Origin of the sequence: Acidovorax sp. T1 (assembly GCF_002176815.1) — a bacterium.
Lineage (GTDB): Bacteria > Pseudomonadota > Gammaproteobacteria > Burkholderiales > Burkholderiaceae_C > Acidovorax.
Genome location: NZ_CP021649.1, coordinates 115,344 through 173,014, shown reverse-complemented (window position 1 = coordinate 173,014; position 57,671 = coordinate 115,344). Strand labels below are relative to the sequence as shown.

Sequence of the window (57,671 nt, the reverse complement as noted above, 5' to 3'; positions counted from 1 at the left end):
CAACCGCGATGCCTGGGAGATCAACATCGAGGGGGTGAAGAACCCGCGCAAACTCACGCTGGGCGACCTCAAGCGCATAGGCATCGAGACCACGGCGATGGTGTTGCAATGCTCTGGCAACGGACGCGGCTACTTCCCCAACAAGCCCAGTGGAACGCCTTGGCAAGTGGGCGCAGCAGGCTGTGTGGTGTGGAGCGGTGTGCCGGTGCGCTGGGTGGTGGATGCCCTGGGCGGCGTGGAGGCCGGCATGGCCTACCTCACCGGCACAGGCGGCGAAAAACTCCCCGATGGACTGGACCCCAAGAGCGTGATCGTGGAACGCTCGGTGCCTGCTGCCGCACTCGCCGATGCCCTGCTGGCCTGGGAAATGAACGGTGTGCCGATTTCGCTGGCCCACGGCGGCCCACTGCGCTTGATCGTGCCGGGTTACACGGGCGTGAACAACATCAAGTACGTCAAACGCCTGGCCTTCACCGCTCAGGAGACCGACGCACGCATCATGTCGCACGGCTACCGCATTTCACCGCCCGGCGCGAAGGGCGACCCGTCGCAGCCATCGGTGCAGGAAATGACGGTGAAGTCGTGGATCAACGGTCCCGGCACGGACGGCGCCCCGCTTAAAGCGGGTGACACACAGATCCATGGCGTGGCGTTTGGCGGCATGAACGCGGTGGCCAAGGTCGAGGTTTCTCTGGACGGCGGAAAAACCTGGCAGCTCGCGCGCATGGTGGGGCCCGACCTCGGCCGCTTTGCGTGGCGGCAGTTTGTTTTTGCGGCGCGCCTGCCGGCGGGCCAGTTCACCCTGGCGAGCCGAGCCACCGACACCGCAGGCAACGTGCAGCCCGAACAACGCATGGAAAACGCGGGCGGCTACAACAACACCAGCTGGGCCGACCACGCCGTGAAAGTGAGCGTGGCATGAAGCGCACAATCCAAAAACACGCGTTGGTCGCTGCCCTGTGGTCGTTGGCATTCACAGTGCTGCCCGTGCACGCCGCCGACGATGCCGCGCAACTTCAACAAGGCAAGGTGTTGTTCGGCCAAGGCGCGGTGCCTGCCTGCGCCCTGTGCCATGCGCTCAAGGACGCGGGAGCCGAAGGCGCCGTGGGCCCCAGCCTGGACGAGCTCAAGCCCGATGCCAAGCGCGTGGCCACCGCGCTGCGCAACGGCATTGGGCAGATGCCGTCCTACAACGGCAAACTCAGTGATGCGCAAATTGCCGCCCTGGCGGCCTACGTGGCCAAGGCTTCGGGTGGATCAAAGTGATGGCTGGTTGGCCACAGCGCTGTTGCGCCAACTGACAAAAAGGACGGGATCACCTGCAAACAGCGATCCCGACTGAGTGGCTGACCCAGGGCGGGTCAGCCACTCACCATCACTTGCCTGGTTTGATGTCGGGGACCACCATCCAGCCAGCCCCCATCATCACAACCGCCGGGAACTTCTCGCCGGCCTAAGTCTTGCCCAGCATGGCCTTGTGCTCGCGGTAAGCCATCAACGCTGGCGACACGCCCAGGTGATTGATCGCACCATGCTTGATGCTGCTGCAGTCTTGCTCGTCGAGCTTGCAGATCTCTGCACGCTGTTGTCAACTCTCTAGCAATGTCAACTGCGCGCCTGAAACCTGTCTCTGCGCATTACCACGATGCATGAATAGGAGTGATCGCAATCCGGCACGCCAAGGGCATTCACGTTGAAAACTCGAACGGCAGCAACCGCTGCTTATGGAGAGTTCTCCATAAGCAGCGTTATGCACAGCACGCAGTTATGCACAGTTAGTCCGGCAGCGCGGCGTCGCTGCCCTCGCAAGAGGGCTGCGGTCGCGTCTTTGAACTGCACGTAATCACAAGGTCTTGAGGAACTTCAACAGATCGTCGTCTGCCCGGAACCGCTGTGGGACCACATTGGGATCCTGAAGCCTGGCCAGTGCCTTTTCCTTCATGGCGAGATCGGCCTCTACATACTGGTGTGTCGTCGCCGGACTCTCGTGTCCAAGCCACAGTGCGATCACGGTGACGTCCACGCCCGACTGCAGAAGGTGCATGGCCGTCGAATGCCTCAGGCAGTGCGGAGAGATCGTTCTCCCGTCCAGGCTCGGCGTCGTGAGCGCCGCGGTCTTGACGGCCAATGCCAGGCGCTGCGTCACGTTGGACCGCGTCATCGCCTGTCCGCCACGGTTTGGCAGCAGCGCCGACGTGGAAGTCAGGTCCGGGTTGAACTTCAGCCAGGCGCGGATCACCTTGACCGTCGATCGCCAGAGCGGCACCGACCGCTGCTTGCGTCCCTTGCCATGCAGATGCACACAGGCGGCGGGTGCCAGCACGACGTCGCCCACTTTTACGCCGATTGCCTCCGACACGCGGGCACCGGTGTTGTACAGCAGGGCCAGCAGCAGCTTGTCTCGCTGGCCCACCCAATCCGCTCCTGGCGCGCCGATCACGGCCAGCATCTCCTCGCGTGTCAGGAACTCGAACATCGGCCGCTCGAAGCGCTTCATCGGCACGCCGAGCGCATGCTCGACGACGTGAAGTGCCGTCACGTCTCGCCGGGCCGCGAACTTCAGGAACGAGCGCAGCGCGGCCAGTCGCGCATTGCGGCTGCGAACGGTGTTGTGCCGATCGCGTTCGAGATGATCGGGGTCTCCTCGTTTTCAGTGCAATAAGTGACGGTACGCAAAGCTAGCACTGGCGCGGGGGTGGTCTGGGTAGACCGTTGATTTCATTGACTTTCCTGTTCGCTTTGTAAACGGGTATGGTGGCCTCCCACTTTTGAGGTTCACGATGCAGGGTTGGCACACAACGTTTTTGGGGATGCGTGGGCTCCCCCGCGATATCAGCGACTTCGAGATGAAGGCATTTTTCACCTTCGATGGTGCCGAGCGCGACGCAATCAATGCACGCCGAGGTGATTCCCACAAGCTTGGTCTGGCGCTCCATATTGGTTTCCTGCGCATGAGTGGGCGTTTGCTCGGTGCCTTTCGGGTAATTCCAGTAGCCTTGTGGCGCCACCTTGGCAACGAGCTTGGCATTGCAGCACCAGAAGTCGCCTCGCTGAGAGCCATGTATGAACGCGGGCGCACGCTATTCGATCACCAACAAGTAGCCTGCACGGTCCTTGGATTCCAGTGGATGAGCGAGCACCAGCGCCGCTCACTGGTACGTGAACTGCGCGACGAAGTGGCGCGCTGCGCCGACCGCGATCAGCTACTCGTGCGGGCGCGTCAATGGCTGTACAAGAACAAGCTGGTGATCGTGCACGAGCGGGCAATTCGGACACTGATTGCGGCGGCACTTGCCCAGCTTGAAGTTGAAACAGGCACCGCCATCGCCGCCAGCGTTGATCCAGCAACACTTGATCGCTGGCGAGCCTCAGTTTCAGAGCTGCGCCCAGATGGACAAACCCAGCAGAGTTGGCTATGGGCTGCACCGGCGAAACACTCAACCCGCCAAATCAGCGAGGTACTGGAGCGCATCGACCTGCTTTACACGCTGGACGTTCATAAGCACCTGGCAGACATCCCCGATCTCATCTTGCGCCGCTACGCGCGCCGACTTGTCTCCAGGCCGCCCTCAGCCGGAGCCAAGATCAAAGAGCCAGCGCGCACCGTGGAGGTCGCATGCTTTCTTCGGTATTGCCTGTTCACCACCACAGACCAGTTGATCCTTATGGTGCAGCGCCGGATCGCCGATCTGTGGCGTCAGGCTGCCGCCGATGTCCCCGCTACCGTCAATTGGGCCGCAATGTACAAAACGCTGCTCGGCGAACTTGTTGCCTTGAGCGCGCAAGGTGCGGTGCCAGATGCTGAGTTGCGTGCCCGTCTTGAAGCCTTGATCACCGAAACCCAGAAACGCAAACCACCGAGCAGGGCCTCCCTGGTCCGCGAGGGATTGATTGATGGAATTCGCCCCGTGCGGTCGTTGCTCGTCGCCATTGCAAAGCTGCCCTGGCAGGCCACCGGCGAGCATCCTGCCATCGAGTACCTTGCCAAGCTGCAAGCTTTATATCTCAAAGGATCCAGAAAGCTGCCAGTTGAAGTGGTGGCACCAAGTCTGGGAATGATCTGGCAGGTTTCGATCTCCAGCCCAGACCGGGAACGGGCGTTTCAGGCGTTGGAGGTGGCCACCCTGTTTGCCCTGCGCCGCGCGGTGCGCAATGGCTCGGTCTGGATTGAGCACAGCCTGAGCTTTCGGGGTCGTGCGCGCTTGTTCTTCACGGACGAGCGTTGGCAGGCAGAGTCCAAGAAACACTATGCGGGGTAGTCTCGGTTTCCGTGCAATTTCGGAATCCATCTCCAAATAAGCCTCTGGCGACAACAACTTAGCTGCGATTTATAGTGTTCCCCGGAGCGAAGGAGAACGCTGATGTCGAGCTACCGATACAGATTCGTAGGCTACGAAAAGCTGCCGTCTGGCATGAATGCGGATGACGTGCAGCTGCACTGCCGTCTACCGGACGAGTTGATCAGGGAGATCAGGAACAGTGGCTACGCGAAGCGCTACCACCTGGGACTGGCCGTGCAGCTGTCGTTCCTCGCGCTGACTGGCAGGAATGCCGATGCCGCGCTCAAGATGCCGAGTGCGATGTTGACAATGCTGTGCGAGCAACTGGGCATCCACTCGACCGCGATTGCCTCCCTCAAGTCGCTGTACTCGAATGCCGACCGGACCATCAGCAACCATAGGGCTTGGGTTCGAGAACAACTCCTCTTCTCTACCTACGACTCCAACGCCGAGGCACGCTTACAGGCAGCCTTGTCCCAGCAGGCGATCGACGCCTCCTCCGTCGATGACCTCCTCGCCTGCGCGCAGGAATGGCTCTTCGACAACAGGATCGTCCTGCCAGGCCAGCGTGTGGTGCTCGACCTGGCCCGATCTGCGTTTCAGGTTGTCGAGAACCTGGCCCTGGCAACAATTCGAGCAGCGGTCACTCCAGTACGACTTCGCGCGGTGCTCAAGGTCATGCACGAAGAGAGTCCGACTCCTGGCATCTCGTTGCTGGAGTGGTTGAAGCAATCGGCCGGCAAACATGGGGTGAAGGGCCTCAAAGGGGTGAACTCACGCATTGATGCTCTCAAAACACTGGGCGTGCACCTGTGGGACCTGCAAGGGCTCTCGATTGGGCGCATCCATGCGTTCGCCCAGGCCGTGGTCAATCGGCCGCCCTCCGAAACCGCCCGCCGCATCGAGGGTACCCGCTCGATCGAGATCGTGTGCTTTCTCAAACACCTGCTCGGCGAGCTTAGTGACGAGGCGATTTTTCGGAACAACCGGCACACCAACGACATCGTCCGCTCAGGCACCAAACGCGTCCAGGCCAAACAGGCACAGCGCGCAATCGAGTACCGCCATTCCATTGAATCGATGCGGGACATTGCTGCGGACAGCGCGCGCGATGCCCATGAACGGCTGGCAGCCATCACGGCGCTGGCCGATGACATGCTGGGCCGTCCGCCCGTCAGCCATGCTGAGGTTGTCAGGGAAACCTTGACCGAGCAGAGCGCACGCGTTCGCACGGTCCTTGATGGCATGAACTGCCTGGACCTGCGGGGAGATCCCGAGCACGCCGACGGTAAGCTGGTTTCGGCATTGCAGGCACTTCGCGCTGCAGGCGCCAAGGAACTGCCGGTTGACTTCGACATTTCGTTGGTCGAACCAAAATGGCGCCCACTGCTTCAGGTGCCGGATCGAAAGGCCGCCCTCAGAGCCTTCGAAGGTTGCGCTTTGATGCGCATCAGCAAAGGTCTGCGGGGCGGAAGTCTGTATGTGAACCACAGCGCAACCTATCAGAGCAAGGCGAGCTTGCTTATCCCCCAGGACGAGTGGGAACGCGACAAGATCGCTCTCTGCGAAGCCTACGGTCTGGAATTGGATCCGCGCAAAGCGCTTGACCTCCAGTACGAGCTACTGCGTGCCGGCCTTGCCGATGTGGAGATCGGGCTTGAAGAAGGCCTGCTTGAGATCGATGAACACGGGTGCGTGCGTATACCGGCGATACGCGCAGCTGAGGAGGACCCGGAGCTTCGACACACGAACCAACGCCTGAGCGACTTGATTGGCGCAACCCAGCTACCGGACGTCATTTTGGAGATCGACAGTCGGACCCAAATCAGCACCATGCTGCTGGGCCGCCAGCCGGAAGACGCCGATGAACTCATTGCGCTGTATGCAGGATTGCTCGCGCACGGCACAGAGATCGACGCCAAGGCGGCAGCAGCCATGATTCCCGGCGTGCCCGTCAGTCGCGTGTCGGCCGCCATGCGTATGCTGGAGGCGCCTGGCCGGCTGCGCTCAGCCAACGACAGCGTGGTGTCATTCCAGCAGCGGTTTCCGATCGTCAAGCTGTGGAGCGATGGGAAGAAGGCCTCCTCGGACATGATGGCGCTCGACGCAACTCGCCACCTGTCCATTGCCCGCACCGATCCCCGTCGCAAGACTGCGGCGGCGGGCATCTACACCCATATCCTGGGTAGCTACCCGGTCATCTTTGACCAACCCATCGTGTTGTTGACGCGCCAGGACGCGCCCGCAGTGCATGGGATCGAAGCCTACAACTCGACCAGCGAAGACCGCATCAAGGTCGACCTTTTGGCGGTGGACACCCACGGCTACACCTACTCCGGCATGAGCGTGGCCAAGCTGCTGAAGTTCGACTTGTGTCCCCAATTGGCGGGGCTGCCCGACCGCAAGATATGGACGCCCCGCTCGATCAAGGTGTCGGAGGCACTTGAGAGAGTCGCCATACCGGCCATCACCGAAAAAGCCATGCGGGAAGGCTGGGATCAGACCATGCGCCTCATTGCCTCAATCAAGTCTGGTCGCGTAAGCGTCGCTTGGGCGTTGACCCGCCACGGGAGCGCAGCTGCTGGGGACGACGTCCGCCGCTGCCTGGACCAGTACGGCCGCCTACTGCGATCGGTGTTCCTGTGCGACTTTTTCACCAACGACGTCTTCCGGCGGGAAATCCACACTTTGCTCAACCGCGGTGAGTCGGTGCACCTCCTTCAGCGGGCCATCTACTACGGCCGAATCACCGCCGAAAGAGGCCGCCGCCGCGATGAACTCAAGTCGATTTCGGGATCACATGCGCTCTTGACGAACGTCGTGATCGGCTGGAACACGATGAAACTGCAGGAAACCGTGGATCGTCTGAAGTCCAGCGGGCAGCGCATTGACGACAGCATCTTGCGCCGAATCGGCCCCGTCCACTTCGGGCACATCAACTTTCGGGGCACCATGAGCTTCAGCGTGGCCCGGTATGCAAGCGTGCTTTTGAAGGGGGAAATGGCCTCGAAACGCGCCCCCGCAAAACGCGCCGAGAAGTAACCCTATTTCGTGCTTTTGCATTTCCGTCTGCAAAATCGGAAAGATGCACTATATAAATCAACAACTTAACTTACCCCTGCATTTCGCCCTTTCATTCACTTCGTGCAAAAAAGGAAATACCAGATAAATTTAGTAGGCTATTGGGTGCTCAGCGGAGTTGGCGCTCAGTGCACAGATTATTCCGTTGGCCCCTCGAGAGTTGCCCCGGCATCCGCCAGTTGAGGGTGATGTCACTTTCGGTGCAGATTACCCGATTAGGATACTAGGGTTAACCCTGGATTGGTGTTTTCTGATGTCAGGTGGTCTGCCCTCCTGGGAGTCTTTTCAAAGTGTGGTTTAGAGACGAGCTGTCAGTTGTGAACCGGTGGCTTGCGTGAGTCCCGTTCGCCCATCGGCCAAAAACAACGACTTGCAGAACGACCGATATAGCCACGATCGATCATCCACCGCCACCTATCGGCGATGAGGTACATCGTTGGCCCAAAGCCAGGTATGGCACCCGGCCTCCCGCTCGTACACCCTCTGAATGCGTGCGTCGAGAAGCGGCCACTCAACAGACCGTGCGTCCAACGACGCGAGCTGCCTGTACTTCTATGCAACAGACATCAAGAAGTTCATGAACTTGTAGAGATCATTACATTATTGCAGCACTCGTGAAGGCGCACTAAGCTGCCGCCATGTCTCTCACCTCTGACTCTTGGCTGGCCTTTGTCGTCAGCCTCCCATCTGCCGCCGCCACGGCGCGCATGCGGATTTGGCGTGCCGTAAAGGCACTAGGCTGCGCTGCCTTGCGCGACGGCACCTACCTGCTGCCAGCACAGGCGGAACATGCTGCGCAGTTGCAAACGCTGGCCGATGAGGCCCAGCAGGAAGGCGGGCAAGCCTGGCTACTGCGCGTGCATGCCCAAGACATGGCCGAGCAAGCCACCTACCAAGCGCTGTTTGATCGAACGGCCGACTACGCTCCCTGGCTGGACGAGTTGGCGCAAGCGCGCCAGCTTATTCCCGCGCTGCCTGCCGCCGAGCTTCAGCGTCTGCAGCGTCGGCGCGCGCGCACCTACGAAGCCATCCGCAAGATCGACTTTTTTCCCGGTGAGGCTTCCATCTGTGCCGAGGCCCAATGGCGGGACTTCACCAATGCCGTCGAAGCGAGGCAGTCACCCGGTGAACCCCAGGCCGCTGCCGGCCGTATCGCCCGGCGTAATCGGATGCAGTACCAGGGACGACTCTGGGCGACTCGTCGCCATCTCTGGGTAGATCGCGTGGCGAGCGCCTGGCTCATCCAACGCTTTATTGACCACGCTGCGCGCTTTTTGTGGCTGGACTCCGCCGCCGACTGCCCCTCCGATGCGCTGGGTTTCGATTTCGACGGAGCTATGTTTTCGCACGTTGGCGACCGAGTGACGTTTGAGGTACTGCTGGCGAGCTTTGGCCTGGATGGTGACCGTGGTCTTTTGCGTCTGGGATCCATGGTGCATGCATTGGACGTGGGTGGCACGACCACGCCCGAGGCCAGCGGCTTCGAGGCCGTACTGACCGGTGCGCGCAAGCGCTGGCCGGACGACGACGCACTGTTGACCGATGTGGGTGGGGTACTGGACTCGCTCCATGCCCATTTCTCTACCAACCGCAAGCCGTAGCACCTCTCAAATTAAGGAATAAGCATGAACGATCTCAACGTAACGGCTGCGCCCGATGCCAGCGCGGAAACCGCCCCTGGCTACACACTGTGGCAACTGGTGCGCTACATGCTGCGCTTGGGCACGCTCGGCTTTGGCGGCCCGGTGGCGCTGGTCGGCTACATGTACCGAGATCTGGTGGAGCAACACGGCTGGATTTCGGATGCCGACTACAAGGAAGGGATGGCCCTGGCTCAACTCATGCCGGGCCCACTGGCAGCCCAGTTGGCCATTTACCTCGGGTACGTCCACTTCCGCTTGTGGGGCGCAACGCTGGTTGGCCTGGCGTTTGTGCTTCCATCTTTTTTGATGGTGGTTGCCCTGGGGTTTGCCTACAAAGCCTACGGCGGCATCTCGTGGATGCAGGCGGTCTTCTACGGCGTGGGCGCCTCCGTCATCGGCATCATTGCCTTGAGCGCCTACAAGCTCACGACAAAGAGCGTTGGCAAGGACAAACTGCTGTGGGCCATCTACCTGGTCAGCGCTGGTGTGACCATCATCACGCAGTCCGAGGTGATCTGGGTTTTCCTGGGCGCGGGTCTGTTGGTATGGGCCGTGCGTGGTCCCTTGAAGCGCACCGGCGGCCAGCTTCACAGCTTGGCATGGGTGGCCCCTATCGCCGGGGCACTCAGCTTGGAGAACCTCGATTGGCACAAGCTGGGGCAGATTGCCGCGTACTTCACCTATGCGGGCGCCTTCGTCTTCGGCAGCGGCCTGGCCATCGTGCCGTTCCTTTACGGCGGCGTGGTCAAGGAGTACGCATGGCTGACGGACCGCCAGTTCGTGGACGCGGTGGCCGTGGCCATGATCACCCCGGGACCAGTTGTCATCACCACCGGGTTTATCGGGTTCCTGACCAGTGGATTTTGGGGCGCGGTTGTTGCTGCGGCTGCGACCTTTCTGCCCTGCTACCTGCTCACCGTGATCCCAGCACCGTACTTCAAGAAGCACGGGAAACACCCCGGCGTGGTCGCGTTCGTGGATGGCGTGACTGCGGCTGCTGTGGGCGCTATCGCTGGAGCCGTGGTGGTGCTGGGGCAGCGCTCCATCGTTGACCTGCCCACTGCCGCGTTGTTCCTTGCTACCGCCGCTGTGCTGTGGCGATTCAAGAAGCTGCCCGAGCCTGTCGTGGTTTTGGCCGCCGCATTGATTGGCTTTGTCGCTCACCCGTTTATTGCAACCGCCTGATCCCAAGCATCTGTAGGAGACCCTCATGAACTATCAAATCTGCCCCCTGACTATGAACCCGGATCAGCTCTCTGGCTTGTCAAACCGACTGATCACCAGCCACCACGAAAACAACTACTCGGGTGCGGTCAAGCGCCTGAACGCCATACGGAGCGAACTCGCAGCGCTGGACTGGAGTGCCGCAGTCACCTTCACCATCAACGGTCTCAAGCGCGAGGAGTTGATCGCCGCCAACTCGGCCGTCTTGCACGAGCTGTATTTCGACAACCTGGGCGGCGACGGCGTGCTTTCATCCTGCGGTTTGTCCGTCGCGCTCACACGAGATTTTGGCTCCGTCGATGCCTGGCGCAGCCAGTTCATGGGGCTGGCCAACGCCATGGGCGGCGGATCGGGATGGGCGCTGCTGTCCTGGTCTTCCCGCGAAAGCCGCCTCATCAACCATTGGGCTGCCGACCACACGCATCTTCTGGCGGGCGCCACGCCCGTGCTGGCGCTGGACATGTACGAGCATGCGTACCACCTGGACTTTGGAGCCAAGGCGGGCGCCTATGTGGATGCCTTCATGGCCAACATCCAGTGGGACAAGGTCTACAAGCGCTACGGGGCGGCCGTCGAGGCGGATGCGTTGGCATTTGGCATCGACACAGGCGCAGCGCTGGCCGGTGCGGCAGGTGCGCTTGACGTGCGACGTGAGGAGGACTATCTGGAGAGCCCGCAGGTCATTGCAGGAGCATCATGGCGCGACCCGTCGCGCGTGTTGGAATGGAGCCAGGAGTTGGACCCAACGAAGCCGGTGCTGCTTTATTGCTTGCGCGGCAAGGACATTGGCCGCTCTACGGTCCTGGCACTGCGGGCACGCGGCATGGATGCGCACTACCTCGTGGGTGGCATCGAGGCCTGGCAAGCCGCTGGCCTGCCTCTGGAAACGCAAGGAGGTGCCGCATGAAATGGGTCACCCGCGAGCGGCCCAAGATCGACCGCATTGCCTGCCCCTGGCTGATTGCTCGGTTCATCGACAAAGAGCCGGAATTCCTCTATGTGCCTTCGGCCTCGGTGCTTCAGGTGGCCCAGGACACGGGAGCAATCCCCTACGACGTGCCCGGCGTCGAATTGACTCACGACGGTGAGCTGTGCAGCTTCGATGCCTTCCTCAAGAAGTACGAACTCACCGATCCCGCCTTGCTGCAACTGGCTGTGATTGTGCGGGGTGCGGACACTTCCAGACTGGACCTGGCGCCGCAGTCTGCGGGCCTCTATGCGCTGTCTCTCGGCCTGTCCAAGACCTTCAGCGACGACCACAAGATGCTCGGGCATGGCATGGTGATGTACGACGCACTGTATGCGTGGTGTAGGTCCTGCCAGGCCGAAACCCACAATTGGCCCCCGAGTGTGGCGGCATGACGGCGGGTGCTGGGCGGTCGCTTTACCGCTTCACCAGTGCGTTGTGCGCGCATTTACTGTGCATGACGCTTGCTCCGTTGGCCTGCGCGGCGCCCCCGGAAACCAAACTGACCACCGCTCAGATCCACGCCACGCTGGGCGGGCACCAGGTCTCCGACGGGCGCCATTGGGGTCATGACTACTTTTTGGATGGGCGCCTGGAGCGTTTGGAGAACGGCCGCATACGCAGCGGACGCTGGAGCGCGCAGAACAACCAACTGTGCCTGCTGCTGCCCGAGGTCAGCAAGGTCTCGCCTGTCTGCTTTGACGTGGTCCGCGTGGGGGTGGAACTGCAGTACCGCGATGCGGGCAGTGTGGTGTACGCAGGCACGGTCAGGAAGAGCCCGGCTCGCTGAAGCTCCTCGTCAGTCTCTAAGGCTTTTGCACCGCCTTGGCCCCACGCTGGACCTTCGGCACTATTGGAGGTTGGTCACACTTCCACGCGTTGAAGTAAACCTCGTCGCCCACCGCTACGCCAGTGCCCGTGTCGATTCTGGCGAAGTGCCCGCGCGCTCGGGTCACTTGTTGTTGGATGAAGGCGAAGCGGTCATTTGGACTAATTTCCATGCCTTCGCAGCGAGAGCCATTCTCCTTCAAGTATTCGTCCGCAGAAACCAGTTTGGTGACCTTACCGACTCTCCAGCCTTCCGACATGGCGTATCGGTTTTCGTAGACCGGAGTGCTACAGCCTGAAATCATCAGTAAGGCAAGCGAAGCAGCAAGCCAAGGTGTCGTTTTATTCATCTTTCAAATTTCCCTAATGCATTTTGAAGACGCGATGGGTTTAATGCCTGTGCTGATGGTGAACATCTGGCGCATGAGGATGAGAATGGGTGACCGGTTCGTGGAAGTGCATGTGGCTGTGGCTTCCCGTAGGCATCACGTCATGGGAGTGCGAATGGTGTCCATCGTCATGACGGTGGGCATGCTCATGCGCCATCGATTCATGTACATGTTCATGCCCGTGGCTCTCGGCCAAATGCAGCAGTACACCTGCAAGCATCAGAAAACCACCGACCAGCATCAACCACCCGGCAGACCGTTCGCCAAAGCCGAACGCCACAGCTGCACCAATGAACGGAGCAAAGGCGAACACGGAGCCTGTCCGTGCCGCGCCAAAAGCCCGCTGCGCTAGAAGGTAGAAGCGAAGACTTAGGCCATACCCCGTGGCCCCCACGGCAAAGAGCCCTAGAGCTGCCGTCACGGAGGGCACAGGCTCCCCCGATACCACTGCAAGACACGCTGTTGCAGCAGACCCCAGCGACGCCTTGGCCATCACCACCTGGCTTGGATCACGTTCAGCTAAGCCTCGGGACAGGGTGTTGTCCACGCCCCAGGCCACGGTTGCGAGCAGCACGGCTAGCAGACCGAGCAACTGTGCACCACCTTGCAGTCCCTGATCCATGACCAATGCCATGCCTCCTGCCAGCAAAAGTAGCATGGCCGCCCACACTCGGCGGTCCATGGTTTCACCGTATAGCCACCAAGCAAGCGTTGCAGTGAACAGAGCCTCCAGAGTGAGCATGAGCGACGCGCTGGCACCGCTCGTGTGTTGCAACCCCCACGACAGGGCAACCGGGCCGAGGGCTGCTCCGAATCCGGCCATGGCGATGAGACGCCAGGTATCCGAACTCTGCAATCTTGCTTCTTGGGCGGCAGTCCGCAGAGACAAGACGCCTACCGCAGCGGCACCCGCGTACAGAAGCGCTGCCGTAGTAAACGCTCCGAGCCCTGCACCCAGCCGCTGGACGATGGGGGTACTGATGCCGAACAAGGCCGCCGCCAGCAAGGCCAGCAGGCCGCCTCGCAAAGCTGGCAGATGCAGGGATTGGAGCGCCATTGCTGCCTTACTTCACCGTGAACCGCACCGTGATGCTCTTCTTGCTGCCGGTCGTGAGCACCGCGACAGCCTTCGACCCTTTGGACAGGGTGACTCCCTTGGCCTCTAACTTGTTCGCACCTGCAGGTTTCAGGAGCGCTTCGGACTTATCCGCACCGTTGAGCACTGTCAGCTTGCCCTCGAACCGTGAAACATCCGCATCTTTGCCGTGGTCTTGGATGTAGATATTCGCGCCATCGGGTGTCGCGACTAACTCAAACGACAAATCGGCAGCGGTTTGCACGACTCCGCCATGCACAGGGGCGGCGGCACCATGGGCCATGGCAGCGGGCGCACTTGCCAAGGATGCCATCACGATGGTGGTGGCTGCCATCAGTTGGGAGAAGTTCGTTTTCATGATCATTTGGGTTGCCTTTCGTTGAGTTTGTTTCAATAGAGCGCTTCAAAAGGCAGCGCTCCGAGGCCTCTTTCAAAAAGATGGAAGTAATACAGTCTCAGTGAGGGATCAATAGGCTTCTTGGTCCATCGGCTCGCTTTGGGTTTGAGCGCCGCCGCCTTCAATCAAGCGCCGGGTGGCACCTTCACCAAAAAGCCAGAACATCACGGGCGTCAGCAACGTGTCCAGCAAGGTCGAACTGACGAGTCCACCAAAAATCACGACCGCCACCGGATGCAGGATTTCTTTACCAGGTGCGTCGGCCGCCAACAGTAGCGGGGTCAGCGCAAAGGCAGCCACCAGCGCCGTCATGAGCACCGGGGTCAACCGTTCCAGCGAGCCGCGCACGATCATGGGTTGGCCGAAGGCCTCTCCCTCGAACTTGCACAGGTTGATGTAGTGGCTGACCTTCAAAATCCCATTGCGCGTGGCGATACCCGCCAGCGTGATGAAACCCACCATGGAGGCCACCGACAGGCTCACCCCCGCCAGCCACATCGCAGCCACGCTGCCGATCAGCGCAAGCGGAATATTGGCCATGATGATCCCGGCCAGCACGGCCGACTTGTAGCGTCCATATAAAACGAGAAAGATCATCGCTAAGGACACAAACGACAGACCGACGATCAATTGCATCGCCTGCTCTTGAGCCTGGAACTGGCCTTCCAAGCTCAGGAAGGTCCCAGGCGGCAATGGCGTCTTGGCCATCACTGCCCGAATGTCACCGATGACGCGGCCCATGTCGGAGCCGTCCGTGTTGGCATAAACGACGATGCGGCGACGACCGTTCTCTCGGCCAATCTGGTTGGGTCCATCGGTTTCCTGGACCGTGGCGATGGCGGACACCGGTATCTGTCCCGCAGGCGTGTCGATCAGCGTGCGTGCCAGATCCTGAGGACTGCGTTTGTCATCGGGCAGGCGCAGCACCAGTTCATACCGGCGCAGGCCGTCAACGATTTGCGCACCATGGGCACCATCTGTAAGAGCCTGTAGGACCCGCACCGCCTCGCCAGGAGACAGCCCAACCTGCGCGGCCTTGCGGTGGTCCAGCCGTACCGTGATCTGGGGGATCAGCACCTGCTTTTCCACGGTCAGATCCACCAGCCCTGGAACGCCCGAGAGTCCCTGGCGCATCTGCTCGGCCAGGCCCCGTAGGGTGTCCGTGTCATCGCCGAAGATCTTGAGCGCTATCTGCGCCCGCACCCCTGACAAGAGGTGATCCAGGCGGTGGGAGATAGGCTGGCCAATGGCCACCTGGGCTGGAAGGACGGCCAAACGGGCACGGATGTCTGCCATCACGGCCTCGCGGTCCCGGGCGGACCGCTTCAGGTCCACATCGATCTCGGCCGAATGCACGCCTTCTGCATGCTCATCCAGCTCGGCGCGTCCCGTCCGGCGCCCCACCTGGGTGACCTCGGGGACCTCTGCGATCAGCGTCTCCGCCAACGCGCCCATGCGATTGGCTTCCGCCAGCGCAGTGCCTGGGTTGAACACCATGCCAAGCACCAGCGAGCCCTCATTGAACGCCGGAAGAAAGGCGCGCGGGAAAAACGGGACACTGGCCGCCGCTGCCGCCACCGCCAGTGCGGCGACAGCCATCAGCGACTTGGCGCGAGAAAACGACCAGCTGAGCACTTGCGCATCCCGCCGCTTGAGCCAGGCGACCAGGGTGCTGTCACCATGGTCCAACCGTTTCATCCCCGGCAACAGGTAAAGGCACAGCACGGGCGTAACCGTCATTGAGACCAGCATCGATGCCAGCACCGACACGATGTAGGCGATGCCCAGGGGCGTGAACAGGCGACCCTCGATGCCCGGCAGCGCAAACAGCGGCACAAACACCAGCACCACGATGGCGGTGGCGTAGACGATGCCCGAGCGGACTTCCACGCTCGCCCGGCGCACGACCTCCAGCATGGACAGTGGATTGCCCTGGGCACGGTTTTGCTTCAGCCTGCGCAGGATGTTCTCCACATCGACCACCGCATCGTCCACCAGCTCGCCAATGGCAATGGCCAGGCCACCCAGAGTCATGACGTTGATGGACTGGTCCAGCAGCCGGAAGACCATGGCCGTCACGGCCAGCGACAGGGGAATCGCCACGAGCGAGATCAAAGTGGTTCGCGCGGACAACAGGAAGGCGAACAACACGATGGCCACCATGATGGCGCCGTCCCGCAAAGCCTCGGTCACGTTGCCGATGGACGCCTCGATGAAGTCCGCCTGACGAAACAACACCTTCGGAGCAGCCAAGCCCACGGGCAGCCCCTGTTTGAGATCCCCTAATGCCGCTTCGATGGCGTGTGTGAGCTTGACGGTATCGGCCGCAGGCTGCTTTTGCACACTGACGATGACGGCAGGCACGCCGGTGTATCCGGCGTCACCGCGCTTCATGGCGGCAGCGAACCGGACATTGGCCACCTGTTCCAGCAAGATGGCTCGGCCATCCTTCCAGGCCACCGCCACGCCCTGCAGGTCCTCGACACGGCTGGTACGGCCGATGTGGCGGATGAGGAATTCACGGCTGTTGAGGTCGATGAAGCCACCTCCCGCATTCCCCGCAAAGCCTCGAAGGGCCTGCTCGATCTGCGTCAATGTCACCCCGAACTGTGCCATGCGTGCCGTGTCCGGCTCCACCCGCAACTGGCGCACTTCGCCGCCGATGGGGATGACCTGTGAAACCCCTGGAATCGACAGCAGTCTTGGGCGCAGCACGAAGTCCGCGTACTCACGGGCCTGCATGGGTGTCGCTGCGGCGGCCTTACCATCGCCTGCTGCCAACGGCAGCGCGATGAGCATGACTTCGCCCATGATGGAAGACACTGGCCCCATGACGGGCGTGATGCCCCCGGGGAGTTGCTCCCGCACCAGTGCCAGGCGCTCCGCCACGAGCTGGCGGTTGCGGTAGATGTCCGTCCCCCAATCGAACTCGGCATAGAGAATGGACAGGCCAACCCCAGATGTAGAGCGAACCCGCGTGACCCCCGGCATGCCGTTGAGCGCGGTCTCCAGAGGGAAGGTCACCAGCTGCTCGACTTCTTCGGGCGCCATACCTCCTGCTTCCGTCAAGACGGTGACCAGGGGTTTGTTGAGGTCGGGAAACACATCGACTGGCGTGCGCCATGCGGTGATAGCCCCGTAGACCATCAGCAGCGCCGCGACCGCCAGGACGAACAGACGGTTGTGAAGGCTGTTCCTTACGATCCAATTGAACATTGCGTGGGCTCCGTTCAGCGGATCTGTGCGATCAGCGGCGCACCTTGCACCACCACGCGGTTGTCAGCCCCCAGGCCCTGCGTGACGACCACCGTGGCGGCGTCCAGGGAGCGGTACTGCACCGGCTGGGGAATGTAGCGCTCTGCACCGGACTTGATCCAGACCACCGGCTCGTTGGCACTGTTGCGCACAACGGCCTGCGCAGGCAGGACGAAGCCCTTGACCTGCTCGGTCAGCGAGGCCACGACGGTGACGGGCTGTCCGACCGCCAGCGGCAAAGCCTTGCCCGATTGCTCCGGGACCGCCCTGAAGGTCATTGGCAGCACGCCATCGCGCAGGCTGCGCGCAGCGCCGATCAGCTGCAAATTGACGCCAGGCACGCCCTGCAAGTGGGCTGTACCCGTGCGTGCTGGCAAGCCAGAATCTGCCGTGGTGGCCTCCACCAGCACGCGTGCAGGGTCAATCACCTCGAACAAGACTTCGCGGGCCTCGACCACCTGGCCTTTGGTCACATCGGCTCTGGCAATCACGCCTGAAACGGGGGCCAGCAAGGGCTCTCGGGCGGCCAGGCTCGCTCCAATGCTTTTCTCGCGCGCTGTGAGGCTCTGCAGCTCAGCACGTGCGGCCTCGATCTCCTTGCGCGGCACAGTGCCTTCGAGGGACTGCAGCCGCTGCACACGCTGTGCAGCCAGTTCTCGGCTACTACGCAACTCTGCCAATTGGGCTTGCTGGTTTGCCAATGCGTAGGGTTCTGCGTGGTGAGCCACATAGGCCAGCACCTCCCCCTGGCGCACGGTCTGGCCAGCGACCGGTAGCCCGCGTGGTCCCGCTTCGATCCGTCCCCCATGGATCGCCTGGACACGACCACTCGCATTGGGGTCCACGACCACACGGCCTGACAACTCGATGGTGGCGGCGGCCTGGGTTTCAGGGGTCAACTGTGTGCGGATACCCAGGCGCCGTTGGGCGAGCATCGGAACGTTGACACTGCCGTCTGGCAACCGCATCAAACCGGATGCGCTGACCGCCGTGGAGGCATCCAGATGCTCACCGTTCGGCCCATGGGCACCCGGCGCTGCGACGGCAATAGGTGAGAACATCGCCGAGATGTACGTGATGACACTCAAGCCGAAAACATGAAGCATGCTGGTTGCCTTGGTTTTTTGCATCGATGAGTTCACAGCGCACCTCCTTTGGAGGACTTACCTGCAGCCTTCGGCGTGCGACCAAAGAACCAACCGACCGCCGCCAGGACGACCAGGGCCAAAGCTAACCAGACTGTTCGGGAGGGCCCATGGGCACCGTTGCCGTCGTGGGAGTGGCCATGGTCATCAAGCGCGGCGCCCGCGACCGTGAGGGTGCTGTCCAGAAGGTCGGAGTCATTGCCCGCCAGTACAGTGACCACCATGGGATGGTCACCGGGCGCCGCCAGGGCCTTGAGCATGCTTGCATCGTCGATCGCGTAGTCGCCCATGTCCGGGTGGAACTTGGCAGGCGCCTTGAGATTGCCCGTCTCCACTTCGACCGTGGCGTTGAGCACAGGTTCGTTGGTGGCAAAGCGGTTGATCAGGATGGACAACTCTCCGCCCTGCAGTCGGCCCACCAACTCGAAGGCTTCCGAGCTGGCTTCAAAACTGGGCACGGGGCCGCTGTTGGCACCTGCTTGAGCGGGGGCATCCAGGTGCTCGCCGTTGGGGCCGTGCGCGCCTGGCGCGGCATAGCTAGGTGTACCGGCAAGCACCAGCACGGCGAAGCCTGCTCCCAGCAATGAGAGGCGGGAACGAGAGGGGAATAGATTCAAGAGATTCATGGAAGGATTCCGAGAGATTGCTGGAGGCGGGCGCGGGCCAGGCCTACAGCCACTTGCTGGCGCGCGAAGCTGGTGTCGGCCTGGGTAGCTGCAGCGAGCGCGCGCAACAACTCCGGTAGCGGTGTTTCTCCAGCTTTGAAAGACCGATCAATGAGCGTGGCACGCTCCCGCAGGAGTGCCGAGCGCTGGCGCTCCGCTTCCAGTTGCTGCTCTGCCGTGTGCACCGCAGCCCGCGCCATCGCTGCGTCAGCAGCCAGCCGCTCCTCAGTTCGCTGTTTCGTGGTCAGCGCTACATCCAGCTCACTCAGTGCGGCAGCTTGCAGCGGCTGATTGCGGCTCGCTGTGCCCAGGGGAATGCGCACGCCGACGCCGATGCTGTTTTGAGCCGACTCACCCCGCCCGGGAGTGTCTTGCCGGATGCGCAGCAAAAGCTCTGGAGGGTCGCTCCGCGTCGCGGCCACCACGTCCAGCCGCTTGCGAGCGCGCTCAACCGTCAGTGCAGCGACACGCGCATCGGGGTGCGTTTCAACGGCGAAGTGCGCCCCGCCTGGTGAAACTGCGGCACCATCAGAAACCGGGACAGACGTGAGATCAGGCGCCAGGGCTATGCCCGTCAGGGTCATCCATTGCGACTGGCTGGCGCTTAGGCGCTGGCGTGCAGCCAACTGTGCAGATTGCGCAGCCAGAGCCTCGGATTGAGCGGCAAGCGCATCCGCGTGGGCCAGATCACCCGCTTTGAAACGGCGCCGTACGTCGTCGGAGATCTCCTGCAGAGATCGCACTTGGGCGTCCGCCAAGTCGGACTCGGCCTTTTGCGCGGCAATGCCCCAGGCGGCTTCCCGCACCAGGCCCGCGAAATGCAGGCGCCCCGCTTGAACAGCAGCTTGGGACAGCTCCACGTCGGCATCGACAACAGCGCCGCGTGCATTGCGCTGTCCAGGTATCCACAGCGGCCAAGCCAGGCCGGCCTCGGCCTCCCTGCGTCCCGCCGAGGTTTGCCAGCGGTCGTCCCGGTAAGAAAGCTCCAGTGCTGGGGGGGCCGCCCATAGGCTGGAGATCGCCACCCGTTCGGCAGCAGCCCGGTGTGTCTGGCCTTCGGCTTCTCTTGCCTGCGTGGCGCGCTGCCATGCAGCTTCCACGGCCAGTGCCAGTGTTGGAGCCACGGGCGATGCCGTGGCTGAAAGTGATGGGGCGGTATTTGACTGCGCAATCGCAGCGCCAACGAGGGCGCAGCTCAAAGCACAGCCTGCGGCACAACGCACCGCAAGCCCGGAAATAACAAAACGCACGTGATTCCTGACCGATCAAAGGCGGCAAACCAGGATCGTTGACGCATCAGCGCCTGATCAAAGTAGTACCGCACCGATGAACAACCCCGCTTTCGTGTGGAAAGCGCGGCGCTAAGGGTGGATCAGGAAATCAGTCGGGGAGGTCGTCGTAAACCGTCCAGATAAGGGGACGGGCTGACGGATTCGGCGGTCACAGCCGGTGCGGGCGAGCGGTCGAGAGGAAGCGACAGCTGGGGGAAGTTTAGAAGTGCTGCAGTCCCAGGGCCTGCGTCCGCCAGCATGTGCTGGATCGACTCCTGGGAATCGTCTTGGTGTGCCACACCGTGTTCATCATGGTGATGAGCGGATCCTTCCAGATGCATTTCAGCATGCGCAGCCTGGAAAGCTCCCTCGTGGTCGAAAAAGACCAACTGACGGGCCGTTGCAAAGGCCTGACAGAAGAAGGAGAGCAACAGAATGACTGCGAGCAGTCGGCGCATGTATTAAAGAGCTTGCAGGTAAAACTAGCACGCGATCATAGCGACACCGAGTGGATGGGAACCGAAACCCACATGGAACGCGGGCCTTGCTCCCGGACTTTGAGCACTAACATCAACACTTGTGATGAGGATCAATTCAGGAATGATCGGGAGGGACACGGTATGGATACAGATACGAGCGAGGACGCTGGAGGTCCTGCGATTCTGAGTGGTAACGAAGTCATGGAGGCTCAATTCAGTGTTCAAGACGCGACTGAAAAAGGTGAGCCGGCTAAGAGGCTGTACCTCAAGACGTTCGAGCTGATCGACCGAGATATTCTTCTTTGGCAAGAGCGCCCTGAGTCTGAATGGCCCTTGTTGGCAACGATCTTTCCAAACAGCATCGTCATGTATCCAATACATGCGAACCCGCACACAAAACGCTATCTCACACCGAAACATGGTCGTTTCAAGACCGTGATTTACGAGGATAACGCGGATGACCCCCGATGGCCAGGTCAAATTCCCCCACCCTTGGCCACCCCAAATTCCCCCAGGCAGGACGGTCGGATTATGACGACTCGGGTGTGATGGCGATGCGTGCAGCGGCCTCCTTGAGGCGGTAGCTCTTGCCCTCGAACTCCAGCATCGCGCAGCGGTGCATGAGGCGATCCAGGATGGTGCTGGCCATGGTGGCGTCGCCGAGGTATTTGCCCCAGTCCTGCACCACGCGGTTGGACGTGATGAGAACAGCGCGGCGCAGCTTGTAGCGCTGGTGCACGATGGCCTGTAGGACTTCAGCGGCATGCTCGCTGATGCGTCTGGCCAGGAACAGGTCATCGAGGACGAGCAGGTCCGGCGCGACCCAGTCCTTGAGCAGCTCGGTGCGCTCTGCCGTAGTGGCCAGCGCGTAACGGGCGAACTCGGTGTCGGCTTCCAGGTAACGCACGTCATAGCCCTGCAGCGTGGCCTGGTAGGCCACGGCCTTGGCCACATGGCTCTTGCCGGTGCCCGGCTTGCCGATGATCAGCGCGTTGGCCCCCTCGCCGATGAACTTCAGGGTGTGCAACTCGAAGCAGGCGCTGCGCGGCAGCTTCGGGTTGAAACGCCAGTCGAAGTCAGCCAGCGAGGGGCGCTCATCCAGACCCGAGCGCTTGAAGCGGCGCTCGGTCAGGCGAGAGCGCCGGCGGTCCAGCTCGTCTTGCAGCATGGCGGCGAAGGTCTCCAGGAAAGGCTGCTGGGCGGCCTGGGCCTGCATCACGCGGGTGGACAGGGTCTCGGCGATGCCGGACAGGCGCAGCTCGCGCAGCGCGCGTTCGATCTCGATCATGTTCATGGCTGAACTCCCGGTGCGTTGGTGGTGTTGTTGGTGGTGGTGGTGGTGGTGGTGGTGGTGTTTGCCGTGGCGGCGGCGAGCGCGAAGAGATCGCTGTACTCCTCAGCGTCTCGGATGAGCTCATGCTGCTGCGTCAGCGCGTGGGCACCGGCGGCGGGTGCTTCGCCGCAGGTAGCCTCGATGGCCGCCATCGCCTGGGCAAAGAGGGCTTCGGTCAGCGCCAGCACGCGCTTGTAGCTGTAGACCCCTTGCTCCAGGGCCTGGGCGCAGGCGGCATTGATGCAGTGCGCCGGGTAACGGCGCATGAGTCCCACAATGCCCCAGAGCTTGCGCTGCCCGACACGACCCTCGATGGCAAAGAGCAGCTCACACAGCCGGCTGGCGTGCTCACCAATCTCGCCGGCCTGACGCAGGATCAGGCGGGTCTCGCGAGACGGATTGAACACCCGCTCCTCCATGGGCAGAATCACCGTGCCGGGACGCTCGGCCTTGGCGTGGGTGCGCAGCAAGGCACGGGTGTGCATGTCACGAATCTCGATGCGCTGGGCGTAGATGCGCACCAACACCTTGGAGCCGATGTTCGCCGGGCGAGCGGCGTAGCTGCTGTGATCCACCCGCACACAGCTGTCGTCGCAGACGGTGCGCACCGCCTCGTCGAAATACTGCATTCCCAGCACTGGCAGGGGTTTGAGGTGGCTGCGCTCTTCCTCGAACATGGCCTGCACCTGGCGTCGCTCGGTGCCGTGGATGCGCTTGGATGCCCAGCTCTTCTCCCAGTGCGCCAGGAACTCGTTCTGGGCCTCGATGGACTCAAAGCGCCGGCCCTTCAAGGCCGTGGCCTGGGTATGGCCGATGGCATGCTCCACCGTGCCCTTGCGGTTGGGGTCTCGCACCCGCGCCGGGTCGGCCACCACGCCGTAGTGCGCCAGGGCGGCGGCGTACACCGGGTTGAGATCGGGCTCGTACAGGTCGGGCTTGAGGACGCCTTCCTTCAGATTGTCCAGCACCACGTACTGGGGGCAGCCCCCGAAGTACCGCAGGGCCCGCTCGTGCAGCTCGGCCCAGATCTGCTGGCTGGACTTCCAGACCACGCACCGGAAACTGGCACGGGAATACCGCAAGGTGGCCACGAACAGGCGGGGCTTGCGGTACCGGTCGCTGCCGGGCACGCGGGTGGGCGCGCCCTCGCCGTAGTCCACCTGCATCTCCTCGCCGGGCAGGAAGGACAGGCGATCGAACTGCTCGGGCTCCTTGTGCCGCAACTTTGCACAGAAGCGTTTGACCGAGTTGTACTGGCCATCAAAGCCGTGCTGGTCGACCAGGTCCTGGTAGATGGCCGTGGCGTTTCGCTTCAGCCGCAGCTGGGCTTCGATGAACTCGCGCCAGGGTTCGCACAGGGAGGTGGCCACCGGCCCAGGAGCCGGTGGCCAGGGTGGGGGAATTTGACCTGCCGAGCCGGTGGCCACCCCGGGGGAATTTGACTGCAGTTGCTCCAGCCAGCGCTGGTGGTAGCTCCTGACCGTCTTGCGGTCGATGCCCGTGATGCGGGCGATCTCGCGTTGCGATGTGTTGCGCTCCAGCAGTGTCTCTATGGTGGCGCGTTGGTTGGACTTCAAGACATTCACTCCTTGGCCTTCCCTCGGGGAAGACTGGATCAATGTCCTGCCAACAGGTGCCGACGACGCCGGCGTTAAACCCCTATCCCCGATCAGTTCAGGTGGGGGAGTTTGAGGTGGCCATAGACGGGGGAATTTGGGTGGCCATCAGGGTGACACGTTGCCAAACGATCCACAAGACGTGGCGGCGCACGTGGCGTTGAGACTGGCATCCAACATTTTTGATCAACCCAGTGAAGGGCTTGGCCTCATCAAGGATCTTGATTCGGTTTGGCAGTCGTTATCGTTGATACCGCAGGCTGACGTCCTTGTGATCGGCAAAAAGATCCGACTACGCTTGGACGGACGGACGGTGTTCATCGACCAGAACAAAGTGGATAGCCTGCGCAGGGCCTTCAACCGGACTAAAACTAGGGGACGGCAACTCATTCAGCATTCCAAGCACAGCTTGGTACATGACCAGGTGCTCGCAGAGATCGCCCCTGACAGGTTCCAGCGGATTGAGCGCAAAGCACCGCCATTGGTGCAGGTACGAAGAGAGAACGCAGTTCAGACCGCGTATCGCGAGCGCGCGGAGCGGCGCGCTAGCATTCAATCCGTACAAACGCAGGTCGATGTGCTGGCTGCCGAGGCGCCTTCTGAGTTACTGAGACTGCACGCGGAAATCGAAAGAGCTACGCTGACCGCCATGATTGGGCAGTACCGGGAAATGCTCAACAAGAGCCTCAAGGAAGCACAGTGGCAACGCTTCTTTGAGAAACACAAGTTCGTCCTGAGCCTGGCTTTCGCTCGGCCCGTCGAGCTGTCTCACACCCAGTTTCACGCCCAAGGATCTACGCTTGCGGGAACGGGAGCACAGATTGGTGACTTTCTATTCAGAGAGCAAGGCCTGGCGCTCGCCATTGTGGAAATCAAAACTCCAGATGCTCCCTTGATGCGTTCCCGAGCCTATAGGCCACCGAATGTATTTGGACCAGACTCGGAGCTGAGCGGCGCTATCACGCAAGTGTTGCATCAGCAAAGCGAGTTGCGCATGCGATGGAAGGAACACGCCTTTGACAATCCGACCTTGCGTTCCTCCCGAGCAGATGTCGTCAGATGCATAGTGCTCGCTGGACGCCGGCCAGTAGAAGAGAAAGAACTGCGTTGCTTTGAGGTGTTCCGCAACGCCTGTAAGGATGTGGAGGTGATCACCTTTGACGAACTGCTGGTCAAGCTTGAATACCTGCAGCAGCATCTGCAGCCAACTCTGGACGACGTACCGTTTTAGGGCTTCGCGTTCAGTGCTCGATCCTGGCGAGTGATCGCGGTACAAAGCCGCCCGAATACACCATGCCCTCAATGCGCAGCCGACTGGTCACACCTGAACGGGAACTCTGACAGGCAAATGCTGGCGGACCCAATTGGATTGAACCAGAGCACGCACCCCGTCGGCATGAACTTGGCGGTTGGCGTCGAGTGAACGTAGGCTTACGACAAGGGCGACATTCAAGGGTTCGGCCAAAGGTGGCTCGTTAGCCCGCAGTAACGCGTCTAGTTGGATGGCCCACTGATCACCTGCCACCCCTTGCGGGAATTTCTTGCGGTGCAGTTTGACCGGAGACCATTTGCCGCCGTGCTCGATTTGAGCGGCTTCGTAACCAGTGGTCCCCGCTTCACCCTCCATGGGAACCTTTCCGGAAATCCGCGAGCCATCCAGCACACCAAAACTCACGTTGACATTGGCACGTACGTACTCGGCCCCGGCATTGGGGTCCAACGGTGGCGAGTAGGCAGCAGTGATGATCACCTCGGCCCTGAGCTTTCCGTTGTGCATCAACGAGGCGGGGATGGGATAAGGAGTTTTGCGCCATTTGAAGCCAGGCACCACCAACGCTTCAAACATCATCGTGAAGCAGTCATCGCTGTCATAAAGGGCGGACAACGCGTCTTGCGGAATACCGCACCCATAGTAGCGCCTTTCTAGAGCGCCATAGTCTGGAGAAGCCAAGCGCGCAGCATGGATCAGCAGTGCCTTCACCATGTGAGGAGCGACTGCTACGTCGGGATTTCCATCGAGGCTTTGCCACACGTGACCGGCCACCGAACTCACAATCGGCGTGGCGAAGCTTGTTCCGAAACTGCCGTACAGCGCGTCAAAAGGGTGGAGCATTTGCAAGCTGCTCGGTCCAGCGTCCCACTGTTCATGCACACCACCTCCAGCGTGGACTAAATCCGGTTTGGGTGTAAATACAGGCCCCGGGCCCCGACGGGAGTAAGGCGCAGGATGGCCTGCTGCCACCATCGCACCGGGCGAATCGAGATGCGCAACGGCACCGACCGTGAGGGCGCGCACGGAGTCGCCCGGACTGCTCAGCCGGTCCTCAAGATGCAGGTCGGCGACTGGCCAGCCTCGGCGAGGCAAGCCTGTATAGTTCCCAGCTGCGACCACGAAGAGGACCTGATGTTCATCGCTCAGCGCATCCAATTGTTGCGCAAAGTAGCTGAACTCATGGTCCCCAATCTGAGCACCTCCCAGGGAGAGGTTCCATACCTTCACATGAGGCGCATTGCGAACCGCTTCCGCAAGGCGAACTATCAGATCCGTCGTGTTGCCTCCAGCCGCCTCCAATCCGCATGTGTCGTGCACTTGGCACCTTGTGGTTGGAAGCCATGCATGGTCCCCGTTGAGGATCTTGGCGCCAGCTACCAGTGACGCGACAGCCGTTCCATGTACATAGTCTGTGTCCGGAGGGAGCACGTACGAAGTCGTGGAAGCGATCCACGGCCTCAGACTCGTCGCGCTGGCGGCAGTCCCGGTATCGAAGACGCCCACGACAGGATGCTCGACACCGGCTGGCGGCTGCGGCAGCGGACCAGGACCAATGCCGAAGGCAGCCGCACTGGTATGTATTCTCGGTTCGGGAAAGATGGATCTCAGACCCGGAAACATGCTCAGCGCTTCCATCGCCTGATCACCGATTGCAGCCAGGTCAACGCGCATGACAGGAGGGCCCCAACGCTGAGGGATCTCCACTGAATGTATGTTGTGTTGCAGCAGAACGGCGCGCAACGCATCCACGTTGCGTGCCGTAGCGTCCGCTGCATGGTAGCGAAATAGGCTCAGCAACACTCGACCACGAGCGCGCAATGCTGCAACCGTGCCCACCATGCGGCGCGTTTTGTCCCAAGCGTGAATTTTCTCAATCGCGGAGAGGTTGGCCTTGATCTGCTGCGTCTCGCGGGTACGGATAACCCGGGCGAGTGCCTGGACGCTAGCTGCGTTTGCAGCAACCAGCATCTCCTCGATACGTCCGACACCGGCAGGTTGGAGACCAGCTTCTGCTGCCAGAGTATTTGGTCGGTGGGATTTTGCGATCGCGGTGTCTCGCAACTTGAGAATCAGCACCCCTGGCGAGTGCGGATAGCGCTCAATCTCCGGGCGTAGCGCACTGGCAGCATTTTCCAATGTGCCCACGAGCGCTTCGCGGTACTCTGCTGTTACGGGGACCAGTTCCCGGAGGCTGCCACCGCCGTTTTCTGGTGCGGAAAGATCCGCATTTTGAAAGGGAATCCGATGAAACGGATTGGTACTTTGCGCGCTAAGTGGCGCTTTCATCTCCTTGGTCGCCATGGCCATCCTCCTCCTCGATTGCATTTCTTATCTGTCGCTGCGACACCCCGTAAGCAGCGGCCAGTACCCTCTGAGAAAAGAACCTGGGATGCCAACGGCGCAGCCATTGGATCTCCGATTTCAAACTATGCAGGCGCTGACCTTCCATCATCGCCATCATCAATCCAAGCCGGCGAAACACCTCTGTCTCCTCGACCTGCGGTTTAGCGGCAAGAATAGCCGCCCGCTTGGCATCCAAACATACTTGCTCAATGGCGGCGCCTGAAAGTCCTGACGAGCGCTGAGCCAGTTGGTCAACGCTCAACTGGGAAGGTACATAAGCTCCGAGGAACTGAGCCCATAGCTGCTCTCGCAATTCCTGATCCGGCATCGGCATGGCGAGCCGGAACGTAAAGCGTCTCCAGATGGCGTAGTCGAGGAGCTGATCGTGATTGGTCGCAGCCAAGAGAATGGTCTCGTCAGGTAGCGCATCAATGTTTTGCAACAGGGCAATCACCACGCGCTGAAGCTCACCCACATCACGCTCGTTGCCGCGTGCGGTCGCTAGCGCGTCGAACTCATCAAGGAAAAGGACGCAAGGAACCTCCTGCGCGTAGTCGAATACGCGTCGAAGGTTGCGGCTGGTCTGCCCCAGTAAACTGCTGATCAAGGTATCGCAACGTACCGTCAGAAGGGGCAGATGCAGTTGGGCAGCGATCCACCTGGCTGTCTGGGTTTTGCCAGTACCAGGAGGGCCATGCATCACCAAACGATGGGGCTGCGAAACCCCGGCCGCCTGCAGCTTGTCATGGTGCAAAACCGACGAAAGGAATTCCTGCAGTCTTGCTTGAAGTCCACTTGGCAGCAGCAACTGGACTTCGCCGACGGAAGGACGACTGACATCTACCGTGTTCAAGCGACTGTCGCCATCCACAGGAAGTCCGCCCAACGACCCAGGGGCTTGTGCGCCGCGCTGCGCTGAAATGAGCGCAGCGGGCACACGCGCTAAACGCTCACGGATGGCGGACGCTTCGCGACGGCTGCCACTGCGTTCGAGCTTGTCTGCCAGAAGGCCCGCATAGTTCGCAGCCATGCTTTGGTTGGACTTCAGGGCGCCATCCAGGATCTTGAGGACTTCAGAAAGGTGTTCCACGGGTCAACATCGTTAATGATTCAGTTTAGTGGAAAATTGAATCACCATGGGCGCCATCTGCTACGCACAGAGACATTTTCATTCGCCATATGAAAAAAATGATCCGCATTCATGTAAGCGAGTGAATCTCACGGGTGCATCCACCCGAGCTTGTGCTCTTTAGAGGTCTGGTCGTGCCGTTTATCGTCTTCCGTGTGGATGTAGATGCTTGTAGTGGCAATGTTGGCATGGCCCAGGTTGTCGCGCACAGCCTTCAAATCCATGTTGTCACTCTGATGGGTGCCTGCTGTATGCCGCATCCAGTGCGCAGAGGCTTTCTCCACATGAGCCGCAGTCGCCTCGTGATCGGGTCCGAGGGCGCGCAAGCGCGTCGCGGTCTCGCGAAACACGTTCTTGATGAGTTCGTGGACGGCACTACGTCCCATAGGTTTAGCTCCTCCAATCAGCGGCAAGAGTAGAGGCAGCGGGTCCCCCTCGCGCGGAAGTGGCGGTAACCCGTTCGCGCTGCGGTATCTCATCAGTTCCAAGACCAACTCATCCGTGGCAGGAATGCTCCGATCTTTTTCTCCCTTGCCGCGCACTGCAAGCCACCAACGCTCTTTGCCATCGGCGCCCCTTCGCCAGTAAAAGTCCCCCATGGTGTGATCGCAAACCTCTGAAATCCGAAGTCCTGCGATGTACAGCAATGAGAACAGCCAGCGGTAGCGAGCCGCCTGTGATGCTAAGCGCGGTGTTGCCGTAGGAAGCATCTGAATCGTTGTACGCACTTGGGCCCAATGTTCGTGCGGCAGGAAGCGGCTCGTCTTAGTCGCCCCAACGACTGTCTTGCGACGCCTAAGGGCAAGGGGATTTCCCGCCAAGTACCCCGCCTGAACCAGCCAGTTGAACAGGCCGTTAAGAATCGAGAGTGCTTGGCGCTGGCTCTGCCGGTCCAGCGGCTTGGCGAAAGGACGCCAGTTGGGCGAGGACCTGGGTGCCTTCTGGGCGACTTGCATGACCCAGCGGTCGGCCGGCTGTGGGTCTCCAAGGAAGCTCTCGTATGCGAGGAAGTCCTCATGGGTCAGATCGGACAGGGCCTTACCGTGCTGGTGCACGCACCAGAGCAACAGCCTTTCCGCCTCCTTGCGGTAGCTGGCCAGCGTGGCCGGGGAATCCCTGTAGCGCGCGAGCCAGGCCAAAACCGCAGTACGGTCGTCATTGGCTGCGACTTGGGGTAGACCCTGCCCCCGATTGCGCCCCCGCTCGCCTGACAGGTGAAGGGGTAGCACCAAGCCCTCCAAAGGCTCAATATGCGCCAAAACGGCTGGTGCGACGATCAAACTGCTCATGAGCCAAATTTTATGGACATTAGAATAATTATGTCCAGAGATAGGAAATTAAATCACTGATTCATACGTTATACGTTGTATTATTTAAAAATGAGCGAAGAATCCGAAATCCAAGCCGAAGTTGAAGCCCTGCGGGAGCGTTTCAGCGATACGAAAGCGCTGTACCGCGAGGTGTGCGCGTTGCTGTTTTTCCGGTACGGCATCACGCCCACCGCGAGCAAGCTGTATCAGCACGTGCGAAAAGGCTCCATGAGCGCGCCGGCCGAAGCATTGGCCAAATTTTGGGAGGACCTACGCGGCAAAGCTCGGGTGGAAATTGACCACCCGGACCTTCCGGACGCGTTGAAACAAGCTGCAGGCCAGGCGGTCAGCGTGCTGTGGACCCAGGCAACGGAGTTGGCGCGCGAGGAGCTAGCTGTCCTGCGCGTCGAGGCACACGCAGAGGCCCAGAGTGCACAGGCAGGCCTGCAGGAGGCTCTGCAGCGAAGCGCCGTCCTGGAGACCCAGATACAGACCGCACAGACCATAGTCACCGAACTGGAGACCCGAGCTCAGGCCCTTGCTGCAGAGCTTGAGCAAGAACGGCGTGCGCACGCTGCGAGCACAGCGAGAGGTGAGGCTCTGTCCAGGCAGGTGGATGAGCTGAAGCAGGAGCAATCGAAGAGCAGGCAGCATTTCAGTGCTGAACTTGACAAGGGGCGTGCGGCCATCGATGAGGCGGCCTCCCGTGCGGCCGAGGCCGAGCGCCGCGCGCTTCGTGAAATTGATAGGGAGCGCACCGCTCGAACGCAGGTTGACAAGCAACTGGAGCAGCTACGGGGCAAGTTCGCAGAAGTGGAGCGTGATCACCATGCCAAGGTCCTGGAGGCCAACGCAGCCCAGACACGATTGGCCGCAGACCTGGAGAGCGCACGGGCTTCGCTGACCGAGAGCGCCCGCGTGAACCAACTGCAAGGCGTTGAGCTACAGCAGGCACTGCAGGCAGTGGCGCAGCACAAAGCGGAAGCTGACACCCTGCGCGCAATGGTGGCGCAGTTTCAACCACCGCCCAGGCCCGCTCGCAAGAAAAAACCGATGGACGGCCATTGATCCCTGATGGCCACCCAAATTCCCCCGTCTATGGCCACCTCAAACTCCCCCACCTGAACTGATCGGGGATAGGGGTTTAACGCCGGCGTCGTCGGCACCTGTTGGCAGGACATTGATCCAGTCTTCCCCGAGGGAAGGCCAAGGAGTGAATGTCTTGAAGTCCAACCAACGCGCCACCATAGAGACACTGCTGGAGCGCAACACATCGCAACGCGAGATCGCCCGCATCACGGGCATCGACCGCAAGACGGTCAGGAGCTACCACCAGCGCTGGCTGGAGCAACTGCAGTCAAATTCCCCCGGGGTGGCCACCGGCTCGGCAGGTCAAATTCCCCCACCCTGGCCACCGGCTCCTGGGCCGGTGGCCACCTCCCTGTGCGAACCCTGGCGCGAGTTCATCGAAGCCCAGCTGCGGCTGAAGCGAAACGCCACGGCCATCTACCAGGACCTGGTCGACCAGCACGGCTTTGATGGCCAGTACAACTCGGTCAAACGCTTCTGTGCAAAGTTGCGGCACAAGGAGCCCGAGCAGTTCGATCGCCTGTCCTTCCTGCCCGGCGAGGAGATGCAGGTGGACTACGGCGAGGGCGCGCCCACCCGCGTGCCCGGCAGCGACCGGTACCGCAAGCCCCGCCTGTTCGTGGCCACCTTGCGGTATTCCCGTGCCAGTTTCCGGTGCGTGGTCTGGAAGTCCAGCCAGCAGATCTGGGCCGAGCTGCACGAGCGGGCCCTGCGGTACTTCGGGGGCTGCCCCCAGTACGTGGTGCTGGACAATCTGAAGGAAGGCGTCCTCAAGCCCGACCTGTACGAGCCCGATCTCAACCCGGTGTACGCCGCCGCCCTGGCGCACTACGGCGTGGTGGCCGACCCGGCGCGGGTGCGAGACCCCAACCGCAAGGGCACGGTGGAGCATGCCATCGGCCATACCCAGGCCACGGCCTTGAAGGGCCGGCGCTTTGAGTCCATCGAGGCCCAGAACGAGTTCCTGGCGCACTGGGAGAAGAGCTGGGCATCCAAGCGCATCCACGGCACCGAGCGACGCCAGGTGCAGGCCATGTTCGAGGAAGAGCGCAGCCACCTCAAACCCCTGCCAGTGCTGGGAATGCAGTATTTCGACGAGGCGGTGCGCACCGTCTGCGACGACAGCTGTGTGCGGGTGGATCACAGCAGCTACGCCGCTCGCCCGGCGAACATCGGCTCCAAGGTGTTGGTGCGCATCTACGCCCAGCGCATCGAGATTCGTGACATGCACACCCGTGCCTTGCTGCGCACCCACGCCAAGGCCGAGCGTCCCGGCACGGTGATTCTGCCCATGGAGGAGCGGGTGTTCAATCCGTCTCGCGAGACCCGCCTGATCCTGCGTCAGGCCGGCGAGATTGGTGAGCACGCCAGCCGGCTGTGTGAGCTGCTCTTTGCCATCGAGGGTCGTGTCGGGCAGCGCAAGCTCTGGGGCATTGTGGGACTCATGCGCCGTTACCCGGCGCACTGCATCAATGCCGCCTGCGCCCAGGCCCTGGAGCAAGGGGTCTACAGCTACAAGCGCGTGCTGGCGCTGACCGAAGCCCTCTTTGCCCAGGCGATGGCGGCCATCGAGGCTACCTGCGGCGAAGCACCCGCCGCCGGTGCCCACGCGCTGACGCAGCAGCATGAGCTCATCCGAGACGCTGAGGAGTACAGCGATCTCTTCGCGCTCGCCGCCGCCACGGCAAACACCACCACCACCACCACCACCACCACCAACAACACCACCAACGCACCGGGAGTTCAGCCATGAACATGATCGAGATCGAACGCGCGCTGCGCGAGCTGCGCCTGTCCGGCATCGCCGAGACCCTGTCCACCCGCGTGATGCAGGCCCAGGCCGCCCAGCAGCCTTTCCTGGAGACCTTCGCCGCCATGCTGCAAGACGAGCTGGACCGCCGGCGCTCTCGCCTGACCGAGCGCCGCTTCAAGCGCTCGGGTCTGGATGAGCGCCCCTCGCTGGCTGACTTCGACTGGCGTTTCAACCCGAAGCTGCCGCGCAGCGCCTGCTTCGAGTTGCACACCCTGAAGTTCATCGGCGAGGGGGCCAACGCGCTGATCATCGGCAAGCCGGGCACCGGCAAGAGCCATGTGGCCAAGGCCGTGGCCTACCAGGCCACGCTGCAGGGCTATGACGTGCGTTACCTGGAAGCCGACACCGAGTTCGCCCGTTACGCGCTGGCCACTACGGCAGAGCGCACCGAGCTGCTCAAGGACTGGGTCGCGCCGGACCTGCTCGTCCTCGATGACCTGTTCCTGGCCAGACGCATCAGCGAGCATGCCGCTGAAGTCCTACAGGCCATCGTGCACCAGCGCTACAAGCTGCGCCGCGCTGTTCTCATCACGTCCAACCGCGTGGTGCAGGACTGGGGCAAATACCTCGGCGACGCCACCATGGCCAGCACCATCCTGGATCGCCTCATGCACCGCTGCGCGATGCTGGAGTTCGAGGGCAAGAGCTACCGCCTCAAGGAGGCCGCTGCACGCATCGCCATCACACCCGAGTCGTCATAATCCGACCGTCCTGCCTGGGGGAATTTGGGGTGGCCAAGGGTGGGGGAATTTGACCTGGCCATCGGGGATTGATTGCTTGCACGTCGGCCGTCAGTCGGCGAAAAAGCTCCACACAGTATCTGCATACAAACTAGCGACGATCTAATGGCACGCGACGACTTCACGAAACCGACCAAGAATCAGGCTTACCAGCGGGCGGCAGGTCGTTGCTCCAATCCCGATTGCCGCGCCACCACCTCCGCGCCAGTGGGCGAAGTTGACTTCTCCAATGTGGGGGTCGGCGCGCATATTCATGCGGCATCGCCTGGGGGGCCGCGTTATCTCGCTGCAATGACTGCAGAGGACCGGCGCGGCTTTGGCAACATCATCTGGCTATGCCAGACCTGCTCGACGATCATCGACCGAGATCCCGACTCGTACCCTGCAGAAACGCTCAAAGCATGGAAAACATCGGCTGAGGCAAGGGCTCTGATGGAGCAAGGCAAGCGGCTTCCCGATGAAAAGGATATCTATCGCATGGCGGCCATGGCCATGGGCACCCGAACGCCTGGGTTTTATCCAGAAGCCATAGGCAACGTGCACAAAGCCTTGGTCGATCAATTGGAAGCGGTGGATCCGAGGTTCACTGTTTCAACAGCGTACTCGGGCGGCAACACAACGATTACCGTGGGCGCGAAAGAGACCGTGTCTTTTTCCATCAAGATTGCACAAGAATCGGCTGATCTCTGGCGCAAGGGCCTTCAGGCGTCCATTGACGAGGGCCGTGAAGCGACGCTGCCCCTCGATGGGGTCGTGTTTGAAGGATCAAAACTCTTCGATGTGCTGCACAAAGATGCCGACCTAGCATCGATAACGATCATGCCGATGGCACGTCCAGCCGTGTTGAAGATACTTGCGCCCCAGATCGAACCGGCAATTTTTGAAACCATTGGTGGTCAACTAACAGCTGGGCGCAAGCAAATCCGATTTGCAGGCGCTGGATGTGGCGGTCTTCTGGACGTGGAATTAGCTTTCACCCCAACGAATCGCAATGATGTTCACTCGGTATCGACTCTGACTACCAACTTAAAAGCGTGGCAAGGAAAAGAGGCTGCCAACCCTCCCTACTTGGACGTCCTTATCAACCTGCTTGACGCAATTCTTGATCCATCCGCGTCTGTTACGTTCGTCTTGGAAGTCGATGGAAATCAAGCTGCAGCGGGGAAGTTTCATATACCAAAGCATATAGAGGCGATGAACGAGACCCTCGCATTTGCTCACTACGCAAGACGAGCCAGAAATGTGCTTAGATACCTCAGGAAAAGTGCGCCGATCGATATTTTCGAGAGCATTTCCACTGACGATCATCTGGCCCTGGCGCGAGTCAGCGATATCGTTGAGGGCAAGCTCTCCTACCAGCGCTCTCAGATCACCGGTTCACCGACGATGACTGTCGCGTGTACTGACGGGGGTAAGTCACTGATGGAGGTCGTGCGCAACGGAGAGTTTTCAGTTCTGCAGCAGAAAGAACCCGCATCCATGGTCACCATCTATGGGAAGCAATACGAAGTCCCTCCGACCACAAGCTATTACTCGCCTGTGAAACTGCATATCCTGAGCAAGAAGAAAAAGAAGGAGTGCATTGACTTTCGTCTGCGAATCGAAATGGCAGACAACTTCACAAGCCAAACGGTTTTCGATGTACAGCATTGATAGGAGTTCGCTTTTGAAGCTCGGTTGCCGCTAGATCGTGATCAGCCAGCTACGAGGCCGCTCAGTGGGTTAGCCCTCTATGATGCGGTCCAATCGCTCCAAGAGAGGTGTTCGGTGCCAAAGACGTTGAGTCAAATGAGGAAACGCCTGGAAGAGGCGATGAGCCAGGCCAACGACGCGGAGGAGATCATTCCTCTTTTGAAGAAGGTCATTGCTCAATACGAGTTGATGCCCGGCGATCTGTTTGATCAGCCCTATCAAGCGCCAAAGTTAGCAGCTCAAGAAAACGCTAAGACGCGAAGTACGGAGCCACAGTTACAGGCGGTCTACCAAGACGGCAATGGCAACACCTGGGCGGGGCGCGGGCGACGGCCAACGTGGCTGAACGAAGCGCTTGAACGAGGGCACACCCTAGAGAACTTCAAGGTTCCGAGCAAACGCGTGAGTCGAGCTAAGTGATTGATATCACTTGATTTTTTGCGGGTGATTTCAGGTTTTGCTCAAAAACCGAGATTACCCCTATGCCCGTCTATCGTTACCCAGCAAGGCTGCCACTTTCTTGAAGCCTTTGCTGGCCAGAGTAACTGCCGGTGTCGATGCGGTGGCCGCTGCAGCCCGCAGTGGCGTACTGCGCGTGGATGATGAACTCCATTTGTCGCCATTGCCCGCAGAGGACGAAGACCCAGAAGTGACCAAGCTGCGCGCGGCTTTGGATCACCGCATCGGTGAGGTTCAATTGCCGGAAGTGATTCTGGCCGTTGACGCCCAGGTGCGCTTTAGCTGGATCATGCTCGGACGTGAGCCGCGCTCTACCGACGAGCTGCTGATGGTCTATGCCGGCATCATGGCCCACGGCACCAGTCTGACTGCGGTCGAATGCGCGCGCATGATTCCGCAATTGTCTGCCACCAGCATTCGCCAGGCCATGCGCTGGGCGCGGGACGAACGGCGTCTGAGCCAGGCCTGCCAGGCTGTGCTGGAATTCATGCAGCGACACCCGATTGCCGCCACCTGGGGGCGGTCCGATTTGGCATCTTCTGACATGATGAGCATGGAGACCACCAAACGGGTGTGGCAAGCCCGGCTTGATCCTCGGCGCAACACACCTTCCATTGGAATCTACTCCCATGTAAAAGACCGGTGGGGCATCTTCCATGCGCAGCCCTTTGTGCTCAATGAGCGCCAGGCGAGCGTGGCCATTGAAGGTGTCATCCGCCAAGAAAAGCTGGAGACCAGCCAGCTTGCTGTGGATACCCATGGCTACACCGACTTTGCCATGTCACATGCCCGTTTGCTTGGTTTTGATCTTTGCCCGCGGTTGAAGGAACTCAAACAGCGCCACCTCTTTGTGCCACGCGGCACCAAAGTGCCCGCAGAAATCGCTGCGGTGTGCGAAGCCAATGTCGACGTCGCTTTGATCGAAAAGCATTGGGATAGTCTGGTGCACCTGGCAGCCTCGGTCATGAGCGGACATGCCAGTGCGGTGGCAGCTCTTGCGCGGTTCGGTTCTGCCGCCCAGGGCGATCCAATCTATGAGGCTGGCGTGCAATTGGGGCGGTTGCTGCGTACGGCGTTTTTGGCTGACTACTTTGTCAAGGACGCTTTCAGGAACGAGTTGCGCCGGGTGCTCAATCGGGGCGAGGCTGTTAACGCCCTCAAGCGCGCCATTTATACCGGCCGGATCAGCCCGGCGCAGGCCAAACGTGTCGATGAAATGCAGGCTGTGGCCGATGCGTTGAGCCTGATGGCCAACATCGTGATGGCGTGGAATACCTCACAGATGCAGGCGGTCCTGGATCGCTGGTCGAACCGCCGCCAGGTCATTCCACCGGAACTGATCGGGAAGATTGCGCCCACCAGGCTGGAGAGCATCAACTTGCGGGGTGTGTTTCGCTTCCCGGTTGACCGCTATGCTGACCAAATCCTGCCTTCGCGGCCAAATGCATCGATAACTGGCACCAATGGATGAAACCGACCACGGTTTGACGCCACGAATCGCAGATTTGAAAGTGAACAGGAAAGTCAATGAAATCAACGATCTACCAACACCACCTCCGCGCCAGTGCTAGCTTTTCGTACCGTCACTTATTGCACTGAAAACGAGGAGACCCCGATTCATACGTTCGGTTTTCCTATCCAAGGAGTTCATCATGAAATACTTGCTCATCGCTCTCGTTGGCGCCACGACCCTTGGCTTCAGTCTCTCGGCCAGTGCCGCTCCAGACCAAGAAAAGGTCTGCCCTCCCAAGAAACTCGTATTGCAGCTCGACCATGGCCCGCGCGCACAGACGACGCCATACCTGAACCAATTGCGCAAGGCGCGTTATGAGGCCGAAGTCAAGGCCTGCAAAGATGGCGCAAAAGCCGCCAAAGAAACCTGTGCCCCGTAACTTTTGAGATGGGATTGGTCGCTGCGTGCATCTGGTGGGAGTTGGTCCTCGCCCATGCGACGTGACCATCTGCATGGTGCCAGGCCAGAAGCCACGCATCATCGTCTGACCATTCTTGCAGCAACCCAAATGATTCACTTCGTTGGGCGGCCCACCCTCCTCCCGGCTCCTATGATCAGGCGCCGTTGGGCTCCAGGTCTATGGAGAACAGCAGCTCCTGCATCCGTCGGCGCTCCTCAGGAGTAGGCCATGCGGCATCTCCTGGCGCAGCCTCCAATTTGAACCGCCCCTCTCGGTCGAAGCGGACAAACCCATAGGTCTCGTTGACCACAGCACCCGGCACCCCATCGGCCCGAAGCCGTACATACCAGTCCGCCAGGCGCAGAATTTGATCCGCCAACATCGGTGCCAAGGCCTGCCCCCTGGCAAGCGCCACATACAGCACATGCGGCAAGGCGTGCACTTCACCCGCCTCGTCGAGCAGGAACACATAGGACGCGTGTTCACCATCCGAGTCGCACATTCCGCGGCCGGAGCCATCCACGGTGGTGTAGACGGGGGCAAAGCCACTGCCCGGCTGGCGGAAGTTCGTGGTTTGTCCCTGATACACGCGTGCAGCAACCCACTGAACGTCGCCCGCATAAGCGTAGGCGCGCAAATCGAATTTCATGGGCTGTTGTCCCTCCTCATTCGCAATGACGCGCTCGCCCGGAGGCACGAAAGCCTGTGCCACATAGGCTCCTGTCATGATCTCCTGCCAGACCCGGCGCGTGAGCTTGTCACCCCGGTACGCGGCGCGGCTGCCGAAGCCCGCTGCGGGTTTGAAGAACAGGCTACGACGAGTCGCCCACAGCCGGTCACCATGTGCCTCATCGACCACTTCGGTGCGCGGCACGTTCGCCAGCAGCACCTGCCTGTCGTCGTCAGCAACGCCCAGCGCCCGCAGCGCACCATCGTTACTGAACAAGGCCAGTCGCCGCTTGTCGGCGTATAGCGCGTGCGCCCTCGGATGAGGCGTGAGAACCACTGCCTGTTCCAGCCAAGCCTGCCGCAGCACGGCGTTGGCAGGCAGATCCAGATAGAAATCTGTGACACGGTTGTAAACCACGTCGATGGCGAGTTCGCCGTGCCAGAGCCTGCCGTGACGGCACGCCAGCTCGGAGGGATCGACAATGATGGCCTGCAGTCCATGGCGCTCAAACAGCTGCCGGAACAGCAGGAACTCTGGATACAGGTATTGCTGCTGCGGCGCTTCGTCCACGATAGCGATCGAGACCAACGGCCGTGAGTGACCGGCCAGCCGCCACTCACGGCGGAACATGTCCACCAGCCGCTGCTCGAACGTTGCGACGGCGCCGCGGCTTGGCACCATTGCCTGCACAGCCTGACAGCAGCTGCGCTGAGCACGGGCCAGCACCGCATTCAGCATCGCACCACCAGCGTTTGTGTTGATTTCGATCAAACCGAGACGGTCTTGGTCCAGATGGAAGTCATAGCCGAAGAACACGCCCTGGGAGCCACCGGTGCCGGCCCGCGCAATGGCGGGGGCATCCGCCAAGACCTGCTCCCGGTAGGCCGGGAGTGCCACCACTGCCTCGATGGCTTGCACGACGCGGGCCATTCGTTCGAGAGGAGGCCGCGCCACGAAGACAGGCTGCGCAGCAAAAAGGTAGGGGCATCGGTCGCGCACTAGCTGCGACAAGCTCGGAGAGCCCAACTCGGCATCGAGCGCAGCCGCCAGCGCCGCAGGATCCAGGCTCAGACAGAAGCAGTCGCGGTTGAGCTTCTCAAAGGAGGTCAACTCGCAGTTTGGTGTGTTGTGCATTGAGAGAGGAGTCAGAGCAGTTGGTGAAACAAGTAGAGCGCCTCCTTTTAGAGCCTGTCCCACGCCCCGCGTCGGCGCCAGGGGGCAGCGTGATTTTCTCTGCCCATTGCACGTATTTCTGGTGCACATCAAGGAAGCGCTCATGGCTCATGCATCAAGCCCCAGAGTGGGTCGGATGGGTTGTGAATCCGTTCCCGAAGCGCGCTGTCTTCGAAGTTCAAACTGTTTGACCAGTGCGTAAAGCGCCGGAATCACAGCCAGCGTGAGCACGGTCGAAGAAATCATGCCACCGACCATCGGCGCGGCAATGCGACTCATCACTTCCGAGCCGGTGCCGGTCCCCCACATGATGGGCAGCAGGCCCGCCATGATGGCAACGACCGTCATCATTTTGGGACGAACACGCTCTACGGCGCCCTCCATGACTGCCTCGTAAAGGTCACCAACTCCTGGCTCTTTCCCTTCAGAGCGGCGTTTTTCCTTGATCTCTTCCCAGGCGTGGTCCAGGTAGATCAGCATGACGACCCCGGTTTCAGCGGCCACACCAGCCAGGGCAATGAAGCCCACAGCAACTGCGACAGAGAGGTTGTAGCCAAGCCACCACATCAGCCAGACGCCGCCAACCAACGCGAACGGCACCGACAGCATGACGATCAAAGTCTCCGTCAGTCGCCTGAAGTTCAGGTACAGCAGCAGGAAAATGAGCAACAGCGTTACTGGCACAACGAATTTCATTTTCTCGATGGCACGCTCCATAGACTCAAACTGACCGCTCCATGTGGCGTAGTAGCCGGGCGGGAACTTGACCTGGTCATTCACTGCTTTGCGCGCCTCGGCGACGTAGCCACCGATGTCACGCTCACGGATGTCCACAAAAATGTAGGCAGATAGCAACGCATTTTCGGTACGGATGCCAGGGGCGCCCTTGGCCACCTCCACGCGGGCAACCTGGCCCAGCGGAATCATGGCTCCATCCATGGTCGGCACCAGCACTTCGCGGGCGATCTGCTGCGGGTCAGACCGCAATTCGCGTGGGTAGCGAACCGTAACGCCAAAACGCTCTCGCCCTTCCACCGTGGTGGTCACCATGTCACCGCCGAGCGCCGTACCAATGACCTCCTGGAGATCACCCACCGCCAGACCGTAGCGTGCCAGTTGGGCGCGGTCGGGCTCGATGTTCAGGTAGAAGCCGCCTGTGATCCGCTCCGCGAATGCCGAGGTGGTGCCGGGCACAGATTTCACTACGGTCTCGATCTCCCGCGCCAGGCGTTCCATTTCGTTCAAGTCCTTGCCGAAGACTTTGATACCAATGGGTGTGCGGATACCGGTGGACAGCATGTCGATGCGCGCCTTGATGGGCATGGTCCAGGCATTGGAGACGCCAGGAAACTGCAGCGCCTTGTCCATCTCGGCGATCAATTTGTCGATGGTCATGCCAGATCGCCACGCTGACTCCGGCTTGAGGTTGATGACCGTCTCGAACATCTCGGTCGGTGCTGGGTCGGTGGCCGTGTTGGCCCGTCCTGCCTTACCGTAGACCGATTCAACCTCTGGAAAACTCTTGATGATCTTGTTTTGCGTCTGAAGCAACTCGGCGGCCTTAGTGATCGACATGCCCGGCAGCGAAGCAGGCATGTAGAGCAAAGTGCCTTCATTGAGCGTCGGCATGAACTCGGACCCCAGCTTGCTGGCCGGATAGAACGACACCCCAAGCACGACCAGGGCAATGGCAATGGTCACCTTCTTCCAGCGCATCACTCCAGCGATGATGGGTCGGTAGACCCAGATCAGGAACCGGTTCACCGGGTTACGGGACTCCGGCATGATGCGTCCGCGAATGAAAATCATCATGAGCACCGGCACCAGCGTCACCGACAACAGCGCCGCTCCTGCCATAGAAAACGTCTTGGTGAACGCCAGCGGTGAGAACATGCGCCCCTCCTGTGATTCGAGCGTGAACACGGGCAGAAACGACACGGTGATGATCAGTAGCGAGAAGAACAGTGCCGGGCCAACCTCCTTGCACGCGGCGATCATGGCCTCGACCCGCTGCTTGCTGTTGTGCTCGGGTGGGAGCCGCTCCAGGTGTTTATGGGCGTTCTCGATCATGACGATGGCCGCATCCACCATGGCACCGATCGCAATGGCGATACCACCCAGACTCATCAGGTTGGAATTCATGCCCAGCAAGCGCATCGCGATGAATGAGATCAGCACCCCTACGGGTAACATCAAGATAGCCACGAGGGCTGAACGGACGTGCATGAGAAAGACCATGCAGACCAAGGCAACGATCAGGCTCTCCTCAATCAGCGTTCGCTTGAGCGTATCGATGGCCCGATGAATCAGGTCAGATCGGTCGTAAACAGCCTGGATGCTGACGCCCTGCGGCAGCCCTGCCGAAACTTCGGTAATTTTCTCCTTCAGGTTATGGATGACTTCCAGGGCGTTTTGGCCATAGCGGGCCATGGCGATGCCCGAGACCACCTCCCCCTCCCCGTTGAGTTCGGTCAGGCCGCGCCGTTCATCGGGAGCGAGTTCAACGCGAGCGATGTCTCGAATCAATACTGGTGTTCCTTTTTCGGCCTTGACGACCAGGTTCTCAATGTCCGCCGCGCCGCGCAGATAGCCCTTTCCGCGCACCATGTACTCTGTCTCGGCCATCTCCACCACACGGCCGCCGACGTCACGATTGGAGTCGCGCACGACCTGTGACACCTTGGCCAAAGGAATGCCGTAGGCCCGCAGCTTCACCGGGTCGACGGTGATCTGGTAGGTCTGGACAAAGCCACCGACGGATGCCACCTCAGCGACGCCATGCGCCTTGGTCAGCTGGTAGCGCAGGTACCAATCCTGCAAAGTTCTCAACTCGGCCAGCGTCCGGTCCTTGGCGATCAAAGCGTACTGGTAGACCCAACCCACACCGGTGGCATCAGGGCCAATTTGCGGCGTGACCCCCTTGGGCATTCGACTGGATGCGAAATTGAGGTATTCCAGCACGCGCGAACGCGCCCAATAGATGTCTGTGTCATCCTCAAAGATGATGTAGACGAAGGACGCTCCAAAGAAGGAAAAGCCGCGCACCACCTTGGACTTGGGTACCGACAGCATGGCGGTGGTCAAGGGATAGGTGACCTGATCCTCAACCACCTGGGGCGCTTGTCCAGGGTATTCGGTGTAGACGATGACCTGAACGTCGGACAAGTCCGGCAGCGCGTCCAGAGGCGTTCGCAACACAGCGAACACCCCTGCGACAATGACAAACAGCGTGGCAAGCAGCACCAGGAAGCTGTTTCTTCCTGACCAGTCAATGATCTTCGCGAGCATGTTGTTCCCTGAAGATCAGTTATGGCCGGCGTGCGGAGTGGCCGCCGCTTTGCCCACGGGTTTCACGGAGGTGACCACCCATTCACCCTGTCCACGCTCAACGAACTCGAAGACCACCGCTGTGCCAGGTTGCAAGCCCGTCATCAGCCCGTTGTTGGAGACCTTGAACTCCATGGACATTGCGGGCCATTTGAGGGAGGGTATGGGACCATGGGCAATGGTCACCGTGCCGGCCTTCGCATCAGACTCCTCCACCCTGCCCTCACCTTGGTGCCCGACGGCGGCAGCGGGCTTGCTCGCATCAGGGGTGCCTTGTGCTTCCGACTTAGCTCCATGTGAGGAGTGCCCAAAGCCGCCCACGGCCGCCTTGAGGTTGGCTTCTGCATCGATCAGGAAATTGGCAGCGATGACCACCTGCTCACCCTCGCGAACGCCCTCGGTGACTTCAATGCGGTCGTCGCTGCGTGCGCCCACTTTGACATCGCGGGGTTCGAATCGTCCCTCCTTGAGCTGCACCAGGACGATCTGGCGCGTGCCGCTGTCAATCACGGCCGAAGTCGGCACCGTCAAAACCGCCCCCTTGCTGGCGGTCGGAAGTTCCACCTGGGCAAACATGCCAGGCTTGAGCAAGCCACCCGTGTTCGACAAGTCCACGCGCACCTGCACCGTTCGGGTTTCAGGCTTCAGGGTGGGATACACATAGCTGACTGTCCCCTGGAACACCTTGTCTGGGTAGGCATTGATTTGCACCTTGGCCTTGCCCCCCGACTTGACCAAGCCGATGTCTTGCTCGAAGACATCGGCGATGACCCAGACCGAGGACAGGTTGGCGACTTGGTAGAGCATTTCGCCCGGCATGAATCGCATACCTTGGATGGCCTTCTTGTCGGTGATGATCCCTGCCACTGGTGAGCGAAATGTCAGCGTGCGGCGTGCGTCGCCGGATTTGGCCAAGGTCTTGACCTGCTCGTCCGAGATATCCCAATTGCGAAGCCGCGCCAGGCTGGAGTCGGCCAGCTCACGCATGCCACGCTGTGCCTCACCAGAGGCATCCTTCAACGCGTCAACACCCTGTGCCGCGATGGCGTACTCGCGCTGAGCAGACACCAGTTCGGGGCTATATACCTCGAAGAGTGGCTGCCCCTTGTTCACCGTCTGCCCGGTAACGTTGGCATGCAGACGCTCAACATAGCCCTCAAATTTGGCAGCAATGGTGAAGGTCTGGCGCTCGTCTGGTTCAATGCGTCCGGCGGCACGCACTACCTTGTCCAGAGAGCGAAGACTCACCGCCTCGGTGCGAACGCCAAGTTTCTGAATCTTTTCGGTGCTGATGCGAATTTGATTGGAGTTGGTTTCTGCTTCTTCCTGCTCTCCCTCGTAGACCGCGATGTAGTCCATCCCCATTGGATCTTTTTTCGGTGTGGGAGATGTGTCGGGCAACCCCATCGGGTTACGGTAAAAAAGTACCTTGCGCTCCTTCTTGGTAGGACCGGCAGAGGCGCCCTGCGACGCAGTCTGGTCACCACTGCGGGCTTCTGATTGGCGCTGTCCCATCCAATAGCCACCACCCGCCGCCAACCCTGCGGCGACGATAGCCAGGAATACGCCGGCCTTGAAACCTGTTGTCATTGTTCTTCTCCCACGATGCGTTCAATTTCGGTAAGCCGCTTCTGCGCTTCCACGCCGGCTTTGATCTGATTCAGTTTGGACTGACGAATCTGGCGCTGCGCGTCCAGCAAGGTCGCAAAATCCACCTTGCCCGTCTGGTACCCAGCCAGCGCAGAGCGGAAGGTCAACTCCGACTGCGGCAAGAGACTTTCGGTCGTTAACGCCAGAGAGCGCCGGGCGGACTCAAAACCTGCCACGTTGGCGTAAAGGTCTGCCAGGACTTGATTCGTGACGACTTCCTGGCGTGAGCGTGCAGCGGCCAACATGGCCTCGGACTCCCGCTCCTGGGCGCGCCGCGAATCTTGCTGCAGGGGAATATTCAACTCGACCATCAGCTCCCACTCTTTGATCGAGCCTCGGTACTGAATCGGAGAGATACCGACGTTGAAGTCGGGATAGCGGTTCTTGTAGGTCAGCTCGCGGTTCTTCTCGGCCGCCCTGATCTGGGACTCTTCCGTGCGCAGCAGCGGATTGTTCATCCGGGCGCGCCCTTCCAGCGCTGCGAAGCTGACTTGCTCCGGCGACGGCAAGGCGCGGATCTGCTCGGGTGCAGCCAAAATCTCCGAGGTCGGACGCCCCACGAGCGCATTCAACTTGGACTGGAGTTGGCGACGCTCAGCGTCCAGTGCAATCAGTTCGTTGCGCATTGTGGACTGCTCCACCTGCGCACGGATCACATCCTGTTGCGCAGCAAGCCCGCCCGCATAGCGGACCTGCGCGACTTTTTCCAATCGCGCCATCAGGTCGAGAATTTCCCGCGACAAGCGATCGTTCTGGTCCAGGTAATAGAGCTCGGCATAAGTCGTCTTGATCTTGCCAGCCAGTTCAACCCAGGCGCCTGCTGCACGGCTTCTCGCAGCTTGTGCTTGTGACTCAGCCACCTCACGCTTCAGACCGCGTTTGCCCATCCAGGGAAAATCCTGCATCAGCACGTAGCGGGTGCTTCCGACGCGCCCTGGCAATAGCGTGGGGTTTTGTTCTCCCATGCGCGTGATGTCACGCAATTCGGTTCGGAATTTAGGATCCGGCAAGGCGCCCGCAGGCGCGACGCGCTCTGCTGCCGCATCCGCATCAAAACGCATGCTGGCGATTTCTGGGTTTCTATCCCTGGCCGCTTGCAGCAACCCTTCGACACTCGATCCCAGCTTGGCCTCCTGGGCCCGAACCATCGGGCTCAAGGCGAGAGCGACCAGCACCACACCCAACGACAGGCGAAACCTATTCGGCATCAGGACCTCCCTTGGCGGCACGCAAGGCAACATTCAACTGGTCAACCACTTCGGCCCAGTCCGCATCCTCCAGAAGCTCTTCGCGCAACAGAGTCGCCTGAGCAGGCGTCCAGAATGGCGCATCGGCCAGCAGCACATCGGGCGGCAGTGGAGCGTGCTCCTCCAAGAACTCCCTAATGCCTGCCGCGTCCATGCGCAGGCCGAGTTGGGCAAATAGTTCAGAGAAGCGATGAAATGACTTTTCCATAGCGGTGGTCCCTATTGTTTAAATACAAAAATTCTGAAGACGTGGCCGGTGGACGCTCACGAAAACGTCAAGCTCAACACCAATACGACCACTCCCGACGCCATCGCGCCCAGGTAGCCGAAAACAACCGATTTACCGACCTGCGCTCCACCCGTCGTCCAGGCGATGCCGACCTTGGCCACCATGTTTGCCAGCGTCGCGAGACCGAGCGCCGTGACGGTGGCGACCGTGGACAATCCCCCGGCACCGTGCAGCCGAGCGAGCGAGATCAAGATCGCATCCACGTCCGCCAGGCCAGAAACCGCCGACAGCACGTAGAGGCCACTGGTGTCCAGCCATTGCTTTGCCGCGGGCACCAGGACGCTCATGACAGCGAGCAGCACACCAAAGCCAAGCGCGGTACCCAGGTCGAATGGCGCCATCGCGCCGACAGCGCCCTCCCCCACGACCGTGCGGTCCAACTTGCGCCACCGCCATAGCGCCATACACAGCAGCACCACGCCAGTGACCACCAGAGCGCTGCCGAAGGTGGACAACAGCGTCGGCCGGATGACGCCCAGCAGAACGACCATGCGAAAGAACATGACACCACAAGCGGCCAGAGTGCCGGCTACCGCGGCGCCGGCCAGCGAAGGCTGCTCGCGTGCATAGCGAGCCAAAGCCAATGTGGCGGCCGTGGAAGAGGCCAGCCCTCCCAGGATCCCGGTCCACAGCACCCCCCTTTGCGCGCCCGTGATCCGCATGGCGAAGTGCCCCGTCAGCGACAGGCCCGCAATCAAAATGACTGCCCACCACAGCTGGTATGGATTGAGCGCGGCGTAGGGCCCCAGGCCGGTATTGGGCAGGTAGGGGAGGATGACCATGGACAAAACCAGCAGCTGAAGCGATGCCGTCAGCTCGCGGTGATCGATCAAGCGCAGCCAACCGTGCAAGGTCGGCTTGAGGTCGAGCAACACAGCGCCAATCACCGCAGCCGACAAAGCCAGGGTGATGTTGCCGTGCGCCGCAAAGGCACCCAGGACCAAAGTCAGTAGCATCGCCACAGGGGTTGTGGCACTCAGGTTGCCCGACAGTTCGGCATTTCGGACGTAGGACACTGTCAGCAGCAGAGCGAGTCCGAGCAGCGCACCCAGCAAAGGCCAGGCGCCGAAATCTGGCTGCAGATGCCCAAGCACGCCACCGAGCAGTCCGGTCAGCGCAAAGGTGCGCAGGCCTGCAACACGTCCACCCTCCGGCAATTCGCGATCGTGCCAGCCGCGCTCCAGGCCAATCACCAGACCGACAGCAAGCGCGGCAACCAAGCCCGGGGCGCCCGGGGGGAGTTCGTAGCTGTTCATCGGTGCTCTACGTTGATGGCCTGCGTAGCCGCATGCACGATCTTGCGCATGCCAGGCACCAGGACCGCACTACCGGTATAACGCGAGTCTCCATTGAACAGCGCCACCTCATCGGTCCAATCCAGGCTCAGCATAAGTTCCTCACGCAGCATCGCACCCTCGGTCACTGATTTTCAGGTTGTTGTACTTCGCATTGGTATCCACCTACCTTGTGTGAATGCACGTTATGCATTTTGCGAGACCAAGGCTGACCGGAATATGTTTCAAAGATTACATCTTTGTCATGCACTTCTTGGAGCGTGGCATATCAGCCACCGATGAACGTTGGCGCGTTTGATGGCCACATGGGCCCGCACAACAGTGTTGCGGAAGTTCAACTTGGATGTGGTGATGGCGTCCCTGGCGCCCGAATTGATCTCGTGACGCTTGACTCATTCGTTAAGAGTTTGGGGCACGCAGCCAATCTTGGGTTCGCGCCGGCCGGATCGCCCGATCGGCACAGTTGGCCCCCAGCTTCATTGGAGTCTGCACAAACGGTGCGGCAGTGAGCGTGTCATTGGAAAGCGTCAGCCGCTGCAGCAGCCACCCTTGCCACGTTCCTGGATCGGCGGACAAGGCACTGAGCCGTAAGAACAGTACGCACAGCAGTCACCCGACTTGGGCTTTAGCACGGTGTGACATTGCTCGCACTCGTAGAACCACTGGCAGGCGTCCGTGGGCATCGTCTCTGTCTTGGCGTGGCCGCACTCGGGGCAGGTCAGCGTCGATTCCAGTATCACCGCAGTCACTTGGCGTCTCCCAACACGGTCGCGGGATACCCTGCGTTCCTAGTGGCGCGTGTGAGGACCTCGACATTCGCCTTCGTATCATCGAACGTCACCTTGGCCTCGCGCCGATCCAGATTCACGTCGATCTTGCTGACGCCGGATACCTTGGTAAGCGCCTTCTTGACTGTGATCGGGCAGGTGGCGCAGTTCATATCGGGCACGGACAGCGTGACACTCTGCGTGGTAGCCCAGAGGGGCGAAGCAGAAGCGGCCACCATGGCCAGAGCAACGAGTTTTTTCATAGCAATCTCCATTCAGTAAAACCAGGGAGCGATCAGCGGGAATCCGAGCGCGACGATGACTAGCGCCACCACGGTCCAGAACAACGACTTGTGGCTTCGGTTGACTTGCTGTAGCGCGCAAGCCTGCCCAGCCTCACAGGCTGCTGGCGCTCGCCATATCCGCCTGTACGCAAAAAACAGTGCCACAAGCGCGGCACCGATGAACATGGGCCGATAGGGTTCGAGCAGGGTCAAATTGCTAATCCATGCCCCGGAGACGCCAAGCGTAATCAACACCAAAGGCCCGAGGCAGCAAGTGGAGGCGAGGATGGCCGCCAGACCGCCGGTTAACAGCGCACCACGCCCGCCGCCGCTTCGAGTTTCAGTTGGGGAATCGGGTTTCATCGTTTAAGCTTACTTCCGTAGTTAAGTACGGAGTCAAGTGCCATGAATGAACTAACCGAAACCCTGACCATCGGTGGCTTAGCCGAGGCCGCTGGGGTCAATGTTGAGACGATCCGCTTCTACCAGCGCAAGGGCTTAGTGCAAGAGCCCGACCGCCCCCTGGGCGGCATCCGCCGCTACGGCGAGGCAAATCTGGCCCGGGTACGCTTTATTAAATCGGCGCAACGGCTGGGTTTCAGCCTTGACGAAGTCGGGGACTTGCTGAAGCTCGAGGACGGGTCGCATTGCCCCGAGGCCCGCGAACAAGCCGAACGCAAGCTCAGGGATGTGCGCGCCAAGCTCGCCGATCTCCACCGCATTGAGGCAGTCCTGGAAGCACTGGTGCAGCGCTGCTGCGCCGCAAGGGGACAGGTGCGTTGCCCGATGATCCAGGCGCTGCAGGAAGCGTGACGATGGAACTCTTGAAAGTTGCCATTCTGTTTGCGGTGACGGCAGTAGCTGAAATCGTTGGCTGCTACTTGCCCTGGCTGGTCGTAAAGCAGGGCAAGTCGGCATGGCTGCTCTTGCCGGCTGCCGTTTCCTTGACGTTGTTCGCTTGGCTGCTGACCTTGCACCCGACAGCTGCCGGGCGAACCTATGCGGCTTACGGCGGGATGTACATCGCCGTGGCGCTGGTCTGGTTGCACGTCGTCGACGGTGTTGCCTTGACCCGTTGGGACTTCGTGGGAGCGGCCATCGCGCTGGCCGGCATGTCGGTGATCGCCCTGCAACCTGCGACGGATACTTGACGTTCCCGGAGCTCTCCGTTCTCGGTCGTCTCCGCTAATCCAGATGAAAAACGCAACCGTCTGCCCTCCAACTCGCGAAAACAGCGGACTTCTGCCCTTGCACGGTCAAGACGCCAACAGAGGATCCGTATTTCCGTTGCTCCGGCCGCCCAGAGTTCAGACTCTCAATGAAAAAGAGAACTTACGGTGCTGGCTTGTATAACAACGCTACCTCTTGTTGGGTTCTCCAAGTATTCCCGCCGTCAAGGCAGTAAACCCGGTGCCCGTAGGTCACTGGTCTCGCCACTTTTATCCCCCGGGTCCACCGCGGTCTCTTCAGGGGCGAACTCCACGCCGATTTGGGAAAGACGCTCAAAAAGTGCCATGTTTTGGTGGTTCTCTGCACGCTCGAACAAGAGGACCTCGATCGGGCGCCACATTGCCACCCAGCCAATAATCAACAAGCCTTCGCTAATGGCAATAAGCACTTTGCTGTTGCCAGGATTAACCAATAAGGCTCGTGCAAGCAGCGTCGTCGCCAGAACGGCAAGTCCCGTGAACAGTAAGCGCATGCCCTGTCGCACCCTTCGGCGATACCGGCGCCTGCACTGTGCATGCTGCGCCTGAAAGTGCGCGTGGATCGCTCGCGTGATCTCCGCCTCGTACTCTCTGATCGGCGCCGGGACATGGAGCACAAGCCGAAGCGGTTCATCTAGACCATATTCACCCGCACAGTCGACAATATAGTTTTTAACGGCATGGCTCAGTGTTTTCTCATGGAGCGGTGAAGGGTCCAGAGAATCGTAAAGCTGCGTGATTCGTTGAATTCGAATATCGATGACCGTCATTTGGACATACGGCAAGGCTGGCGCTGGCTGGTTCTACTTTTTTGTGTACCGTACGTACCGGTGTAGGCGACGGGCCCCACTCAAGGCGTTACGCTGATGCCGTTGGGTGCCTTACCGACAGGAACGGTCTTCGTTACCTTGCGGTCTTTCACATCAAGCACGGAAACCGAATTGGCGTAGATGTTCGTCACATAGGCGTACCGCCCGTCACGATCAACAACCACGCCATGAGCACCAGCGCCAGTTACGACTGTCTTGACGACCTTGAAAGTCTCCAGGTCAATCATGCTGACGGTCTTGCCCGGCATCTTGCGCGTACCCTGGTTGGCCACCAGGAGCGTGCGCGAGTCAGGCGTGGCATACAACTGAATCGGCACCGTTCCTACCTCAACCTTGCGAATTACCTTGCGCGTTTCTGGGTCTATCACGGCTATGGCGTTTTCGCCCGACAACGAGGCAAAGGCCAAACGGCCGTCTGGCGTGAAGCCAGTCTGGGCCGGACCTTTGCCGGTCGGCACCTGCGCAATCTCCTTCTGGCTGGCGGTGTCGATGACCGATACCGTGCCACCCTTGAGATTGGCGACGTAGACCTCCTTGCCATCCGGGCTGAACCGAAGACCATGGGGAAACTGACCGACCGGAATCGTCGCCACGTGGCTCCGCGCCGCTGTGTCGATCACAGTGACCGTGTTGTCGCCGCCATTGGTGACATAGGCAAAGCGGCCGTCTGGTGACACCACCACATGGGCTGGGTGCATACCCACCGGCACCTTGGCGACGACTACGTTGGTCGCGGTGTCGATGGCCCAGATCGCGCCCGCTTTTCCCATCGCATCGTGGTCGCCTTGGGCCATGCCCTTGTGCGCAGAAACGTCTGCTACCTGGTCAGGCTCGCCGTTGTTGGTCACCCATACGAGCTTGCCGTCGGGCGACACTTGCACGTTGTGGGGCATCTTGCCGACGCGCACGTTCGTCAGCGTATTCAACGATTCCGCATCGAGGACGCTGACCGTGTCAGCGTTTTCATTGGCCACATACACTTGGTCGGCGGCCAACGTGGTTCCAGACCAGGCCAGCAGGCCGATCTGGACCGCTGTCGAAAGCCAGTTGATTTTTCTTCTCATCATGATCAATCCTTGTTGAGAAACGGCCCCTAGATCAGGGCTATGTCCACTTTGTGGTCCGGTATAGCCGTCACCGTTTTTTCCATCATGTCCAGGACGCATAAAAACTAGTCAGGGCGTTGAAAAATCAGACGAAACGCTTGCTCAACCGCAGCGTCGCGGCCTTCACGCAGTCGTCCCAGCGCATGACTTACTTGTTCTGCGGCTTCACGCTCACGCTCGATCATTGGGTGATGCTGCGCAAGCGGCTGTCGGCTCCTAGCGAGGGGTTCGGCCAACAGACTGACCCCTTTCATCCACGGACTAAATGCTTCTGAAAACAAATACCTGCTGCTGCGCATTGGATGGAGCCACTTGAGCACTTCGGCTGTCCCCGGCGTGGACAGCGCTTGCGCCCAGGGACTGACGAATGCCCGGTAAAGCGCCTCGTTGAATGTCGAGACCTGTTTCACCCGCTCAAAAGCTTCCTGCGGGTAATCCGTTTTCAGGTCTTCCACCTCACGGGGTTCGTAGCGGATGCTGAAGGAAGGCTTATGGCAGTCCGGGTCACCCGACGGGTTGTCGATCTTCATTTCATAGAGGCCCGGGGCCAGCGCCTCAATCTCAGCCAGGCTCTCCAGGATCGCCCGGTGCTCTAGACGCGCCACCCCGGCGGAGACAAAAATGCCGAGATGGCCGACGTGCGGGTTCGTGAGGTAGACGATGCGCTGTCCGGCCTGCTTGAGATCCTCGGTGTCTTTGTAGACTGCCGGAATCCATCCGAGCGCCTGGTGTGGTGGCGTAATGTTGTCGCCGTAGGACGCAAAGATGACGATTGGATTCCTGATCCGCCTGAGGTCAGCAGTGCAACCCTGGCAAATCTGGAAAAGACCCTGTTCAAGCTGGTTGCCGATGAACAGGTTTTCAACAATCGCAAGGATCTCTTCCCGACTCAGGAAATAAAAACCGTTCCACCAACGCTCGAACTCCAGAAAACGCGCCTGCTCACTGTCGACGTTGGTGAAGAGTTGGGCGTACTTCTCCCAAACAGCCTTTTCGGGCTTGAGGTTCTCGAAATTCTGCGCCAGCCAGGCTCCATCGAAGCGGCCATTGCCCAGGTCGGCCGTCAGATGCGCCAACCAGCTGCCGCCAAGGAGCCCTCCGGAAAGACGCATCGGATTGACACCGGACTCGCCAGCCCAATATGACAAGGGTGAGCCATTGAGCACCACCGGTCCGACCAGACCGGCGCAGTCTGCGGACAGCAGCGTCAGCGCCCACCCGGCCTGGCAGTTGCCATAAAGCACAGGAGGATTGCCAGGATGGCGTTGCGCAACTTCTTCGGCGAAACGCCGCAGCACATGCAACACGTCTGCCAGGGTCTGCCCCAGAGTCGGCTCGGGAAAGAAGATCACGAAATAAACCGGATGGCCCTCGCGCATGGCCATCCCGACTTCGGAGTCGCGCTTGAAGCCGCCAATGCCGGGGCCGTGGCCAGCGCGTGGATCGACGATGATGACTGGCGGTTTGTCAGAGTCGACGCAGTCGTCCCAGCAATGCCCGTCGATTTCCGTGATGCGCAGCAGTGCATAGTTGACGGACCGTTCGAAGCTGCGCGCGTCCAACAGCGTTTCATACTTGAAGTCCAGAAGCGGCGGCAATCCGGCTCGCTCGTGCTCCAGCATGTTGTTCGCGCGCTGGCGAAGCGTGTCCCAGAACAGAATGGTGCGTTCGAAGAAGTCGCGCTGGTAATCGAAATAGTCCTGCGCCGAAGGTGCTTCAGCTGCTCTTTTCATGCCACTAGACGCATCCTGTGGCGCAGGCTTCAACAACTCCTCGGAATGATCCAAGACGGTCGGTGGTAGATCCTTTGTCTGGCGGTGCGTCCATTGCACCGCTGCTTCCTTACCCACCGCCGTGGTGCGTTGAGAGGTCCGAGGCTTTTGTGGTGACGTGGGGATTTTCATCATTCCTCCGAACCACGGGGTCATTTTTTTCCGCGCCGTAAACGCAGAGCATTGAGAATCACCGACGCCGAACTGAGGCTCATGGCCAGCGCCGCGATCAGAGGGGACAGAAGCCACCCGGTGAACGGATACAGCACGCCAGCGGCAATCGGCACCCCAATGCCGTTGTAAACGAATGCGAACAGGAGGTTCTGGCGCATGTTTCGGACGGTGTCGATAGAGATGTCGCGTGCGGCGGTGATGCCGCGCAAATCGCCTTTGACCAGCGTGATCTGGCCGCTGTTCATGGCCACATCGGTCCCCGTGCCCATGGCCACGCCGACATCGGCCTTTGCCAACGCAGGCGCATCGTTGATGCCATCGCCGGCCATGGCGACAATGTGGCCCTCTTTCTGGAGCCGTTCCACGAGCGCCAGCTTGTCTGCGGGCTTGACTTCGCCATGCACCTCGTCGATGCCAAGTTTTGCACCCACTGCCTTGGCGGTGGTCAGACCATCGCCAGTTGCCATCACGATGCGCAAGCCGCTGGCGTGCAAAGTCCTAATGGCTTCCAGCGTGGTGGCCTTGATGGGATCGGTCACAGCCAGGATGCCAGCCAGTTGTCTGTCCACGGCCAGATGCATCACGCTGGCGCCTTCACTGCGCAGACGCTCGCCATCGATCTTGAGCGCATCAGTGGCCACGCCCTCCTGCTGCATCAATGCGGTGTTGCCCAGCACCAGATGCTTCCCATCGACCATGCCGCGCACGCCAATACCGCTGCCAGATTCGAAATCTAGCGGTTTGATCAGTTCCAGGCCCTTGGCACGTGCTGCACTAACGATGGCCTCGGCCAGGGGATGTTCGCTGCCTTGGTCCAGGCTGGCGGCCAAGCGCAACACTTCGTCCGCGGTATAGCCGGGGGCGGCAACTGCGGTGTCGAAGGCGGGTTTACCTTCGGTCAGCGTTCCTGTCTTGTCCACAATCAGCGTGTTCACCTCGCGCATTTTTTCGATGGCGCCAGCATCGCGGAACAGTACTCCCTGTGTCGCGGCACGCCCTGTGGCCACCATCACCGACATCGGCGTGGCCAGTCCCAGCGCACAGGGGCACGCGATGATCAGCACGGCCACTGCGTTGATCAAGCCAAACACCCAGCTGGGTTCCGGACCGAACAGCCCCCAGACAAAGAAGGTGGCAATGGCGATGAGCACCACCACGACCACAAATTTGCCGGCGACCACATCCGCCATGCGCTGCATGGGAGCCTTCGAGCGCTGGGCATTGGCCACCATCTGAACAATCTGCGACAGCATGGTGGCCGCACCGACTTTCTCGGAGCGCATCACCAAGGCACCACTGGTGTTCATCGTGGCCCCAATCACCTTGTCACCAAGGCGCTTGGTCACCGGTACAGGCTCACCGGTCAGCATGGATTCATCGACCGCACTGCTGCCTTCGGTCACAACGCCATCGACCGGCACTTTCTCGCCGGGGCGGATGCGCAACAGGTCACCGACGTGAACATTGCTCAGCGGTACGTCTTCTTCGCTGCCGTCCGCATTGACGCGACGTGCCGTCTTGGGTGCCAAACCGAGCAGCGCCTTGATCGCTGCAGAAGTTTGCGAACGGGCCTTCAACTCGATGATCTGACCCAACATGGTCAGCGAGATGATGACCACTGTCGCCTCGTAGTAGACCGCCACACGCCCCAGGGAGATGAACGAATCCGGGAAAACGCCCGGCGCCACGGTGGCCACGAGGCTGTAGAGAAAGGCCGCGCCCGTTCCCAGAGCGATCAAGGTCCACATGTTGGGGCTGCGATGGACAACGGACTGCCAACCGCGTACGAAGAAGGGCCAACCCGTCCACAACACGACAGGTAAGGACAGCACCAGCTCAACCCAGGTTTGCACCTTCATGTCAAACCACCCGAGGCGGTGGCCGAACATGGCAAGAACGGTGACGATGACCGTAAAGGGCAGCGTCCACCAGAAGCGGCGCTGAAAATCCTTCAACTCATGGTTTTCTTCCCCGTCCAGCGGAATGATGGGCTCCAATGTCATACCGCACTTGGGACAGGTGCCAGGATGATCCTGCCGCACCTCGGGGTGCATGGGGCACGTATAGATGGTGCCGGCAGGCTCTGGCGCGGTGTCCGCGGGTGCTGTAGGTACAAGGTACTGCAGTGGGTTTGCCGCGAACTTTCCTTGGCACTTGGCGCTACAGAAATAATAGGGCCGACCTTCGTGCGTCAATTTGTGTTCAGACTGCTCCGTGACGGTCATGCCGCACACCGGATCCTTCAGCTCCGATGGCGGGGCTGGCTCGGCTGGAGGGTGACTGCCGTGATGATGGTGTGCATGCATGTCCATTGCTTATTCCTTGTCGTTATTGGTGCGCCGGGGTGTCTGCGCATGGTTGCCATGCCCACCATGGCCGCCGTGGCCGTGCATCAGGTGCATCAGCGGACAGGCGAGGAGCAACAGGTAGGGCCAATAGCCCAAAACATGACCCCAGTGCTCTCGCAGCAGGTAAAAACCGGCGATCAAGGCAGCCGCTGCCAGCGCCATGCCGGCTGGGCGGCGCCAGAACGTAGGCGCATGGGAGTCGTTGTCAGGATGATCCATGGCGTAGCTCCTTCAGAGTTGCCAAAAAAGTACGGGGGAGCGCAATCGCCCGGCCGATCAATCCGTAATCAAATGCCGTGGCCGTTATCGGCAACCACAGCCCCCCGTGCCGCCACTGTGGCAGCCCGATGCTTTAGGCTGCGAAGTCGCAGCGGGAATGGATGTTTCTGTAGCCAGCTGTGCTGGGTAGCCCGCATCCGTCAAGGCCCTCAGCAAAGGAGCGCTGCCCTGCGCCAGTTCCCCGCTCACCCGGACGCGGCCAGACGGGAGATCGACCTCCACCCCGCGGACCCCGGGCAGCGGCTGCAATGCCTGCGTGACGTGCTTCACACAAGAGCCACAGCTCATACCATCGACTTGCAGATCAATCGTGCTCATATTTCAAACTCCTAAAAAATGAAACGTGTACCGCCGGGAAAAAATCCAGATCATCTTTTTGACACAGAGTCAGTGGTCGACTGGGATTTGCCAATGCGAGGAATAAACCGGGGTGTTCGCTGGGCGTAGCTGTCGTACTCAGCACCAAACTGTTTGCGCATTTCGTTCTCTTCGGTGATGGCGAGACGCCCGTACATCAGGAGCAAGACTGGGAACATGACCAAGGTCAGCAACGTGGGCCACTGCAGCAGGAAGCCCAGCAAAATCATCACGAAAGCCACGTACTGCGGATGGCGAGTGCGTGCATAGGGGCCGGCTGTGGCGAGCGACTGGCGACGCTGAGCGTGGTACAGCACATTCCACGCGGTGGACAACAGGTAGAAACCATAGCCCAGAAAAACGTAGCTGGCGATGTGCAGCGCGCCAAAATGCGGGTCGCCCTTTTCGCCCAAGAGGGTAGACCACAGGTGACCCGAGCTGTGGGAGAGCAGATCCAGGTTAGGGAACTTGGTTTGCAGCCAGCCCGACATCAGATAAATCGTCAACGGGAAGCCATACATCTCTACGAACAAGGCAACGACGAAGGCTGCGAATGCGCCAAACGTTCTCCAGTCACGGGCCGTCGCAGGCTTGAAAAAGCTGAACGCAAACATGATGAAGATCGCTGAATTGATGATGACCAGCGACCACAGACCATAAGCGGATTCGGTATGGTTCATCGTGAATCCCCTTCATTGCGTGATTCGGTAGATTTCGTTGCATCAGGCTTGCTCTGGCCATGTCCGCCATGCCCCCCATGTCCGCCATGCATGAAGACATGCATCAGCGGGCAGGCGAGGAGCAGGAGAAAAGGCAGCGCCCCGACGACATGCGCGAGGTGTTCGGTCAACAGGAAATATGCCGCCACGCCGCCTATCACCACGAGGCCGATGGCATAGCGAGAACTCCAAAAGCTGGGGGGCGACTCGTGCCCGCCGTGTTGATGGTTCATGGTGACCCCCAATTCGGTGAATGCGTTACTTGGCTGGCGTAGCTGGCAGACGGTCCATCATCATCTGCATCATGGACTCCATCATTTGCAGGCGCTTTTCCATCATCTGATGGCGCTCGGCCATGTTGGTGGGCATGCCCTTGCCACCTTGCATGCCACCCATGCCCTGCATGCCTGCGCCCATCTGCTGCATCATTCCCATACCGTCCTGCATCAGCTTCATGTGCTCATCCATGAGCGCCTGCCGCTCTTCTGGTGTTTTGGCCGCCATCATCTTTTCGTGCATCGCTTGCATGGCTTTCATCTGTTCGTCCATCTTGGCCATTCCGGCCATCTGCCCCGCACCCGTTGGCGTCGCGGCCGCCTTCATTTGGGTGGACGCAGGCGATGTGCTTCCTGCAGGGTGATGGGCCTTGTGCTCATCGGCGGTTTGCGCCATCACGCTCAGTGAGAGCGAAGCGACACAGATACCAACCAGGGTATGGCGAATTTTTGACATAGTGCTCTCCTTCT

At 60.5% G+C, this 57,671-nt stretch carries 50 protein-coding genes and 2 pseudogenes (1 of these 52 only partly in view); 20 read left to right on the top strand and 32 right to left on the bottom strand.

The window, feature by feature from the left end; translation table 11 throughout:
* Both sorT and sorU read left to right on the top strand, forming a co-directional pair.
* Positions 1-922 carry the 3' portion of a SorT family sulfite dehydrogenase catalytic subunit gene (gene sorT, locus CCX87_RS19770; protein ID WP_041484972.1) on the top strand. It extends 311 nt beyond the left edge of the window, so the window shows 922 of its 1,233 coding nt (coding positions 312-1,233); the start codon falls outside the window, past its left edge; its stop codon occupies positions 920-922.
* On the top strand, positions 919-1,266 hold the full coding sequence (sorU, locus tag CCX87_RS19765) for a SorU family sulfite dehydrogenase c-type cytochrome subunit (protein WP_008904214.1): 348 nt from the start codon (positions 919-921) through the stop codon (positions 1,264-1,266). Before sorT ends, sorU begins: the two co-directional genes overlap by 4 nt.
* Positions 1,267-1,843: 577 nt before the next feature.
* Here the strand turns inward: sorU and CCX87_RS19760 are convergent.
* Positions 1,844-2,635 (bottom strand): annotated as a pseudogene (locus CCX87_RS19760) (tyrosine-type recombinase/integrase); the annotation flags it as partial.
* A gap of 145 nt (positions 2,636-2,780) precedes the next feature.
* Here CCX87_RS19760 and CCX87_RS19755 point away from each other — a divergent pair.
* From CCX87_RS19755 to CCX87_RS19725, 7 genes and pseudogenes are all read left to right on the top strand, one after another.
* Positions 2,781-4,253 (top strand): annotated as a pseudogene (locus CCX87_RS19755) (Tn3-like element IS1071 family transposase); the annotation flags it as partial.
* A 108-nt stretch (positions 4,254-4,361) separates the two neighbouring features.
* The gene (locus CCX87_RS19750; RefSeq protein ID WP_087745648.1) at positions 4,362-7,322 is read left to right on the top strand and encodes a Tn3 family transposase; all 2,961 of its coding nucleotides are present in this window, start codon (positions 4,362-4,364) and stop codon (positions 7,320-7,322) included.
* Between the two features lie 677 nt (positions 7,323-7,999).
* Complete coding sequence (locus CCX87_RS19745) at positions 8,000-8,962, top strand: chromate resistance protein ChrB domain-containing protein (protein WP_087745646.1); 963 nt, start codon at positions 8,000-8,002, stop codon at positions 8,960-8,962.
* 24 nt (positions 8,963-8,986) lie between these two features.
* Positions 8,987-10,189: a chromate transporter gene (locus tag CCX87_RS19740; RefSeq protein ID WP_087745643.1), complete on the top strand. Its 1,203-nt coding sequence runs from the start codon at positions 8,987-8,989 to the stop codon at positions 10,187-10,189.
* A gap of 25 nt (positions 10,190-10,214) precedes the next feature.
* Entirely contained in the window at positions 10,215-11,135 is a 921-nt protein-coding gene (locus tag CCX87_RS19735) for a Fe-Mn family superoxide dismutase (protein WP_087745642.1), read from the top strand.
* Positions 11,132-11,590: a chromate resistance protein ChrB domain-containing protein gene (locus CCX87_RS19730; protein ID WP_087745640.1), complete on the top strand. Its 459-nt coding sequence runs from the start codon at positions 11,132-11,134 to the stop codon at positions 11,588-11,590. Before CCX87_RS19735 ends, CCX87_RS19730 begins: the two co-directional genes overlap by 4 nt.
* 62 nt (positions 11,591-11,652) lie before the next feature.
* Positions 11,653-11,985: a hypothetical protein gene (locus CCX87_RS19725; RefSeq protein WP_087745638.1), complete on the top strand. Its 333-nt coding sequence runs from the start codon at positions 11,653-11,655 to the stop codon at positions 11,983-11,985.
* 16 nt (positions 11,986-12,001) lie between these two features.
* Here CCX87_RS19725 and CCX87_RS19720 read toward each other — a convergent pair whose 3' ends face one another.
* The 7 genes from CCX87_RS19720 to CCX87_RS19690 form a co-directional block, all read right to left on the bottom strand.
* Positions 12,002-12,373: a hypothetical protein gene (locus CCX87_RS19720; RefSeq protein WP_087745637.1), complete on the bottom strand. Its 372-nt coding sequence runs from the start codon at positions 12,371-12,373 to the stop codon at positions 12,002-12,004.
* 40 nt (positions 12,374-12,413) lie between these two features.
* The gene (locus CCX87_RS19715) at positions 12,414-13,469 is read right to left on the bottom strand and encodes a DMT family transporter (RefSeq protein WP_087745634.1); all 1,056 of its coding nucleotides are present in this window, start codon (positions 13,467-13,469) and stop codon (positions 12,414-12,416) included.
* A 7-nt stretch (positions 13,470-13,476) separates the two neighbouring features.
* Complete coding sequence (locus CCX87_RS19710) at positions 13,477-13,872, bottom strand: hypothetical protein (RefSeq protein WP_054257472.1); 396 nt, start codon at positions 13,870-13,872, stop codon at positions 13,477-13,479.
* 102 nt (positions 13,873-13,974) lie between these two features.
* On the bottom strand, positions 13,975-17,121 hold the full coding sequence (locus CCX87_RS19705; RefSeq protein ID WP_087745632.1) for an efflux RND transporter permease subunit: 3,147 nt from the start codon (positions 17,119-17,121) through the stop codon (positions 13,975-13,977).
* Positions 17,122-17,135: 14 nt separating this feature from the next.
* Positions 17,136-18,266 carry an efflux RND transporter periplasmic adaptor subunit gene (locus CCX87_RS19700; protein ID WP_055401685.1) on the bottom strand — a complete coding sequence of 377 codons (1,131 nt, stop codon included), beginning with the start codon at positions 18,264-18,266 and terminating at the stop codon, positions 17,136-17,138.
* A 32-nt stretch (positions 18,267-18,298) separates the two neighbouring features.
* Positions 18,299-18,931 carry a hypothetical protein gene (locus tag CCX87_RS19695; RefSeq protein WP_232476514.1) on the bottom strand — a complete coding sequence of 211 codons (633 nt, stop codon included), beginning with the start codon at positions 18,929-18,931 and terminating at the stop codon, positions 18,299-18,301.
* Positions 18,928-20,094: a TolC family protein gene (locus CCX87_RS19690; protein WP_232476513.1), complete on the bottom strand. Its 1,167-nt coding sequence runs from the start codon at positions 20,092-20,094 to the stop codon at positions 18,928-18,930. The genes CCX87_RS19695 and CCX87_RS19690 overlap by 4 nt, the downstream gene beginning before the upstream one ends.
* Before the next feature lie 449 nt (positions 20,095-20,543).
* Here CCX87_RS19690 and CCX87_RS21015 point away from each other — a divergent pair, with 449 nt between their 5' ends.
* Positions 20,544-21,269 (top strand): hypothetical protein, encoded by a 726-nt coding sequence (locus CCX87_RS21015; RefSeq protein WP_157667157.1) that lies wholly within the window; start codon positions 20,544-20,546, stop codon positions 21,267-21,269.
* Here the strand turns inward: CCX87_RS21015 and istB (CCX87_RS19680) are convergent.
* Positions 21,250-22,014, bottom strand: coding sequence for an IS21-like element helper ATPase IstB (istB, locus tag CCX87_RS19680; RefSeq protein WP_056269326.1), 765 nt, complete (start codon positions 22,012-22,014; stop codon positions 21,250-21,252). The genes CCX87_RS21015 and istB (CCX87_RS19680) overlap by 20 nt on opposite strands.
* The gene (gene istA, locus CCX87_RS19675; protein WP_087744503.1) at positions 22,011-23,639 is read right to left on the bottom strand and encodes an IS21 family transposase; all 1,629 of its coding nucleotides are present in this window, start codon (positions 23,637-23,639) and stop codon (positions 22,011-22,013) included. Before istA (CCX87_RS19675) ends, istB (CCX87_RS19680) begins: the two co-directional genes overlap by 4 nt.
* 151 nt (positions 23,640-23,790) lie before the next feature.
* Here istA (CCX87_RS19675) and CCX87_RS19670 point away from each other — a divergent pair, with 151 nt between their 5' ends.
* Positions 23,791-24,900 (top strand): Shedu immune nuclease family protein, encoded by a 1,110-nt coding sequence (locus CCX87_RS19670; protein WP_087748578.1) that lies wholly within the window; start codon positions 23,791-23,793, stop codon positions 24,898-24,900.
* Positions 24,901-24,987: 87 nt separating this feature from the next.
* Here the strand turns inward: CCX87_RS19670 and iteS are convergent, their stop codons facing one another.
* From iteS to CCX87_RS19655, 3 genes are all read right to left on the bottom strand, one after another.
* Positions 24,988-27,243: a S8 family anti-phage peptidase IteS gene (gene iteS / locus CCX87_RS19665; protein ID WP_054257489.1), complete on the bottom strand. Its 2,256-nt coding sequence runs from the start codon at positions 27,241-27,243 to the stop codon at positions 24,988-24,990.
* Positions 27,212-28,375 (bottom strand): anti-phage ATPase IteA, encoded by a 1,164-nt coding sequence (gene iteA / locus CCX87_RS19660; protein WP_054257478.1) that lies wholly within the window; start codon positions 28,373-28,375, stop codon positions 27,212-27,214. Before iteA ends, iteS begins: the two co-directional genes overlap by 32 nt.
* A 128-nt stretch (positions 28,376-28,503) precedes the next feature.
* The gene (locus CCX87_RS19655; RefSeq protein WP_054257479.1) at positions 28,504-29,703 is read right to left on the bottom strand and encodes a tyrosine-type recombinase/integrase; all 1,200 of its coding nucleotides are present in this window, start codon (positions 29,701-29,703) and stop codon (positions 28,504-28,506) included.
* 90 nt (positions 29,704-29,793) lie between these two features.
* On the opposite strand from CCX87_RS19655, the gene CCX87_RS19650 reads away from it, so the two are divergent.
* The 7 genes from CCX87_RS19650 to CCX87_RS19620 all read left to right on the top strand — a co-directional run bounded on the left by CCX87_RS19650 (position 29,794) and on the right by CCX87_RS19620 (position 37,409).
* Entirely contained in the window at positions 29,794-30,792 is a 999-nt protein-coding gene (locus CCX87_RS19650; RefSeq protein ID WP_054257480.1) for a DNA-binding protein, read from the top strand.
* A gap of 145 nt (positions 30,793-30,937) precedes the next feature.
* Positions 30,938-32,566 (top strand): IS21 family transposase, encoded by a 1,629-nt coding sequence (gene istA / locus CCX87_RS19645; RefSeq protein WP_087744503.1) that lies wholly within the window; start codon positions 30,938-30,940, stop codon positions 32,564-32,566.
* Entirely contained in the window at positions 32,563-33,327 is a 765-nt protein-coding gene (istB, locus tag CCX87_RS19640) for an IS21-like element helper ATPase IstB (RefSeq protein ID WP_056269326.1), read from the top strand. The genes istA (CCX87_RS19645) and istB (CCX87_RS19640) overlap by 4 nt, the downstream gene beginning before the upstream one ends.
* Before the next feature lie 144 nt (positions 33,328-33,471).
* Positions 33,472-35,019, top strand: a complete 1,548-nt coding sequence (locus CCX87_RS19635) for a hypothetical protein (protein WP_139235484.1) — start codon at positions 33,472-33,474, stop codon at positions 35,017-35,019.
* 159 nt (positions 35,020-35,178) lie between these two features.
* Positions 35,179-35,478: an H-NS histone family protein gene (locus CCX87_RS19630; protein WP_157667116.1), complete on the top strand. Its 300-nt coding sequence runs from the start codon at positions 35,179-35,181 to the stop codon at positions 35,476-35,478.
* Positions 35,479-35,515: 37 nt separating this feature from the next.
* Positions 35,516-36,988, top strand: a complete 1,473-nt coding sequence (locus CCX87_RS19625) for a Tn3 family transposase (RefSeq protein ID WP_442857488.1) — start codon at positions 35,516-35,518, stop codon at positions 36,986-36,988.
* Between the two features lie 181 nt (positions 36,989-37,169).
* Positions 37,170-37,409 (top strand): hypothetical protein, encoded by a 240-nt coding sequence (locus CCX87_RS19620; RefSeq protein WP_005795304.1) that lies wholly within the window; start codon positions 37,170-37,172, stop codon positions 37,407-37,409.
* A gap of 175 nt (positions 37,410-37,584) precedes the next feature.
* Here CCX87_RS19620 and CCX87_RS19615 read toward each other — a convergent pair whose 3' ends face one another.
* The 10 genes from CCX87_RS19615 to merT all read right to left on the bottom strand — a co-directional run bounded on the left by CCX87_RS19615 (position 37,585) and on the right by merT (position 48,495).
* On the bottom strand, positions 37,585-39,234 hold the full coding sequence (locus tag CCX87_RS19615; protein WP_087748577.1) for a hypothetical protein: 1,650 nt from the start codon (positions 39,232-39,234) through the stop codon (positions 37,585-37,587).
* A 147-nt stretch (positions 39,235-39,381) separates the two neighbouring features.
* Positions 39,382-42,561 carry an efflux RND transporter permease subunit gene (locus CCX87_RS19610; protein ID WP_024815539.1) on the bottom strand — a complete coding sequence of 1,060 codons (3,180 nt, stop codon included), beginning with the start codon at positions 42,559-42,561 and terminating at the stop codon, positions 39,382-39,384.
* Positions 42,562-42,576: 15 nt separating this feature from the next.
* Positions 42,577-44,190, bottom strand: coding sequence for an efflux RND transporter periplasmic adaptor subunit (locus CCX87_RS19605; protein WP_024815540.1), 1,614 nt, complete (start codon positions 44,188-44,190; stop codon positions 42,577-42,579).
* A complete protein-coding gene (locus tag CCX87_RS19600; protein ID WP_369825320.1) occupies positions 44,187-45,458 on the bottom strand; it encodes a TolC family protein in 1,272 nt (423 codons plus the stop codon). The genes CCX87_RS19605 and CCX87_RS19600 overlap by 4 nt, the downstream gene beginning before the upstream one ends.
* Positions 45,448-45,705: a DUF2789 domain-containing protein gene (locus CCX87_RS19595; protein WP_086926362.1), complete on the bottom strand. Its 258-nt coding sequence runs from the start codon at positions 45,703-45,705 to the stop codon at positions 45,448-45,450. The genes CCX87_RS19600 and CCX87_RS19595 overlap by 11 nt, the downstream gene beginning before the upstream one ends.
* A gap of 56 nt (positions 45,706-45,761) precedes the next feature.
* Positions 45,762-47,042: an MgtC/SapB family protein gene (locus CCX87_RS19590; RefSeq protein ID WP_087748576.1), complete on the bottom strand. Its 1,281-nt coding sequence runs from the start codon at positions 47,040-47,042 to the stop codon at positions 45,762-45,764.
* The gene (locus CCX87_RS21170) at positions 47,039-47,176 is read right to left on the bottom strand and encodes a hypothetical protein (RefSeq protein ID WP_198314822.1); all 138 of its coding nucleotides are present in this window, start codon (positions 47,174-47,176) and stop codon (positions 47,039-47,041) included. The genes CCX87_RS19590 and CCX87_RS21170 overlap by 4 nt, the downstream gene beginning before the upstream one ends.
* 432 nt (positions 47,177-47,608) lie before the next feature.
* Positions 47,609-47,830, bottom strand: coding sequence for a GDCCVxC domain-containing (seleno)protein (locus CCX87_RS21455; RefSeq protein ID WP_087748575.1), 222 nt, complete (start codon positions 47,828-47,830; stop codon positions 47,609-47,611).
* On the bottom strand, positions 47,827-48,111 hold the full coding sequence (merP, locus tag CCX87_RS19580; protein WP_087748590.1) for a mercury resistance system periplasmic binding protein MerP: 285 nt from the start codon (positions 48,109-48,111) through the stop codon (positions 47,827-47,829). Before merP ends, CCX87_RS21455 begins: the two co-directional genes overlap by 4 nt.
* A 12-nt stretch (positions 48,112-48,123) precedes the next feature.
* Positions 48,124-48,495: a mercuric ion transporter MerT gene (gene merT / locus CCX87_RS19575; protein ID WP_087748574.1), complete on the bottom strand. Its 372-nt coding sequence runs from the start codon at positions 48,493-48,495 to the stop codon at positions 48,124-48,126.
* Between the two features lie 42 nt (positions 48,496-48,537).
* Between merT and merR the strand changes: the two genes are divergently transcribed.
* Both merR and CCX87_RS19565 read left to right on the top strand, forming a co-directional pair.
* Positions 48,538-48,945: an Hg(II)-responsive transcriptional regulator gene (gene merR / locus CCX87_RS19570; RefSeq protein ID WP_087748573.1), complete on the top strand. Its 408-nt coding sequence runs from the start codon at positions 48,538-48,540 to the stop codon at positions 48,943-48,945.
* A 2-nt stretch (positions 48,946-48,947) separates the two neighbouring features.
* Positions 48,948-49,283 (top strand): YnfA family protein, encoded by a 336-nt coding sequence (locus CCX87_RS19565; protein ID WP_087748572.1) that lies wholly within the window; start codon positions 48,948-48,950, stop codon positions 49,281-49,283.
* A gap of 242 nt (positions 49,284-49,525) precedes the next feature.
* Here CCX87_RS19565 and CCX87_RS19560 read toward each other — a convergent pair whose 3' ends face one another.
* The 9 genes from CCX87_RS19560 to CCX87_RS19520 form a co-directional block, all read right to left on the bottom strand.
* Entirely contained in the window at positions 49,526-50,110 is a 585-nt protein-coding gene (locus tag CCX87_RS19560; protein WP_087748571.1) for a hypothetical protein, read from the bottom strand.
* 80 nt (positions 50,111-50,190) lie between these two features.
* Positions 50,191-51,237: a YVTN family beta-propeller repeat protein gene (locus tag CCX87_RS19555; RefSeq protein WP_087748589.1), complete on the bottom strand. Its 1,047-nt coding sequence runs from the start codon at positions 51,235-51,237 to the stop codon at positions 50,191-50,193.
* A 104-nt stretch (positions 51,238-51,341) separates the two neighbouring features.
* Positions 51,342-53,180, bottom strand: coding sequence for a DUF3141 domain-containing protein (locus tag CCX87_RS19550; protein ID WP_087748588.1), 1,839 nt, complete (start codon positions 53,178-53,180; stop codon positions 51,342-51,344).
* 20 nt (positions 53,181-53,200) lie between these two features.
* Positions 53,201-55,534 (bottom strand): heavy metal translocating P-type ATPase, encoded by a 2,334-nt coding sequence (locus CCX87_RS19545; protein WP_087748570.1) that lies wholly within the window; start codon positions 55,532-55,534, stop codon positions 53,201-53,203.
* 3 nt (positions 55,535-55,537) lie between these two features.
* Complete coding sequence (locus tag CCX87_RS19540; protein WP_087748569.1) at positions 55,538-55,789, bottom strand: DUF2933 domain-containing protein; 252 nt, start codon at positions 55,787-55,789, stop codon at positions 55,538-55,540.
* A gap of 84 nt (positions 55,790-55,873) precedes the next feature.
* A complete protein-coding gene (locus tag CCX87_RS19535) occupies positions 55,874-56,167 on the bottom strand; it encodes a heavy-metal-associated domain-containing protein (RefSeq protein ID WP_087748568.1) in 294 nt (97 codons plus the stop codon).
* A gap of 50 nt (positions 56,168-56,217) precedes the next feature.
* On the bottom strand, positions 56,218-56,886 hold the full coding sequence (locus CCX87_RS19530) for a methyltransferase family protein (protein ID WP_087748567.1): 669 nt from the start codon (positions 56,884-56,886) through the stop codon (positions 56,218-56,220).
* Positions 56,883-57,158: a DUF2933 domain-containing protein gene (locus CCX87_RS19525; RefSeq protein ID WP_087748566.1), complete on the bottom strand. Its 276-nt coding sequence runs from the start codon at positions 57,156-57,158 to the stop codon at positions 56,883-56,885. The genes CCX87_RS19530 and CCX87_RS19525 overlap by 4 nt, the downstream gene beginning before the upstream one ends.
* 25 nt (positions 57,159-57,183) lie before the next feature.
* Complete coding sequence (locus CCX87_RS19520) at positions 57,184-57,657, bottom strand: hypothetical protein (RefSeq protein WP_087748565.1); 474 nt, start codon at positions 57,655-57,657, stop codon at positions 57,184-57,186.
* Positions 57,658-57,671 lie beyond the last annotated feature (14 nt).

Excerpts from the sequence above, each read along its gene's own strand:
- sorU (WP_008904214.1), top strand. The coding sequence starts at position 919 with ATGAAGCGCACAATCCAAAAACACGCGTTGGTCGCTGCCCTGTGGTCG.
- CCX87_RS19750 (WP_087745648.1), top strand. The coding sequence starts at position 4,362 with ATGTCGAGCTACCGATACAGATTCGTAGGCTACGAAAAGCTGCCGTCT.
- CCX87_RS19745 (WP_087745646.1), top strand. The coding sequence starts at position 8,000 with ATGTCTCTCACCTCTGACTCTTGGCTGGCCTTTGTCGTCAGCCTCCCA.
- CCX87_RS19740 (WP_087745643.1), top strand. The coding sequence starts at position 8,987 with ATGAACGATCTCAACGTAACGGCTGCGCCCGATGCCAGCGCGGAAACC.
- CCX87_RS19735 (WP_087745642.1), top strand. The coding sequence starts at position 10,215 with ATGAACTATCAAATCTGCCCCCTGACTATGAACCCGGATCAGCTCTCT.
- CCX87_RS19730 (WP_087745640.1), top strand. The coding sequence starts at position 11,132 with ATGAAATGGGTCACCCGCGAGCGGCCCAAGATCGACCGCATTGCCTGC.
- CCX87_RS19725 (WP_087745638.1), top strand. The coding sequence starts at position 11,653 with ATGACGCTTGCTCCGTTGGCCTGCGCGGCGCCCCCGGAAACCAAACTG.
- CCX87_RS19720 (WP_087745637.1), bottom strand. The coding sequence starts at position 12,373 with ATGAATAAAACGACACCTTGGCTTGCTGCTTCGCTTGCCTTACTGATG.
- CCX87_RS19715 (WP_087745634.1), bottom strand. The coding sequence starts at position 13,469 with ATGGCGCTCCAATCCCTGCATCTGCCAGCTTTGCGAGGCGGCCTGCTG.
- CCX87_RS19710 (WP_054257472.1), bottom strand. The coding sequence starts at position 13,872 with ATGATCATGAAAACGAACTTCTCCCAACTGATGGCAGCCACCACCATC.
- CCX87_RS19705 (WP_087745632.1), bottom strand. The coding sequence starts at position 17,121 with ATGTTCAATTGGATCGTAAGGAACAGCCTTCACAACCGTCTGTTCGTC.
- CCX87_RS19700 (WP_055401685.1), bottom strand. The coding sequence starts at position 18,266 with ATGCTTCATGTTTTCGGCTTGAGTGTCATCACGTACATCTCGGCGATG.
- CCX87_RS19695 (WP_232476514.1), bottom strand. The coding sequence starts at position 18,931 with ATGAATCTCTTGAATCTATTCCCCTCTCGTTCCCGCCTCTCATTGCTG.
- istB (WP_056269326.1), bottom strand. The coding sequence starts at position 22,014 with ATGAACATGATCGAGATCGAACGCGCGCTGCGCGAGCTGCGCCTGTCC.
- iteS (WP_054257489.1), bottom strand. The coding sequence starts at position 27,243 with ATGGCGACCAAGGAGATGAAAGCGCCACTTAGCGCGCAAAGTACCAAT.
- CCX87_RS19655 (WP_054257479.1), bottom strand. The coding sequence starts at position 29,703 with ATGAGCAGTTTGATCGTCGCACCAGCCGTTTTGGCGCATATTGAGCCT.
- CCX87_RS19650 (WP_054257480.1), top strand. The coding sequence starts at position 29,794 with ATGAGCGAAGAATCCGAAATCCAAGCCGAAGTTGAAGCCCTGCGGGAG.
- istB (WP_056269326.1), top strand. The coding sequence starts at position 32,563 with ATGAACATGATCGAGATCGAACGCGCGCTGCGCGAGCTGCGCCTGTCC.
- CCX87_RS19635 (WP_139235484.1), top strand. The coding sequence starts at position 33,472 with ATGGCACGCGACGACTTCACGAAACCGACCAAGAATCAGGCTTACCAG.
- CCX87_RS19630 (WP_157667116.1), top strand. The coding sequence starts at position 35,179 with ATGAGCCAGGCCAACGACGCGGAGGAGATCATTCCTCTTTTGAAGAAG.
- CCX87_RS19620 (WP_005795304.1), top strand. The coding sequence starts at position 37,170 with ATGAAATACTTGCTCATCGCTCTCGTTGGCGCCACGACCCTTGGCTTC.
- CCX87_RS19615 (WP_087748577.1), bottom strand. The coding sequence starts at position 39,234 with ATGCACAACACACCAAACTGCGAGTTGACCTCCTTTGAGAAGCTCAAC.
- CCX87_RS19610 (WP_024815539.1), bottom strand. The coding sequence starts at position 42,561 with ATGCTCGCGAAGATCATTGACTGGTCAGGAAGAAACAGCTTCCTGGTG.
- CCX87_RS19605 (WP_024815540.1), bottom strand. The coding sequence starts at position 44,190 with ATGACAACAGGTTTCAAGGCCGGCGTATTCCTGGCTATCGTCGCCGCA.
- CCX87_RS19600 (WP_369825320.1), bottom strand. The coding sequence starts at position 45,458 with ATGCCGAATAGGTTTCGCCTGTCGTTGGGTGTGGTGCTGGTCGCTCTC.
- CCX87_RS19595 (WP_086926362.1), bottom strand. The coding sequence starts at position 45,705 with ATGGAAAAGTCATTTCATCGCTTCTCTGAACTATTTGCCCAACTCGGC.
- CCX87_RS19590 (WP_087748576.1), bottom strand. The coding sequence starts at position 47,042 with ATGAACAGCTACGAACTCCCCCCGGGCGCCCCGGGCTTGGTTGCCGCG.
- CCX87_RS21170 (WP_198314822.1), bottom strand. The coding sequence starts at position 47,176 with ATGCTGAGCCTGGATTGGACCGATGAGGTGGCGCTGTTCAATGGAGAC.
- merP (WP_087748590.1), bottom strand. The coding sequence starts at position 48,111 with ATGAAAAAACTCGTTGCTCTGGCCATGGTGGCCGCTTCTGCTTCGCCC.
- merT (WP_087748574.1), bottom strand. The coding sequence starts at position 48,495 with ATGAAACCCGATTCCCCAACTGAAACTCGAAGCGGCGGCGGGCGTGGT.
- merR (WP_087748573.1), top strand. The coding sequence starts at position 48,538 with ATGAATGAACTAACCGAAACCCTGACCATCGGTGGCTTAGCCGAGGCC.
- CCX87_RS19565 (WP_087748572.1), top strand. The coding sequence starts at position 48,948 with ATGGAACTCTTGAAAGTTGCCATTCTGTTTGCGGTGACGGCAGTAGCT.
- CCX87_RS19560 (WP_087748571.1), bottom strand. The coding sequence starts at position 50,110 with ATGACGGTCATCGATATTCGAATTCAACGAATCACGCAGCTTTACGAT.
- CCX87_RS19555 (WP_087748589.1), bottom strand. The coding sequence starts at position 51,237 with ATGATGAGAAGAAAAATCAACTGGCTTTCGACAGCGGTCCAGATCGGC.
- CCX87_RS19550 (WP_087748588.1), bottom strand. The coding sequence starts at position 53,180 with ATGAAAATCCCCACGTCACCACAAAAGCCTCGGACCTCTCAACGCACC.
- CCX87_RS19545 (WP_087748570.1), bottom strand. The coding sequence starts at position 55,534 with ATGGACATGCATGCACACCATCATCACGGCAGTCACCCTCCAGCCGAG.
- CCX87_RS19540 (WP_087748569.1), bottom strand. The coding sequence starts at position 55,789 with ATGGATCATCCTGACAACGACTCCCATGCGCCTACGTTCTGGCGCCGC.
- CCX87_RS19535 (WP_087748568.1), bottom strand. The coding sequence starts at position 56,167 with ATGAGCACGATTGATCTGCAAGTCGATGGTATGAGCTGTGGCTCTTGT.
- CCX87_RS19530 (WP_087748567.1), bottom strand. The coding sequence starts at position 56,886 with ATGAACCATACCGAATCCGCTTATGGTCTGTGGTCGCTGGTCATCATC.
- CCX87_RS19525 (WP_087748566.1), bottom strand. The coding sequence starts at position 57,158 with ATGAACCATCAACACGGCGGGCACGAGTCGCCCCCCAGCTTTTGGAGT.
- CCX87_RS19520 (WP_087748565.1), bottom strand. The coding sequence starts at position 57,657 with ATGTCAAAAATTCGCCATACCCTGGTTGGTATCTGTGTCGCTTCGCTC.